This window comes from Providencia sp. wls1943 (assembly GCF_009706275.1).
Classification (GTDB): Bacteria; Pseudomonadota; Gammaproteobacteria; order Enterobacterales; family Enterobacteriaceae; genus Providencia; species Providencia zhijiangensis.
This window is the reverse complement of record NZ_WLTU01000007.1, coordinates 230,686-288,356: the sequence shown is the minus strand read 5'-3', so window position 1 is coordinate 288,356 and position 57,671 is coordinate 230,686. Positions and strand designations below refer to the sequence as shown.

Annotated in this window: 50 protein-coding genes, 1 pseudogene and 1 other annotated feature (2 of these 52 only partly in view); of the genes and pseudogenes, 31 read left to right on the top strand and 20 right to left on the bottom strand. The window is 42.4% G+C overall.

The features are described from left to right. Positions 1 to 142 carry the start of a YchJ family protein gene (locus tag GKR48_RS03440; RefSeq protein ID WP_154627017.1) on the bottom strand. It extends 338 nt beyond the left edge of the window, so only the first 142 of its 480 coding nucleotides appear in the window; it begins with the start codon at positions 140 to 142; its stop codon lies beyond the left edge, outside the window. 116 nt (positions 143 to 258) lie between these two features. Between GKR48_RS03440 and rssB the strand changes: the two genes are divergently transcribed. Next, the gene (rssB, locus tag GKR48_RS03435) at positions 259 to 1,275 is read left to right on the top strand and encodes a two-component system response regulator RssB (protein ID WP_154627015.1); all 1,017 of its coding nucleotides are present in this window, start codon (positions 259 to 261) and stop codon (positions 1,273 to 1,275) included. A 157-nt stretch (positions 1,276 to 1,432) separates the two neighbouring features. After that, a complete protein-coding gene (galU, locus tag GKR48_RS03430; RefSeq protein ID WP_154627013.1) occupies positions 1,433 to 2,362 on the top strand; it encodes a UTP--glucose-1-phosphate uridylyltransferase GalU in 930 nt (309 codons plus the stop codon). Positions 2,363 to 2,728: 366 nt separating this feature from the next. On the opposite strand, the gene hns is transcribed toward galU, so the two are convergent. Then, positions 2,729 to 3,139 carry a histone-like nucleoid-structuring protein H-NS gene (hns, locus tag GKR48_RS03425; protein WP_154627011.1) on the bottom strand — a complete coding sequence of 137 codons (411 nt, stop codon included), beginning with the start codon at positions 3,137 to 3,139 and terminating at the stop codon, positions 2,729 to 2,731. A gap of 525 nt (positions 3,140 to 3,664) precedes the next feature. On the opposite strand from hns, the gene GKR48_RS03420 reads away from it, so the two are divergent. Beyond that, positions 3,665 to 4,294, top strand: a complete 630-nt coding sequence (locus tag GKR48_RS03420; protein ID WP_154627009.1) for a thymidine kinase — start codon at positions 3,665 to 3,667, stop codon at positions 4,292 to 4,294. Between the two features lie 746 nt (positions 4,295 to 5,040). On the opposite strand, the gene adhE is transcribed toward GKR48_RS03420, so the two are convergent. Beyond that, entirely contained in the window at positions 5,041 to 7,701 is a 2,661-nt protein-coding gene (gene adhE / locus GKR48_RS03415) for a bifunctional acetaldehyde-CoA/alcohol dehydrogenase (RefSeq protein ID WP_154627007.1), read from the bottom strand. Positions 7,702 to 8,224: 523 nt separating this feature from the next. Here adhE and GKR48_RS03410 point away from each other — a divergent pair. From GKR48_RS03410 to GKR48_RS18130, 9 genes are all read left to right on the top strand, one after another. Then, complete coding sequence (locus tag GKR48_RS03410; protein ID WP_336431110.1) at positions 8,225 to 8,869, top strand: YchE family NAAT transporter; 645 nt, start codon at positions 8,225 to 8,227, stop codon at positions 8,867 to 8,869. Positions 8,870 to 9,485: 616 nt separating this feature from the next. Then, the gene (locus tag GKR48_RS03405) at positions 9,486 to 11,117 is read left to right on the top strand and encodes an ABC transporter substrate-binding protein (protein WP_154627005.1); all 1,632 of its coding nucleotides are present in this window, start codon (positions 9,486 to 9,488) and stop codon (positions 11,115 to 11,117) included. Between the two features lie 94 nt (positions 11,118 to 11,211). Then, positions 11,212 to 12,852, top strand: a complete 1,641-nt coding sequence (gene oppA, locus GKR48_RS03400; protein WP_154627003.1) for an oligopeptide ABC transporter substrate-binding protein OppA — start codon at positions 11,212 to 11,214, stop codon at positions 12,850 to 12,852. 66 nt (positions 12,853 to 12,918) lie between these two features. Beyond that, a complete protein-coding gene (gene oppB, locus GKR48_RS03395) occupies positions 12,919 to 13,839 on the top strand; it encodes an oligopeptide ABC transporter permease OppB (protein WP_154627001.1) in 921 nt (306 codons plus the stop codon). Positions 13,840 to 13,854: 15 nt separating this feature from the next. Next, positions 13,855 to 14,763: an oligopeptide ABC transporter permease OppC gene (gene oppC / locus GKR48_RS03390; protein ID WP_154626999.1), complete on the top strand. Its 909-nt coding sequence runs from the start codon at positions 13,855 to 13,857 to the stop codon at positions 14,761 to 14,763. A gap of 11 nt (positions 14,764 to 14,774) precedes the next feature. After that, a complete protein-coding gene (locus GKR48_RS03385) occupies positions 14,775 to 15,764 on the top strand; it encodes an ABC transporter ATP-binding protein (RefSeq protein ID WP_154626997.1) in 990 nt (329 codons plus the stop codon). Beyond that, the gene (oppF, locus tag GKR48_RS03380; protein WP_154603727.1) at positions 15,761 to 16,759 is read left to right on the top strand and encodes a murein tripeptide/oligopeptide ABC transporter ATP binding protein OppF; all 999 of its coding nucleotides are present in this window, start codon (positions 15,761 to 15,763) and stop codon (positions 16,757 to 16,759) included. The genes GKR48_RS03385 and oppF overlap by 4 nt, the downstream gene beginning before the upstream one ends. A gap of 205 nt (positions 16,760 to 16,964) precedes the next feature. Next, complete coding sequence (locus GKR48_RS17865) at positions 16,965 to 17,567, top strand: SMI1/KNR4 family protein (protein ID WP_230088579.1); 603 nt, start codon at positions 16,965 to 16,967, stop codon at positions 17,565 to 17,567. A 48-nt stretch (positions 17,568 to 17,615) separates the two neighbouring features. Continuing rightward, a complete protein-coding gene (locus tag GKR48_RS18130) occupies positions 17,616 to 18,332 on the top strand; it encodes a hypothetical protein (protein ID WP_230088578.1) in 717 nt (238 codons plus the stop codon). A gap of 43 nt (positions 18,333 to 18,375) precedes the next feature. On the opposite strand, the gene GKR48_RS03370 is transcribed toward GKR48_RS18130, so the two are convergent. Together GKR48_RS03370 and cls are read right to left on the bottom strand one after the other, a co-directional pair. Beyond that, positions 18,376 to 18,708: an HI1450 family dsDNA-mimic protein gene (locus GKR48_RS03370; RefSeq protein ID WP_154603729.1), complete on the bottom strand. Its 333-nt coding sequence runs from the start codon at positions 18,706 to 18,708 to the stop codon at positions 18,376 to 18,378. Between the two features lie 45 nt (positions 18,709 to 18,753). Then, positions 18,754 to 20,214, bottom strand: coding sequence for a cardiolipin synthase (cls, locus tag GKR48_RS03365; RefSeq protein WP_154626995.1), 1,461 nt, complete (start codon positions 20,212 to 20,214; stop codon positions 18,754 to 18,756). Positions 20,215 to 20,496: 282 nt separating this feature from the next. On the opposite strand from cls, the gene GKR48_RS03360 reads away from it, so the two are divergent. Next, entirely contained in the window at positions 20,497 to 20,670 is a 174-nt protein-coding gene (locus GKR48_RS03360; RefSeq protein ID WP_132496008.1) for a YciY family protein, read from the top strand. A gap of 124 nt (positions 20,671 to 20,794) precedes the next feature. Next, entirely contained in the window at positions 20,795 to 21,532 is a 738-nt protein-coding gene (locus tag GKR48_RS03355; protein ID WP_154626993.1) for a TonB family protein, read from the top strand. Between the two features lie 64 nt (positions 21,533 to 21,596). On the opposite strand, the gene yciA is transcribed toward GKR48_RS03355, so the two are convergent. Further along, positions 21,597 to 22,022: an acyl-CoA thioester hydrolase YciA gene (gene yciA, locus GKR48_RS03350; protein WP_006658727.1), complete on the bottom strand. Its 426-nt coding sequence runs from the start codon at positions 22,020 to 22,022 to the stop codon at positions 21,597 to 21,599. A gap of 189 nt (positions 22,023 to 22,211) precedes the next feature. Continuing rightward, positions 22,212 to 22,772, bottom strand: a complete 561-nt coding sequence (locus GKR48_RS03345) for a septation protein A (RefSeq protein WP_154626990.1) — start codon at positions 22,770 to 22,772, stop codon at positions 22,212 to 22,214. Between the two features lie 267 nt (positions 22,773 to 23,039). Between GKR48_RS03345 and GKR48_RS03340 the strand changes: the two genes are divergently transcribed. Further along, positions 23,040 to 24,794, top strand: a complete 1,755-nt coding sequence (locus GKR48_RS03340; RefSeq protein ID WP_154626988.1) for a SulP family inorganic anion transporter — start codon at positions 23,040 to 23,042, stop codon at positions 24,792 to 24,794. A gap of 77 nt (positions 24,795 to 24,871) precedes the next feature. On the opposite strand, the gene GKR48_RS03335 is transcribed toward GKR48_RS03340, so the two are convergent. Further along, positions 24,872 to 25,627: a YciC family protein gene (locus tag GKR48_RS03335; protein WP_154603733.1), complete on the bottom strand. Its 756-nt coding sequence runs from the start codon at positions 25,625 to 25,627 to the stop codon at positions 24,872 to 24,874. A 406-nt stretch (positions 25,628 to 26,033) separates the two neighbouring features. Between GKR48_RS03335 and ompW the strand changes: the two genes are divergently transcribed. Then, on the top strand, positions 26,034 to 26,681 hold the full coding sequence (ompW, locus tag GKR48_RS03330) for an outer membrane protein OmpW (RefSeq protein WP_154626986.1): 648 nt from the start codon (positions 26,034 to 26,036) through the stop codon (positions 26,679 to 26,681). A gap of 398 nt (positions 26,682 to 27,079) precedes the next feature. On the opposite strand, the gene trpA is transcribed toward ompW, so the two are convergent. The 5 genes and pseudogenes from trpA to GKR48_RS03300 form a co-directional block, all read right to left on the bottom strand. Then, complete coding sequence (gene trpA / locus GKR48_RS03325) at positions 27,080 to 27,886, bottom strand: tryptophan synthase subunit alpha (RefSeq protein WP_154626984.1); 807 nt, start codon at positions 27,884 to 27,886, stop codon at positions 27,080 to 27,082. Continuing rightward, positions 27,886 to 29,076: a tryptophan synthase subunit beta gene (trpB, locus tag GKR48_RS03320; RefSeq protein WP_154603735.1), complete on the bottom strand. Its 1,191-nt coding sequence runs from the start codon at positions 29,074 to 29,076 to the stop codon at positions 27,886 to 27,888. The genes trpA and trpB overlap by 1 nt, the downstream gene beginning before the upstream one ends. A 54-nt stretch (positions 29,077 to 29,130) precedes the next feature. Then, positions 29,131 to 30,507: a bifunctional indole-3-glycerol-phosphate synthase TrpC/phosphoribosylanthranilate isomerase TrpF gene (gene trpCF, locus GKR48_RS03315; RefSeq protein ID WP_154626982.1), complete on the bottom strand. Its 1,377-nt coding sequence runs from the start codon at positions 30,505 to 30,507 to the stop codon at positions 29,131 to 29,133. A gap of 1 nt (position 30,508) precedes the next feature. Next, positions 30,509 to 32,139, bottom strand: a pseudogene (gene trpD / locus GKR48_RS17855) (bifunctional anthranilate synthase glutamate amidotransferase component TrpG/anthranilate phosphoribosyltransferase TrpD). Further along, positions 32,139 to 33,713 (bottom strand): anthranilate synthase component 1, encoded by a 1,575-nt coding sequence (locus GKR48_RS03300; RefSeq protein WP_154626978.1) that lies wholly within the window; start codon positions 33,711 to 33,713, stop codon positions 32,139 to 32,141. The pseudogene trpD and the gene GKR48_RS03300 overlap by 1 nt, the downstream one beginning before the upstream one ends. 26 nt (positions 33,714 to 33,739) lie before the next feature. After that, positions 33,740 to 33,841, bottom strand: a sequence feature (Trp leader region). Between the two features lie 189 nt (positions 33,842 to 34,030). Here GKR48_RS03300 and rnm point away from each other — a divergent pair. The 4 genes from rnm (at position 34,031) to GKR48_RS03280 (ending at position 38,266) form a co-directional block, all read left to right on the top strand. Further along, positions 34,031 to 34,897, top strand: a complete 867-nt coding sequence (gene rnm, locus GKR48_RS03295; RefSeq protein ID WP_154626976.1) for an RNase RNM — start codon at positions 34,031 to 34,033, stop codon at positions 34,895 to 34,897. Between the two features lie 260 nt (positions 34,898 to 35,157). Further along, on the top strand, positions 35,158 to 35,778 hold the full coding sequence (locus GKR48_RS03290; protein WP_036956539.1) for an L-threonylcarbamoyladenylate synthase: 621 nt from the start codon (positions 35,158 to 35,160) through the stop codon (positions 35,776 to 35,778). 196 nt (positions 35,779 to 35,974) lie between these two features. Further along, positions 35,975 to 36,892 carry a 23S rRNA pseudouridine(2605) synthase RluB gene (gene rluB, locus GKR48_RS03285; RefSeq protein ID WP_036956541.1) on the top strand — a complete coding sequence of 306 codons (918 nt, stop codon included), beginning with the start codon at positions 35,975 to 35,977 and terminating at the stop codon, positions 36,890 to 36,892. Between the two features lie 459 nt (positions 36,893 to 37,351). Then, positions 37,352 to 38,266, top strand: coding sequence for a hypothetical protein (locus GKR48_RS03280; RefSeq protein WP_154626974.1), 915 nt, complete (start codon positions 37,352 to 37,354; stop codon positions 38,264 to 38,266). A 32-nt stretch (positions 38,267 to 38,298) separates the two neighbouring features. Here GKR48_RS03280 and cobO read toward each other — a convergent pair whose 3' ends face one another. Together cobO and GKR48_RS03270 are read right to left on the bottom strand one after the other, a co-directional pair. After that, positions 38,299 to 38,889: a cob(I)yrinic acid a,c-diamide adenosyltransferase gene (gene cobO / locus GKR48_RS03275; RefSeq protein ID WP_154603742.1), complete on the bottom strand. Its 591-nt coding sequence runs from the start codon at positions 38,887 to 38,889 to the stop codon at positions 38,299 to 38,301. Between the two features lie 23 nt (positions 38,890 to 38,912). Beyond that, on the bottom strand, positions 38,913 to 39,674 hold the full coding sequence (locus GKR48_RS03270; protein ID WP_154626972.1) for a YciK family oxidoreductase: 762 nt from the start codon (positions 39,672 to 39,674) through the stop codon (positions 38,913 to 38,915). A gap of 178 nt (positions 39,675 to 39,852) precedes the next feature. Here GKR48_RS03270 and sohB point away from each other — a divergent pair, with 178 nt between their 5' ends. Further along, positions 39,853 to 40,899: a protease SohB gene (sohB, locus tag GKR48_RS03265; RefSeq protein WP_336431109.1), complete on the top strand. Its 1,047-nt coding sequence runs from the start codon at positions 39,853 to 39,855 to the stop codon at positions 40,897 to 40,899. A gap of 95 nt (positions 40,900 to 40,994) precedes the next feature. On the opposite strand, the gene GKR48_RS03260 is transcribed toward sohB, so the two are convergent. Then, entirely contained in the window at positions 40,995 to 41,252 is a 258-nt protein-coding gene (locus tag GKR48_RS03260) for a DUF2498 family protein (RefSeq protein ID WP_154603744.1), read from the bottom strand. A 287-nt stretch (positions 41,253 to 41,539) separates the two neighbouring features. Here GKR48_RS03260 and topA point away from each other — a divergent pair, with 287 nt between their 5' ends. Further along, positions 41,540 to 44,158, top strand: a complete 2,619-nt coding sequence (topA, locus tag GKR48_RS03255) for a type I DNA topoisomerase (RefSeq protein WP_154626971.1) — start codon at positions 41,540 to 41,542, stop codon at positions 44,156 to 44,158. 382 nt (positions 44,159 to 44,540) lie between these two features. Continuing rightward, on the top strand, positions 44,541 to 45,074 hold the full coding sequence (gene sodC / locus GKR48_RS03250; protein ID WP_154626969.1) for a superoxide dismutase family protein: 534 nt from the start codon (positions 44,541 to 44,543) through the stop codon (positions 45,072 to 45,074). A 185-nt stretch (positions 45,075 to 45,259) separates the two neighbouring features. Here sodC and GKR48_RS03245 read toward each other — a convergent pair whose 3' ends face one another. Next, positions 45,260 to 47,293 (bottom strand): M13-type metalloendopeptidase, encoded by a 2,034-nt coding sequence (locus GKR48_RS03245; protein WP_154626967.1) that lies wholly within the window; start codon positions 47,291 to 47,293, stop codon positions 45,260 to 45,262. A 289-nt stretch (positions 47,294 to 47,582) separates the two neighbouring features. Here GKR48_RS03245 and cysB point away from each other — a divergent pair, with 289 nt between their 5' ends. From cysB to GKR48_RS03230, 3 genes are all read left to right on the top strand, one after another. Beyond that, entirely contained in the window at positions 47,583 to 48,557 is a 975-nt protein-coding gene (cysB, locus tag GKR48_RS03240) for an HTH-type transcriptional regulator CysB (protein ID WP_154626965.1), read from the top strand. 93 nt (positions 48,558 to 48,650) lie between these two features. Then, on the top strand, positions 48,651 to 51,323 hold the full coding sequence (gene acnA / locus GKR48_RS03235; RefSeq protein WP_154626963.1) for an aconitate hydratase AcnA: 2,673 nt from the start codon (positions 48,651 to 48,653) through the stop codon (positions 51,321 to 51,323). 186 nt (positions 51,324 to 51,509) lie between these two features. Beyond that, entirely contained in the window at positions 51,510 to 51,959 is a 450-nt protein-coding gene (locus tag GKR48_RS03230; RefSeq protein ID WP_154626961.1) for a hypothetical protein, read from the top strand. Between the two features lie 93 nt (positions 51,960 to 52,052). Here GKR48_RS03230 and hemB read toward each other — a convergent pair whose 3' ends face one another. Both hemB and ribA read right to left on the bottom strand, forming a co-directional pair. Then, positions 52,053 to 53,030, bottom strand: coding sequence for a porphobilinogen synthase (hemB, locus tag GKR48_RS03225; protein WP_132495992.1), 978 nt, complete (start codon positions 53,028 to 53,030; stop codon positions 52,053 to 52,055). A 248-nt stretch (positions 53,031 to 53,278) separates the two neighbouring features. Further along, a complete protein-coding gene (gene ribA, locus GKR48_RS03220; protein WP_036956569.1) occupies positions 53,279 to 53,875 on the bottom strand; it encodes a GTP cyclohydrolase II in 597 nt (198 codons plus the stop codon). Positions 53,876 to 54,104: 229 nt separating this feature from the next. Here ribA and GKR48_RS03215 point away from each other — a divergent pair, with 229 nt between their 5' ends. The 5 genes from GKR48_RS03215 to yciH all read left to right on the top strand — a co-directional run bounded on the left by GKR48_RS03215 (position 54,105) and on the right by yciH (position 57,572). Further along, positions 54,105 to 54,815, top strand: coding sequence for a phosphatase PAP2 family protein (locus GKR48_RS03215; RefSeq protein ID WP_154626959.1), 711 nt, complete (start codon positions 54,105 to 54,107; stop codon positions 54,813 to 54,815). 154 nt (positions 54,816 to 54,969) lie between these two features. Beyond that, entirely contained in the window at positions 54,970 to 55,287 is a 318-nt protein-coding gene (locus GKR48_RS03210; protein ID WP_006659765.1) for a LapA family protein, read from the top strand. Between the two features lie 6 nt (positions 55,288 to 55,293). After that, the gene (gene lapB, locus GKR48_RS03205) at positions 55,294 to 56,466 is read left to right on the top strand and encodes a lipopolysaccharide assembly protein LapB (RefSeq protein ID WP_154626957.1); all 1,173 of its coding nucleotides are present in this window, start codon (positions 55,294 to 55,296) and stop codon (positions 56,464 to 56,466) included. 45 nt (positions 56,467 to 56,511) lie between these two features. Further along, positions 56,512 to 57,249, top strand: coding sequence for an orotidine-5'-phosphate decarboxylase (pyrF, locus tag GKR48_RS03200; RefSeq protein ID WP_132495989.1), 738 nt, complete (start codon positions 56,512 to 56,514; stop codon positions 57,247 to 57,249). Continuing rightward, on the top strand, positions 57,246 to 57,572 hold the full coding sequence (yciH, locus tag GKR48_RS03195) for a stress response translation initiation inhibitor YciH (protein WP_154603753.1): 327 nt from the start codon (positions 57,246 to 57,248) through the stop codon (positions 57,570 to 57,572). Before pyrF ends, yciH begins: the two co-directional genes overlap by 4 nt. Positions 57,573 to 57,653: 81 nt before the next feature. On the opposite strand, the gene osmB is transcribed toward yciH, so the two are convergent. After that, positions 57,654 to 57,671, bottom strand: partial view of an osmotically-inducible lipoprotein OsmB gene (gene osmB, locus GKR48_RS03190; RefSeq protein WP_006659769.1) — the 3' portion only. The gene runs 189 nt beyond the window's last position; only the last 18 of its 207 coding nucleotides appear in the window; the start codon falls outside the window, past its right edge; the stop codon is at positions 57,654 to 57,656.

The window sequence follows — 57,671 nt, the reverse complement described above, 5'->3', positions numbered from 1 at the left end:
GATGGACATAAGCGCTGTATCGTGAACGCATTAATTGCTCTGGGGTTTCAGCAATAGCTTGCTCAAGCAACAGCGGAGAGCAGCATTGGTCAAACGGCAGAGGATGACCACAGCTACAATTATTTTTTAAAGATTGGCTCATTCTTTTCTCGATAAAATAACTATACTTAAAGATATAGTCGTTAATGATTTTATAATATGACTATTGTCGTCAGAATATATTACTTATGAAACCAGGGTTGTCGTGGTAGGTATGATATGAAAAATAGAAAAATACTCATAGTTGAAGATGAAAAAATTTTTTGTACTATTCTTCGTGAATACCTCGAAAGTTTAGAAACAGAAGTCTACATCGCGGATAACGGTGCGCTTGCACTTGACCTGATCACGCAAAAAAAGGTGACTCCCGATGTCATTCTTTGTGATCTCAATATGCCTGTCATGAATGGAGAATCATTTATGGCGGAGCTGGTGGAGCGCAATATTAATGTACCTGTGATTGTTATTTCGGCAACCACAGACTTCACGCAATTAGATAGAATGTTTCGTCTTGGGGCGAAAGATGCTTTATTAAAGCCAATAAAAAATCTTGATGAAGTGAAAGTGACAATTCATGCGGCCCTGTATCCAGAACAGTATGACTCTGACGCACTCATTGAAAATGAAATCCAAAATATTTCTAATATTTTGAGTAATGACAAGTTGGATATGTTAGCTATTTTGAAACAATTACAGCCTCCCGTGGCGCAAGTTATCAATGGCTATAAGATAAACTATAGACAATTAAACGAAGCGAATCGTTTTGGACTGCTGTTGGACATCGCTGCAATATCGGAAGATCAAATTGGATTTTATTGCATTGATATAGAACGCTCCCCGCAAGAAGGTGTGATGGCGGCCTTTTTAATTCGTGTTGTGTTTAATGATTTGTTAAAGAGTGCAGTGAACAACCGAGATAAAAAGTTACCACAAATTGATAATATTATTAATCAAATAAATCACTTACTGGAAGACTCTGGCTTTTCTGGTCAGTTCCCATTGTTACTTGGTTACTTTAATGCCAAATCTAAAAGTGTGATTTTGGCGAGTGCAGGGCTGGAAGCCAATATTACAACGGAGCACCATCATTATCATCTTGCGCGCAATGTCCCATTAGGTACGCTAAAAACATATCATTCAAATCGATTAGGTTTTCAAGGCGAGAATTGGAAGTGTCTTATTCATAATTCTAATCAGAAAATTAAGTTAATGTTTAATCCTGACGCTCAGAAATAATGCACTTATTTAATGAATATAGGTTCTATTTATCCTAAACGAGCCTATCTCTATTTATTCAATAATGAATCCTGATATACTGGCGCGCACTAAAAACGCGCCAGTATAGTTTATTGAAGATATAAACGGCGCTTATTAAATTTTTGGAGTTCTTGAGATGATCAAACGCAAGGTGCGTAAAGCGGTAATCCCAGTAGCAGGTTTAGGAACACGTATGCTTCCAGCAACGAAAGCCATTCCTAAAGAGATGCTACCGGTTGTTGATAAGCCTTTAATCCAGTATGTGGTTAATGAATGTATTGCCGCAGGGATTAATGAAATTGTATTAGTGACGCATTCATCTAAAAATTCTATTGAAAACCACTTTGATACCAGTTTTGAACTTGAAGCCATTTTAGAGGCGCGAGTTAAGCGCCAATTATTGGATGAAGTTAAATCCATTTGCCCAAGTCATGTGACTATCATGCAAACACGCCAAGGCATTGCTAAAGGCTTAGGTCATGCCATTCTGTGTGCTAAGCCATTAGTCGGTGATGAGCCTTTTGCCGTGATCCTTCCGGATGTTATTTTAGACCGCTACAGCACCGATTTAACGAAATTCAACCTTAAAGAGATGTTAGAACACTACGAAACTACTGGGGCTAGCCAAATTTTAGTTGAGCCAGTACCAGAAGAAGATGTTTCTAACTACGGAATTGTGGATTGCAACGGTGTGACTTTACACCCGGGCGATAGTAAACCTATTTCTCGTATGGTGGAGAAACCGAAACGTGATGAAGCGCCATCCAATTTATCTATCGTAGGGCGTTATGTATTATCTGAAAAAATTTGGGATGCATTGGCAAAAACTGCCCCAGGTGCTGGCGACGAAATTCAATTAACAGATGCCATCGCTTTAATGATGGAAAATAAAGAACCTGTTGAAGCTTACCACTTATGTGGTAAAAGCCATGACTGCGGAAATAAATTAGGTTACATGAAAGCCTTCGTAGAATATGGCATGCAACACGATACGTTAGGAAATGATTTTTCCGTATGGATTCAAGAGTTAGCCGCTAATTTAGATACTACTGCGAAATCTAATTAATAGATAAACTCCCTTTATGTGTATAAAAAGCTAACCAAAATGGTTAGCTTTTTTTATACAAATCTATAAAGGGAGTATTCGGATTTTAAGTGTCATTAAATGTCAGTAATATAATATAAATCTATAACACCCGTGTCGCGTGTGAATTAATTAGCGTAAGACCTATCAAGGTGAGTTCAAGAATTTTATCTGATGAGATTACGTAACTTTACTTTAACGCTATATTTTATTTTGTACTATTATTTTTGATTAGCGCTGGATGAAGAAAAATGGATTAGGAAAGATGAAGGATGGATAATATTGGGGTTGTTATAAATAAAAACACCCTTATAAAAAGGGTGTTTAGAATTTGAAAGGTTGTTAATCTTAGATTAAGAAATCGTCTAAAGATTTACCTTGTTCTTCGATTGCAACTTTAATTACTGCTGGAGTACGACCTTGGCCTGTCCAAGTTTTAGTTTCGCCGTTCTCATCAACATATTTATATTTTGCTGGGCGAGCAGCACGCTTAGCGCGAGTGCTGGTGCTTTTACCTGAATCCATAGTTTGCAGGAGGTCATTTAAATCTACGCCTTGTTCTAACATCATTTCGCGAATTTTTTCCAGTTTGCGATTACGTTCTTCGATTTCAGCGCGAGCTTGGCTTTCTTCATCACGACGTTCAGCAACAACGACAGTTAATTTTTCCAGCATTTCTTCTAAAGATTCTAAAGTCATTTCTCGTGCTTGAGCACGAAGCGTACGGATGTTATTTAATGCTTTTAATGATTCGCTCATTTTCCTGGTCTCAATTTTATATGTTGGCATGTGTACAGTAATAATAGAGTGCTATTTTAAATTCTGCAATAGCTAAATTACTTTAGTAGTTTAAAAGTTATCTTTAACGAATGCAATTTTTTTACAAAAGAATTATAAAAATTTTCGTTGCTATAAATTGCTCTATTATCAATAACGGTACTAATGAAAAAAGGTAATTAGAAAATGCCACTAAATTTTATATTAATAGCCTAGTGATAACCATTACCTTTTGTTTGTCGATGTATCAATGGATGTCTTTAACGGAAATTTTCTTTTTTTGACAGAATTAATTTGGCAATATGTGCCAATGGCTATACCAGATAAAGTTAATATCAGTTTGAGATTAATTGTCTACAACACAGATGATGTGTGATCTAAAGGAATTAATTTAACGTAGTGATAGATGGAAATTCATACACTTAGTTATCTACGTAGGTTTAAGTTAATCTTAAAATGCCTTTATGCTAAAGTATTTGCGAATATTATTTTTTAGGAAACCGCCCAATGGCACAGCTATATTTTTATTATTCTGCGATGAACGCGGGTAAATCGACTTCATTATTACAATCTTCTTATAACTATCACGAACGAGGGATGCGTACGTTGATTTTTACCGCTGAAATCGATAACCGCTTCAGTCAGGGTAAGGTATCTTCGCGGATAGGTTTATCTGCGGATGCGTTATTATTTTCGCCTATAACGAATATGGCAGAAATTATCAAGAACGAGAATGATGCACAAAAAGTACATTGCGTACTTATTGATGAATGCCAATTTCTGACAAAACATCAAGTAGAGCAATTATGTGATGTTGTCGATAATTTAGACATTCCGGTACTCTGTTATGGTTTACGAACGGATTTTTCTGGAGAATTGTTTGCAGGAAGTCAGTATTTATTGGCGTGGGCAGATAAGTTAGTTGAGTTAAAGACAGTTTGTTACTGTGGACGTAAGGCAAATAAAGTTTTACGGATTGGTGGTGATGGCATCCCTGTATACGAAGGGGCTCAAGTGGATATCGGCGGGAATGAAAAGTATATCTCAGTTTGCCGAAAGCATTACTCTGAAGCCATTAAGCAAGCTCAATTAATGAATAGTGGTGCAATTGAAAAAATACCATTTAACTTCAAATAAGCATTAATTAAGATTTATGCTTCATATAGTTTACAAATAGGAATATCAGATTATTAAGATATTTTTGTCAAATAAAGTAAATGGATTAATAAAACACTCAGTTCGTTAGTTCTAAAAAGGGATGTATCACAGATAAAGCTTCAACATTCATAGAATAAAAGCGGATTGAATAAAATTTGACAAGCCTCATGTTTTTAACATGGGGCTTTCTTTTTATACCTGTTTAATTTCACACATTGTTAGATTATTTATAATCAAACAATGAAAATTCGCACAAAACAGTAGGCTAAATAAAGTTTAGCATTTCACTGTTTCAGTTTATTCAAATACGACTAAAGCAGCCTGAAACCTTCAGTATACTATTGTAGGGGCTAGGCAAAATAGAGCGGCTATAATGATTCTGGATTAGGTCAAGCTTCCCTCTAGCACTGTCTCTACCTACAAAAATACAATTGCTTGAAAGAATATTAAAACCCATATAAATAGGAAGGCTATTTTTCACCGCAGCAATAAACTTTAAATAACAGTGAACTTTAATTAGCAGTAAACGTATATCAGTAATTGAACCGCTCATTGTGCTGTAGTTTTGTTGATGTAATGGCTGCCAGCTGAAATAAAAGGCACTTTCTCAATCAGTTGGTACATTATGATGGCTAAATAACGAGAAAGGCTCCAAAAGCGTTAGGGAGACCCTAAATCTTTTGAAGCCTTTTTATCTATTAATGGCTAAGCCACCAGTATGTTAACTATTTTTTGCTGCTTTTCTTTTCAGCTTTTGGTGCCACTGGCTCTGCACTTTGTTCAGTAAATTCACGGCCGTAGTAAGAATCCAGTAACAGCTGTTTAATTTCAGAAATCAGCGGATAACGTGGGTTAGCGCCAGTACATTGGTCATCAAATGCATCTTCAGATAGTTTATCTAAGTGAGCTAAGAAGTCTGCCTCGGCAACACCCGCTTCACGGATAGACTTAGGTATGCCTAAATCAGCTTTCATCTCTTCTAACCAAGCCAGTAAGCGTTCAATTTTCGCACCAGTACGGTCACCCGCTTTGGTTAACCCTAAGTGGTCTGCAATTTCAGCATATTGGCGACGTGCTTGAGGACGGTCATATTGGCTGAATGCTGTTTGCTTAGTTGGATTATCATTTGCGTTGAAACGAATTACGTTACAAATCAATAGGGCGTTTGCTAAACCGTGTGGAATATGGAATTCCGATCCCAGTTTATGCGCCATTGAGTGACAAACCCCTAAGAAGGCGTTAGCAAAAGCAATACCAGCTAATGTTGCTGCATTATGAACACGCTCTCTTGCTACTGGGTTTTTTGCCCCTTCATGGTAGCTTGCTGGCAGATAATCTTTTAACAGGGTCAGTGCTTTGAGCGCTTGACCATCAGAGAACTCATTTGCCAGAACAGAAACGTAAGATTCTAATGCGTGAGTTACTGCATCCAAACCACCAAACGCGGTTAAGGATTTAGGCATATTCATCACAAGGTTAGCATCAACAATCGCCATGTTTGGTGTTAATGCGTAGTCCGCTAATGGGTATTTTTGACCTGTTTTATCATCAGTCACAACGGCAAATGGTGTCACTTCTGAGCCTGTACCTGAAGTGGTGGTGATAGCGACCAGTTTTGCTTTCACCCCCATTTTCGGGAACTTGTGAATACGTTTACGGATATCCATAAAACGTAACGCTAATTCTTCAAAGTGTGTTTCTGGATGTTCGTACATCACCCACATGATTTTCGCGGCATCCATTGGGGAACCACCACCTAAGGCAATGATTACATCCGGTTGGAAGGCTTGCATTTGCGCAGCACCTTTACGCACAACGGATAATGTTGGATCAGCTTCGACTTCAAAGAAAACATCAGTTTCAATATGGTGTTTTTTCAGAACATCGACAATTTCATCAACATAGCCATTATTAAATAAGTAGCTATCGGTCACGATAAAGACGCGTTTTGCACCATCAGTGGCTATCTCTTCTAAAGCGATTGGAAGACATCCACGGCGGAAATAGATTGAACTAGGAAGTTTATGCCACAACATATTTTCAGCTCTTTTTGCCACGGTTTTCTTATTGATTAAATGTTTTGGTCCTACGTTTTCAGAGATGGAGTTACCACCCCAAGAACCACAACCCAAGGTTAAAGATGGCGCCAGTTTAAAGTTATACAGGTCACCGATACCGCCTTGAGACGCAGGGGTATTAATCAAAATACGCGCCGTTTTCATTTTTTCGCCAAAATAGCTGACACGGTCATGCTGGTTATCTTGGTCAGTATAGAGACAAGATGTGTGACCGATACCACCCATTTCCACTAACTGTTCAGCTTTCTCTACTGCATCTTCAAAGTTTTTAGCGCGATACATCGCTAAGAGTGGGGACAGTTTTTCATGAGCGAATGGTTCTGATTCATCAACAAGTTTGACTTCACCGATTAAAATCTTAGTTGTTTCAGGAACAACAACTCCAGCCATTTCTGCAATTTTAAATGCAGGTTGACCCACGATAGCCGCATTTAAGTTGCCATCTTTCAAAATAATATTTTGTACTGCTTTGAGCTCTTTACCTTGCAGCAGGTAGCCACCATGGGTAGAGAAGCGCTCACGGACTTGATCATAAACTGCATCAACCACGACAACAGATTGTTCAGATGCGCAAATCACGCCGTTATCAAACGTTTTTGACATTAAGATAGAGGCAACGGCACGTTTGATGTCTGCAGTTTCATCGATAACAACTGGCGTGTTACCCGCACCAACGCCAATCGCTGGTTTACCAGAGCTGTAAGCCGCTTTCACCATGCCTGGACCACCTGTTGCTAAGATCAGGTTAATGTCAGGGTGGTGCATCAGCGCATTGGACAGCTCAACAGAAGGGGAGTCAATCCAGCCAATAATATCTTTTGGAGCGCCAGCTTCAATGGCCGCATTCAATACAATCTCAGCTGCACGGTTGGTCGCAATTTTAGCGCGAGGATGTGGAGAGAAAATAATGGCGTTACGCGTTTTTAAGCTAATTAATGATTTAAAAATTGCGGTCGAGGTTGGGTTAGTGGTTGGAACGATACCACAGATAATACCAATCGGTTCAGCAATGGTGATGGTACCAAAGGTTGGATCCTCAGAAAGAACACCACAGGTTTTTTCATCTTTATAGGCGTTGTAGATATACTCAGAAGCGAAGTGGTTTTTTATCACTTTATCTTCAACAATTCCCATGCCTGACTCTTCAACCGCAAGTTTTGCTAATGGAATTCGTGCATCAGCAGCAGCAAGGGCAGCGGCACGGAAAATACGATCCACTTTCTCTTGAGAGAAGCTGGCAAATTCACGTTGAGCTTTTTTGACACGAGCAACAAGTTCATTGAGTTCAGTAACGTTTGTTACGGACATATAGATTACTCCTGATAAAGTTAAAATTTTTAAGCCAATGAGCAAAGCATCTAAAAAAAGCTGTTGCGCCTAGAACATCCAAAGTGGCCATTCCAAATAAGTACCTAAAACAACAGTATAGATAAACTTAATAATAATGCTTTTCACCCATGCTAATTGGCTTATAAATTTCAGATAAATAGCTCAAAAAGTAAAAATTAACTGATTGATCACAGCGTTTATCAATTGAGACTAGATTAACAAAAAGGGAATTTAATAAAGTGATCTAAATCACAAAGTATGCAAGCTGACTCCATTCAGCATGCCATTTTTACGGGGTTCATTGATTTGCAAAAAAATGATTAAATTATCGCTAAAAAGAGGTGAATTAATCATCCATTTTTGACTGCTAAGATAATCTGCAATAAATAATTCTATTAAGATGCACAAAATTGTTTTTTAACTAAGGATTTTAGCGATTTCAGTGATAAAATTAGTTCAGGTAAGCGTTTCTTGTTTAAGAATTTTATGAGGGTATTAATGGGTGAGCGCAACATTACTTGATTTATCAGGCTATATTAAATTTTTTATTGGTCTATTTGCGTTGGTAAACCCGGTTGGTATCCTGCCTGTGTTTATTAGTATGACAAACTATCAAACCGTTGCTAGCCGCAATAGAACCAATACGATAGCCAACTCATCAGTCGCAATTATTCTCTGTACATCACTGCTGGTGGGGGACTCGATATTACAGCTGTTTGGTATTTCAATTGACTCATTCCGTATTGCGGGGGGAATTCTGATTGTCACCATCGCGTTATCGATGATCAGCGGTAAAATTGGTGAGGACAAACAGAACAAACAAGAAAAAACAGAAACCGCAGTGCGAGATAGTATTGGGGTGGTGCCGTTAGCGCTTCCGTTAATGGCGGGTCCCGGTGCAATCAGCTCGTGCATTGTCTGGTCATCACGTTGGACTGGCTTGCAGAACTTTATTGGTTTAGCGTTAACCAGTATTTTGTTCGCTTTTTGCTGTTGGCTGTTGTTCCGTTCTGCATCTTTACTGGTTCGTTACCTAGGGCAAACGGGCATCAACGTTGTCACCCGTATCATGGGCCTGCTACTTATGTCATTAGGCATCGAAATCGCTGTAACCGGTGTTAAAGCCATATTTCCAGGACTTTTATAGTGAGCATTATTTAGCCGTCTTACGAGGCGGCTATTCTCATCCACCTTTCCCGTCATTCCATTATTCTTTTCGAATTCAAAATACTCACTCAATTATCTTGGTGTGTTCTATGCAACCAAGCTGTCCTTTACAACCAAAATAATTCCTCTGCGCAATAAATTTGAAATGTGATTATGTGTCGCACTTTTTGCAGAATCAGGCATAAAAAGTAAGGAAATGTGAGCTGCGTAAATTTATTCACTATTCTCATCAGAGATTGTTAATGATATGTTTGGATTATTGTTGATGAAGATTTTAAGAGTTACTTAAGGTTTTTTTATTATCTAATTGTTTTTATTTGAGTATTTAAAAGTTGAGAAAGTGTGTCACCCCTTTCAAATAGGTTCTCTAACTTGCAATGTTAAATAAATGTAATTTTTATAACTTTTTTTTATAAGCTTTCTGAGCAAAATTGAACCTTTAAGGAAAGCTTTTGGCAGTCAAATTAGAAAACAGCTTAGGAAACAGTGACTAGAGCAGTAGTAAATCAACAATATGTAGGCGAACTAAACGTCGTTCAACATACGTTGAAACGTTAACTGTAAAACCGTAACTATGAAATGGAGAAGGCGCAACGATGAAACTTACTACTAAGCACAGTTTACTTTCCTGTCTCATTTTCTCATTAGCAATTTCAGCTCAAGCCTCATCAATCCCCGATAAATCCTCATCAAATAAAACTTCCATAAATAAAATAGTGGTCAATAACGGTTCAGAAGTCACTTCACTCGACCCTCATAAAGTCGAAGGGGTACCGGAAGGCAATATTATTTTAAATTTATTGGAAGGGTTGGTTTACGACGATATTAATGGAGTGGCCGTGCCCGGTATGGCAATGAGCTGGCAGAATGAGAACTACACCACATGGACATTTACCTTGCGAGATGATGCCAAGTGGAGCGATGGCACCCCCGTTGTTGCAGAGGATTTTGTATATAGTTGGCGGCGTTTAGCGGATCCTAAAACTGGTTCGCCTTATTCCAGTTATTTACAAAATGCTTATATTGAAAATGCAGACGCTATTTTAAAAGGTCAAAAACCCAAAGAATCGTTGGGTGTCAAAGCCCTTGATGACAAACATTTGCAAGTTACGCTAAGCCATCCCGTCCCGTATTTTATCGATATGCTTTCCCATACATCAATGAAACCAGTTAACCGTAAAGCCATTGAAAAATATGGTGATAAGTGGACTCAACCGGGTTCCTTTGTGGGTAATGGCGCCTATGTGTTGGATGAGTGGACAGTCAATGAGCGAATTATCATCAAGCGTAATCCGTTATATTGGAATGACGCAAAAACGCAGATTGACCAAGCGACTTTCTTAGCTATTACCTCTGAAGTCAGTGATAACAACCGTTATCGCAGTGGGGAAATTGATATTAGTAATTCAGCTATTCCCCCAACGCTGTTCAAAAAGATGAAAGCGGAAAAGCCGAACGAACTGTATGTTCGTCCGTTTCTGTGTACGTTTTATTATGAAATTAATAACCAAAAAGCCCCGTTCACCGACCCTCGGGTACGCGAAGCCATTAAGTTAGGTTTAGACAGAGAAACCATCACCAATAAAATTATCGATCAAGGACAGACAGTGGCTTACGGTTTTACGCCAACATTTATTCATAATGGTAATTTTGCGGTGCCAGAATGGGCAAAGCTTACGCCACAACAGCGTTATCAACGTGCGAAAGCGTTGCTCGCGGAGGCCGGATATAGCGCCAAAAATCCGCTCAAGTTTACTCTGCTCTATAACACCTCAGATCAAAATAAACAGCAGGCGATTGTGGCGGCATCCATGTGGCAGAAAAATATTGGCGCGGAAGTCACACTGCAAAACCAAGAGTGGAAAACCACACTGCAAAATCGCCATGAAGGGAATTATCAGGTTGCAAGAGCAACATGGTGCGCCGATTACAATGAACCGTCTGCATTCTTAAATTCATTACTGTCAGAAAACAGCAACAATACCGCAGCTTATAAAAATAAAGCCTATGACCAACTGCTATTGGAGGCTTTAACGGCGCCGAATGATCAAGCTCGTCAACAAATTTACCAACAGGCAGAAAGCTTGCTGGATAAGGACTCTGCGCTGGTTCCCGTGTATTACCGTGTGAGTGCAAGGATGATCAAGCCCACAATCGGAGGATTTAAAGGCGAAGACCCTCTTGATCACATGGATATTAAGCGGTTATATATTAATTCTACTAATTAATAATTTTGTAATAAACAAAATAATTGCTTACTGACTCAGTAAGTAGACGCATCAACAACACAACCAAAACAATAGTATGGGAGTAACCAAAATAATGAGCAAATTACTGAATAAGACCTTTGTTGCTTTAAGCGTTGCTGCTGGTGTTATGGCGGCAACGATGGCGACAAGCTATGCCGCAGTTGTTCCTGCTGGCGTGGAGCTAGCCGATAAACAAGTTATCGTACGTAATAATGGCTCCGAGCCACAATCCCTTGACCCGCACAAAATTGAAGGGGTACCTGAATCCCATTTAGCAAGGGACCTATTGGAAGGGATTACGATTGTTGGACCTGAAGGGGAAACATTACCTGGCTCCGCGATTAGCTGGGAAAATAAAGATTTCAAAGAGTGGACCTTTAAAATTCGCGATGGCGCTAAATGGTCGAATGGTGATCCTGTCACTGCAGAAGATTTTGTATATAGCTGGCGCCGACTGGCAGATCCAGACACCGCGTCTCCTTACGCTAGCTATCTGCAATATGCCCACGTACAGAATGTGGATGATGTTATTGCCGGTAAGAAAAAACCAGAAGAATTAGGCGTTAAAGCGTTAGATGATAAAACGTTGGTGCTAACATTAAGCGAAGCCGTACCGTATATTCCCAAATTACTTTCTCACCCATCAATGTCACCAGTGAATAAAAAAGTCGTTGAAAAATTTGGGGCTAAATGGACTCAACCGGGTAATTTTGTGGGCAATGGTGCCTATAAATTGAAAGATTGGACCGTTAACGAACGTATTGTTTTAGAGCGTAGTCCAACCTATTGGGATAATGCACATACAGTCATTGACCAAGTCACCTTCTTACCAATTTCATCGGAAGTTACGGACGTAAACCGTTATCGTAGCGGCGAAATTGATATGACGTATACCAATTTACCTATCGAACAATTTAAAAACATTCAACAAACAATGCAGAAGGATTTGCGTGTAAGTCCATATTTATGTACTTACTATTACGAAATTAATAATGAGAAACCGCCATTTAATGATCCTCGCGTTAGAGAAGCATTAAAACTGTCAATGGACAGAGATACTATCGCTAATAAAATCAAGGGAATGGGTGATATTCCTGCCTATGGTTTTACACCACCATTTACCAATGGTATGAAAACAGAAAAACCGGATTGGTATGCGAATATGACCCAAGAGCAGCGTAATGAAAAAGCTAAACAGTTGCTTGAAGAAGCGGGTTATAATAAGTCAAACCCATTGAAATTTAACTTGTTATATAACACATCAGATTTACATAAACGTATTGCTATTGCCGCATCATCCATGTGGAAGAAAAATATTGGTGCAGAGGTTAAACTCGAAAACCAAGAGTGGAAAACTTTCTTAGATAGCCGTCACCAAGGTGCTTATGATGTCGCACGCGCAGGTTGGTGTGCAGACTATAACGAACCGTCATCCTTCTTAAATATGCTGCTTTCTTACAGCAGTAATAACACCGTACATTATAAAAACAAAGATTTTGATGCCGCGATGAAAAAGACGCTCCAAGTAAAAACAGATGACGAGCGTGCTGATTTATACAAACAAGTAGAACAGATTGTTGACAAAGATTCTGCGATAGTCCCTCTCTACTATTATGTTAACACCCGATTAGTGAAACCTTATGTGGGTGGATATACGGGTAAAGATCCATTAGATAACTTACATACTAAAGATCTGTATATCATCAAACACTAATTACAACAGGCTGGTTCCGCGTGAGCCAGCCATTAGCCTAAATGGCAACAGAAGTAGGAAAGGGCAATGTTTAAATTTATTTTGCGTCGTTTGCTTGAAGCAATTCCGACTTTATTTATTCTCATTACCATCTCATTTTTCATGATGCGACTCGCGCCGGGTAGCCCGTTTACTGGGGAGCGTAAACTTCCACCCGAAGTCATGGCCAACATTGAGGCGAAATATCACCTTAATGACCCAATGTATAAGCAGTATTTCAGCTACTTATTCCAGCTTTCTCAAGGGGATTTCGGTCCTTCTTTCAAATATAAAGACTACAGCGTCAACGAATTAGTTGCGAAAGCCTTTCCCGTATCTGCAAAATTAGGTGCCACCGCTTTTGTGGTCGCTGTGTTATTTGGCGTGACTGCGGGGGTAATTGCCGCATTAAATCAAAATACCAAATGGGACTTTACAGTCATGGGCTTTGCCATGACGGGGGTTGTTATCCCAAGCTTTGTTGTGGCACCACTTTTGGTGCTGATTTTTGCCATTCACTTGAAATGGCTCCCCGGTGGAGGTTGGGATGGCGGTAACGTTACGCACATGATTTTACCAATGGTGGCGCTCTCTTTGGCGTATATCGCCAGTATTTCGCGTATTACCCGTGGCTCGATGATTGAGATCATGCACTCAAACTTTATTCGTACTGCACGCGCCAAAGGATTACCGCTGCGTACCATTATTTTCCGCCATGCGTTAAAACCCGCATTACTGCCAGTGCTCTCTTATATGGGGCCTGCATTTGTGGGGATCATCACGGGCTCAATGGTGATTGAAACCATTTTCGGCTTACCGGGAATTGGGCAGTTGTTCGTCAATGGTGCACTGAACCGCGATTACTCATTAGTGCTCAGCTTAACGATTTTAGTTGGGGTATTGACCATTGCCTTTAATGCTATTGTCGATGTGCTGTATGCCGTCATCGACCCAAAAATTCGTTACTAGAACCGGAGAAACACTATGTTATTAAACAACAAAAATAGTGAAGCTCTGGAAAATTTTTCTGAGCAATTAGATATTGAAGGGCGCAGTCTTTGGCAAGATGCAAGACGACGCTTTATGCATAACCGTGCGGCAATTGTTAGCCTATGCGTGCTATTTTTTATCACGCTGTTTGTGATTTTTGCCCCGATGTTATCGCCATTTTTATATGATGATACCGACTGGGAAATGATGTCAACGCCACCTGATTGGGCGACGGGACACTATTTTGGAACCGATGCTTCAGGGCGTGATTTGCTTGTGCGCGTGGCAATTGGTGGACGAATTTCCTTAATGGTGGGCGTAGCGGCGGCATTAGTCGCGGTGGTGGTCGGCACCTTATATGGCTCACTGGCAGGTTATGTGGGTGGTAAAGTCGACTCCTTCATGATGCGCTTACTGGAGATTTTAAACTCCTTCCCATTTATGTTCTTCGTTATTTTGTTAGTGACGTTATTTGGTACCAATATCCTGTTGATCTTCGTGGCCATTGGGATGGTGTCATGGCTGGATATGGCGCGTATCGTGCGTGGGCAAACATTAGGGTTAAAACGCAAAGAGTTTATTGAAGCGGCGTTAGTCTGCGGTGTTAGCACGCGCCACATTATCCTGCGTCATATCGTACCGAACGTACTGGGTGTAGTCGTGGTTTACGCATCATTATTAGTCCCAAGTATGATCCTGTTTGAGTCATTCTTAAGCTTCCTTGGCTTAGGAACGCAAGAGCCACTCAGTAGCTGGGGAGCTTTACTCAGTGATGGCGCTAACTCTATGGAAGTCACGCCGTGGTTACTGTTGATCCCCGCTGGGTTCCTAGTTATCACGCTGTTCTGTTTTAACTTTATCGGCGATGGCTTACGTGATGCCCTCGACCCGAAAGATCGCTAAGGGGCTAATTTATGGAACATTCAATACACAAAAGCCCTTTATTATTGGTGCAAGATTTAAACGTCACATTTGCGACCCAAGATGGGGATGTGACGGCGGTGAATAAACTCAATTTTGAATTGAGTGCTGGGGAAACGCTGGGAATTGTGGGGGAATCCGGCTCGGGGAAATCCCAAACCGCTTTTGCCTTGATGGGACTGCTGGCAAAAAATGGCCGAGTAGGTGGCTCCGCCATGTTTAATGGCCGTGAGATTTTAAACCTCAAGGAGAAAGAGCTTAACCGCATGCGCGCGGAAGAGATCTCCATGATTTTCCAAGATCCTATGACTTCCCTCAACCCATACCTGAAAATTGGTACGCAGTTATCTGAAGTGTTGATGCTGCACAAAGGGATGAGTAAGAAAGAGGCCTTTGAAGAATCCGTACGTATGCTGGATGCGGTAAAAATGCCGGAAGCGCGTAAACGCATGAATATGTATCCGCATGAGTTTTCTGGTGGTATGCGCCAGCGTGTGATGATTGCGATGGCGCTACTGTGCCAACCAAAATTGCTGATCGCCGATGAACCAACAACCGCCTTGGACGTCACGGTACAAGCGCAGATCATGACCTTGCTGAATGAACTGAAGCAGGAATTTGATACCGCAATCATCTTAATTACCCACGACTTAGGGGTTGTCGCTGGTGTGTGTGACAAGGTACTCGTAATGTATGCGGGGCGCACGATGGAGTATGGCAGCGCACGAGATATTTTCTATCAGCCATCTCATCCATATTCGCTGGGTTTATTAGCGGCAGTGCCGCGCTTAGATGGTGATGACGATAACTTAGCCACTATTCCAGGCAACCCGCCAAACTTATTACGCTTACCAAAAGGGTGCCCATTCTCACCGCGTTGCCAATATGCAAACCAGCACTGTGTAGAGCAAGAACCTCAATTAGCCAGTTTTGCACAATCACGTTTACGTGCCTGCTTTAAGCCTGTGGAGGAATTAGTATGAGCCAAGAAAATAGGCAGGTGCTACTGGAAGTCAATGACTTAAAAGTGCATTTTTCCATCAGAGATAAACAACAATGGTTCTGGCAGCCGGATAAAAGTTTAAAAGCCGTCGATGGGGTGACACTACGTTTATACGAAGGGGAAACCTTGGGTGTGGTGGGGGAATCTGGCTGCGGTAAATCCACATTTGCGCGTGCATTAATTGGTTTGGTGAAATCTACCAGTGGCACGGTGACATGGTTAGGACAAAATTTACTTACCATGAATGATAAACAGTGGCGTAATGTGCGTAGCGATATCCAAATGATTTTCCAAGATCCACTGGCATCCTTAAACCCACGGATGACGATTGGAGATATTATCGCGGAGCCACTAAAAACTTATCATCCGAAGATGCCACAAAAAGAAATCACTGAAAAAGTGAAAAAAATGATGATGCGAGTCGGGCTACTACCCAATCTGATTAACCGCTATCCTCATGAATTCTCTGGTGGTCAATGTCAACGCATTGGGATTGCACGGGCGCTGATTTTAGAGCCGAAATTGGTGATTTGTGATGAGCCAGTGTCTGCGCTGGACGTCTCCATTCAAGCGCAAGTGGTGAACTTACTGCAAGAACTTCAGCGGGAAATGAAGCTTTCTTTAATCTTTATTGCCCACGATCTCGCGGTGGTCAAACACATTTCGGACCGTGTACTCGTCATGTATTTAGGACATGCGGTGGAGCTGGGAACTTACGACGAAGTGTATAACAACCCGCTGCACCCTTATACGCGTGCATTGATGTCTGCGGTGCCAGTACCGGATCCAGATAAGGAAAAAAATAAGCAAATTGAGCTGCTTGAGGGGGAATTGCCATCACCGATTAACCCGCCTTCAGGTTGTGTATTCAGAACCCGCTGCCCAAGTGCGGATGCTGAATGCGCGAAAACCCGTCCATTACTAGAAGGAAGTTTCAAGCATGCAGTGTCTTGTTTGAAAATTGATCCACTGTAATCGGTAAGATTTGCGTTTTATTGTTGTATTAAGGCTCCCTTTATTATTCATAAAGTGGGGCCTTTTTTATGGGGAACAATTTTCAGAAAATTCAAACCTAATTGCTACTTAAAATAATCAGTTAGCTATGATATTAAAGGCAGCGATATTAAAAGCGATGATATTAAAAATAAGTAATTAAAACTGGATAGGATACTAATTGTTAATGAGTGACCACTCGCAGCAGATTCATCAAACATGGATAGCCATCAACCAGCGCTATGCAGATGACCAAATCCAACGTATTCAACAAAAACTCCCCCTTGCTAAGCAAATGGACAGCGATGAAGCGTTGTTCGGAGCGGACAGCCACCATTATCAGCTCAATCCACCTTTGGATATGGCACAGATAGCACAGTGGCAGCGACGTACTGGTGTGCAGTTACCCCAAGAATATGTGCAGTTTATGACGCAATTGGGTAATGGCGGCGTAGGCCCTTACTACGGTATAGAGCGTTTTGAAGACAGTGAAAATCGTTATGATGCAGTGGCATTACCTTGCGTGCTTAGCCCAACCATGAGCAATGATGAGTGGCAAACACTCAGTCACTTAATGGAAAATTGCAGTGATGAAGAGTACGACTTACGGGAAAGTTTGCTTCACCAAGGGCTGTTTTACCTTGGTACTTGCGGCTGTACGTATGACATTCTGCTGGTGGTGACGGGCAAACATGCTGGGCGACTGGTTTATACCCACGAATGGTGTGACTCGCCAACACCGTATCAGTTTGCTTATGAAAGTCATTTATTGGATTGGTATGAACGCTGACTAGATGAAATTATTCAGCAATATGATACTGGCTGGTTTGGGCATCGGATGGGCGGTGATGAAACGACGTTATTCAACCTATTTCATCATGAAGATAATGAAAAAACGAAGCTAGCGGCGCTAGAAGGACTGAAAAAGTTACCGTCATTATCGGAAAAGGGCATTGAGCAACTCACTCGTATATTAGATAACGAAATACTCAACATTTACCATGTGAAGGCACTGGAAGTATTAGCAAAATATTCCGTTGCTGCTTCATCGGACTATTTAGCCCAAACGCTTGAGAGCCAAGATCCTGCGCAAATCAATCGTGGGTTACAACTGATTTATTGGTATCAAAAAGCCGATTTAGCGAAGTTTCAATCGGCTATTTTAGCCAAATTAGCACAGAGCGAGCATGCAGATACGGTGAGTTTTGCGGGGTATATCCTCAAGGAATTACAAGCGGTCAAAGTGGAAGATTTTCAACACTTATTTAGTCATGTGGATGGTCAGATTGCTGTCAGTGCATTATATGCTGCTTCCCACGATGTCAATTTTAGTCAAAAGGTCGCTCACTACTTTGAGTATATGATTGCGGATAAGAGTGAAATTGCATTAACCGCGATCCAAGCTGTCGCGCGTTCACCTGAATTTGCTGATGGGGTGGAACCGTATATTGTGGCGGCGTGGGAAAAATACCCATTAGATAAGAGTGATTATATTCGCAATAATCTGCATCTCTATATTAAGAAACATCATTTGCAGTTGGATTTAGCAGAATAAAGTTTAATAAAAGATGAGGGAATATTTCCCCCATCTTTTATTTTTACTGTTTCCATTCGATATGTTGGAAAGGGTGCTTAGGGTTCCGGCTGATAAGAATTCGTGCAAAGATATCGTCAATCTCATCCTCTGGGCTTTTAGCAAGTCCGATCACCACTTCACTCATTTGCGCTAAAGGTAATCCTTGAGTGGCGAGAATATGCCAATCTTGACTGAATGGCACAATTTCAGCCGCGCCACACTCTTCGAACTGCAAAGCGAAAATCACTTGGTCGGCAGGCTCTAAGTTCTCCATCGCACCTTCAAGGAAAAGGTCATAGGCAATTTCAATGATTTCATCTTCATCGATTAGGTTAATACTTGGGTTCTGGCTCATGACGTTTTCCTAACAGTTAAGCAATGGTGATTATAGTTATTATAATTACAATAATGGGCTAAAGAAGTAGCACAGGCGCTCAATCACACGGTTCCAGAACGGGCGTTGTTCCCATTCTTCAATATCTAAGCGTGTGGAGCGAGCCATATAATCATACTGAACCAGCGTCAGATCGCTACCAAAACTTTTATCGTCAATCACGACTGTAATTTCAAAGTTCAGCCATAAACTGCGCATATCTAAGTTTACTGAACCGACTAAGCTTAATTCCCCATCAACACAGACACTCTTGGTATGCAGCAACCCATCTTCAAACTGGTAAATTTTCACGCCAGCTTCCAATAATTCGGTATAGAAAGAGCGGCTTGCCCAGCGAACTAAGAAAGAGTCATTATGGCGAGGCATGATGATACTGACATCAACACCGCGCATAGCAGCGGTACAGATTGCATGCAGCAAATCATCACTTGGTACAAAGTATGGGGTGGTCATGATCAGCTGCTTACGAGCTGAGAACATCGCTGTCATTAATGATTGCTGGATAAGTTCTTCAGGGAAACCCGGGCCTGAAGCAATCATTTGGGTAGTATGTCCGTTATCTTGCTCGAACGGCATGATATTGCTATCTGGTGGTGGCGGTAAAATGCGTTGTCCTGTTTCCATTTCCCAGTCAAAGGCGTAGACAATCCCTAATGTGGTACTCACTGGGCCTTCCATACGAACTAAAATATCCACCCATTCACCGACACCCGCATCTTGTTTAAAGTAGCGCGGATCCACCATGTTCATGCTGCCGGTGTAAGAGATATAGTTATCAATGACAACGATTTTACGATGCTGGCGTAAATCCATACGGCGCAGGAAAAAACGCATAAGGTTGACTTTTAGAGATTCGACAAACTCAATCCCCGCGGCGCGCATTTTATCGGGATAATCACTGCGGAAAAAATGCCAGCTTCCTGCGGAGTCCACCATAATGCGGCACTTAACGCCACGTTTTGCTGCATTGAGAAGGGCGTCAGTGACTTCATCGACAAGCCCACCTGGCTGCCAAATATAGAACACCATTTCGATAGAGTTTTTGGCATTATTAATATCATTGGCAATGGCTTTTAGTGAGTCTTCGCTGGTGGTCAGTAATTGAATGCGGTTGCCTTTGACGCCTGCAATACCTTGGCGTTTCTCACACAGTTGGAATAATGGCTCAGCAACGGGGCTGTTATCGTTAGCAAAAATGTGTTTGGAGAGGCGTAGATTTTCCAGCCAAGTGGCAACCGATGGCCACATTTGATGAGCTTTATCGATACGACGTCGACCTAAATGGAGTTCACCAAATGCGGCATACGCGATGATCCCCACCAGTGGCAGGATATAAATGATCAGTAACCATGTCATCGCCGAAGTGACGGGGCGACGAGTGACGAGGATACGGACAGTAACCCCAGCAACAATTAACCAATACAGGAAAAACAGTAACCAACTCATTAAGGTGTAGACGGTTGCCATAATGGATAACAAGCCTCACTGACAGAGAGAAAAAAGAGTCGAAAAAAGAAAATATGTCTTATTAAATATAGACTAAGAATAAACATACCAGAATTTAGTAAAAGTTCTGAATAAAAACTGAGTTAAATAGATAAAAGTGCAATTAATGATAAATTAATTGGTTCAACTCCATTTTTTGCGTGATGATTTTGTTTTTTCCTTGATAACTTCCTCTTGGTTCTCGTGAGTAAAGGCATATAATATTTCGCTGTTACGAACACACACCTGATAAGGATTAAAAAGATGAGACGCAGTAGGCAAGAAGTGGGTCGCTGGAGAATGCTAAGACAAGTCGTTCGCCGCCGTCGCCGTTGGTTAGAAAGACACTCTCGCCGCAATATGCACATTTATTCGCTCCGCAAAATGGACATCTATAAACGTCGTCATTCCCTGTTATTTACACAGTGGATTGAGTAAGGGTATTCACGTTTATACTCACATTTTTAACTTTGTTCGCCAAACCTTATTGAATATGATTGCTATTTGCATTTAAACTATTAGCCATATTCAATAAGTAAACGGTGTAGGGTAAAAATTGCATATGCGTGGTATCAGACTGTTAGTCATCATTGCTGTTTCATTATCAATTCATGCGGGCTTGGCTATGGCGTGGATTTTTAATCAACCGAAATTTCCTCAACCTGAGGAGCCAATCTCGATAGCAATGCTTTCCTTTGCTGAACCCGCCGCCACTCCACCAGCCGAAACACAGGCAGAGCCAGAGCCGGTCGTTGAACCTGAACCTATCATTGAACCTGAGCCTGTTGTTGAACCGGCGATAGTCTTACCGCAGAAAAAACCAGAAGTAAAAAAGAAACCTGAACCGAAGAAAGAACCTAAAAAAGAACCGAAAAAAGTTCAAGAGCCAGTTAAACCCGTTGAGAAACAACTGGCGATGAACAAAACGCCATCCACAAATACAGATACTACGCCAAAAGAAGTCACCAACACGCGCGGAACTGATACTAACGTCAAAAATAATGCAACAGCATCTAACCAATCCACGGGGCAACGTGGTCCAAAAGCATTAAGTAAACAAGCGCCTGAATACCCAGATCGCGCTCGTCGTCTAGGAAAAAATGGTTATGTGAAAGTACGCTATGACATCGATGAAGATGGGCGAGTGCAGAATATTGAGTTTGTTGAAGCTTCACCAAAAGGGATGTTTGAGCGAGACGTGAAGCGTGCAATGAACCGTTGGAAATACGAAAAATTGCCAGCGAAAGGTTATATCACTGAAATCTACTTCAAAGTGGATGGCACGGTAAGCCAAGCTTAGCAGTTAGAAAATGTGAAGATCAAAAAAGGGCACTTATCAAAGTGCCCTTTCAGTATATGAATGATTAAGCTTGAGGCTGCGAACTTTCTAATTCGAAGTGTTGCTTATCTTCAGGTAATGCTCGAGGCGTATTGTCATCATTGACCGCCACATAAGTAAATACCGCATCAGTAGCTTGATAGCGCTGACCTACAGGGTGGGTTGCCACTTTTTTCACCCACACTTCAATATTGATAGTGACGGAACTTTTCCCTGTTTTTAAGCAGCGAGCATAACAACAAACAACATCACCAACAGCAACTGGTTTTTGAAATTTAATGCCATTGACTGCCACTGTTACTACGCGACCCAGAGCAATTTCTTTTGCTAAAATCGCGCCGCCAATATCCATTTGAGACATTAGCCAGCCACCAAAAATATCGCCATTCGCATTGGTATCTGAAGGCATTGCCAAAGTACGTAAAACGAGTTCACCGTTAGGTAATTGCATATCAAACTCTTTATTAAAAGGAATTAAACACTATGATTTTGTTGCTCATTTATAGCAAACAAACATAAGTATAGTAAACCGCTAGAGTACATCCAGTCACAGATAATTGTAACAAATCACTGTGATAGGCATAAAAAAGCTGCGAAAGTGCGCAGCTTTTTTATCATCATAATAATTCGAAGAAATAAATTACTCTTCTGGCTTTTCTGCCTGAGGCTCTTTAGTCATGTGTTTGAAAATATACACCACACTAAGGATCGTAAAAATTAAGGTACCAGCCGTCAATCCAAATACTTTAAAGTTGACCCAGACACTCTCAGCCATCCAATAAGCCACGTAAATATTAATAACAGCGCAAGCAACAAAGAAAATACCCCAAGCAGTATTTAATTTTAACCAATAACTGTCTGCTAATTTAATTTCTTGGTTGCTACCCAGCATTCTTTGAATGAGTGGTTTTTCTGTAAACCATTGGCTCGCAAACAAAGCAATACCAAAAAGAGCATAAATAATGGTGACTTTCCATTTGATAAAGTCAGCGCTATGAAATAACACCGTTAACCCTGCAAATACCATCACAATCGCACAGGTGATTTTTGCTACTCTTTCCACTTTTTTATAAATAAAGTAAGTGACCAATAAGGAAATCGGGGTGGTTATCAGTAATGATTGGCTAGCAACATAAATATCGTATTGCTTATAAAAGAGAAAAAAGATAACCAAAGGAATAAAATCAATAAGTTGTTTCATAACGGTGGATTCAGATCCTTAACGTGAACATAATCAGCTTAAATGGAGTCAATTCAAACAGAGTCAACTTAAACGTAGTGGCGTAGTTTAACTGATTTTGCGCAGATTGTTAAAAGTTTGCTCTCTTTTACCAAGAATTAAGCCTGTAAACCAATCAAATTTGCACTATTTTACCCTTATTTGACTTAGTCCTAGATAAACTTTAATAGTTCGGATATAAATAGTCTACGTAAGAAATTAACTGATTAATTTTTAGAGATTTTTTCCATGATAAAGGCGCGATTATTTAATCTGATGCCCGGTTTACAAACCTTTAGTCAATATCAATTGACGAACTTGGGGCCGGATGTGAAAGCGGGGCTGTCGGTCGCCGCCGTGGCGCTGCCTGTGGCAATTGCTTATGCTGAACTCATGGGGATCAATGCCATTGTCGGGCTATATGCCTGTATTTTACCGATGCTGATGTATGCATTGTTTGGCACCTCTAAACAATTAATCATTGGACCGGATGCGGCAACCTGTGCGGTGATTGCCGCTGCCGTTGCGCCTTTAGCGATGGGGGATGAAAATACCCGTTGGCAATTAATCATTGTAATGAGCTTAATGACGGGAATATGGTGCTTGATTGCGGCACGTTTTCGTCTGGGAATGTTTGCCGATTTTTTATCCGGACCGATTTTACAAGGGTTATTAAATGGGGTCGCACTGACCATTATTGTTAGTCAGCTAGGGAAAATTTTTGGTATTGATTCGCTTCCATCTGGGTTTATCGAGCGTTTAGTGGCATTACCGCTTGCGCTACCAGAAACCCATATTCCGACATTAACGGTGGCGGTATTAACGCTAACGGTGACGATGACCATCAAACGGGTACGCAGTAAATGGCCTTCACTGTTAATTGCGATGGTCTTGGCAACGAGCGCCAGCATTATTTTCAATCTTGAGCAATATGGCATTAGTACCGTCGGTAATCTGGGTAATGGATTACCCTCGATAGCAGCACCGGATTTTAACCCCGGCTTATTGCGGGATTTGGTGACGCCATCTTTAAACTTAGCGGTGATCAGCTTTGTGAGCTTTATGATGACGGCGCGAAGCTTTGCCAGCAAAAATGGTTATACCGTGGATGCAGACCAAGAGCTGCGCGCCTTAGGCATGGCGAATATCGCGTCTGCATTATCTCAAGGATTTGCGGTAAGTGCGGCCAGTAGCCGAACTGCTGTAAACGATATGATGGGCGGCAAAACGCAGATGGTATCGGTCATTGCTGCGCTCACTATTTTGGTGGTGTTGCTGTTTTCAATGGATCTGCTGGGTTATATTCCGATGCCCGCATTAGGGATGGTGCTAGTGGTCTCGACGTTTTCACTGATTAGCTTTCGCAGCATTTATGCAATGCGTAAACGTAACCGACAAGCCTTTTTCTTATGCGTTTTCACACTTTGCGCGGTGCTTGTGGTCGGCTTGATCAGCGGCGTGGGCTTTGCCGTGTTATTAGGTTTGCTGCAATTTTTGCGGGTGATATTCCGCCCAACAGATCAATTATTAGGGGTTGATGAACAGGGCATGTTGCATTCTATGAACCCTGATAATGATATTCAGGCGGTTGAAGGGGTTCTGATTTATCGTTTTAACTCACCGTTGACTTATTTCAATGTGAACTATTTTAAAGATCGCTTAAACAAGCATATCGATAGCCAGCGTAAACGTCCGGCGTGGGTCATTGTGGATGCCGCCGTTAGCTTCACCCATAACGACGTGAGCGTCTTCTCTGCACTTAACGAGCTTGTGACGTCATTAAAAGCGAAAGGGGTAACGCTGGTGTTGGCTGGGCGAAGAACATCCCTAAACCGTTGGTTATCACAAAATAAAATTAGCCGTTCTGATGATGATTTATTGGTGGTGCCAGATATCTATTTCGCTATCCGCTTGATCCAAAGTAAGCAGCATATTCAGCAAAAAAGTGTTGAAGAACGCAAGGAGAGTGAGGAAGGAATCGTCGATAATAAATTGTCAGAGTAATGGTTTCGATAGAATGAAAAACAAAAGGGCGTCACTTTGAAGAGATGCCCTTTTTAGATCATTAAATCTGTCTATATTTATGCGTTTTTGCTGCTCAGCATATATAAACGGAAAAAGTAAATTAAGGCAAAAGCGGCAATCATGTTGTTGATCAGGAATGAAATACCATTGACCACAATATGATTCAGTTGCAGGCTGCTTAACAGCATACTCACTAACATTTGCGTTGCCATCCAAATTAAAATCATTGGGGCAGCGATACGCCAATTGGCAAACGCCAGCTTCCAGCTTCTGCCCATGGCATTAAATGGATTCACTTTTTCATTCATTAAAATGGCAGGGGCAAGAGAAAAGCCAATCGCCAAAATCAGACCAGGAAGTACCATCAGGGTGATACCCAGCTGAATTAATAACGAACAGATAATTAGCAGTAGGAACATCGCAGGGGCTTTAGGTAATGATGAAACCAGTGCTTGAGTCCCGTTCACAGCTTCACCACGAGATAAATTGGCGATATAAGAAAGCACGCCGCACATCAGTACCAAACTTCCCAATGCTACGGATAAAATCAAGCCCATAGACACACGCAGAATGCTGTTTTTCTCGTCTTCAGGTAAGTTCAGTACCCAATTCTGTAACCCTGCATTACCCGCTTCAAGTAGCTGGTTCTGCGCTTCAAGTAACACGCCAATCATCCGTTCATTAGGAATTAACATTGCGTAGACAATCACGCTGATTGCGGTGGCGATTAACACAATGGTGAAGAGGCCATTCAACTGGTTTTTAAAAAAGTTGATGCTGTCACGAAAGAGTGAGTTGGCCGAAATGGACATGTAACTGCTCCTATCTACAAACGGAATAAAAATTTGACGGTGATTGTAACTGAGTATCGGACGTATAGGTAGAGAAAGATAAGAAAAGTCTGGGAGTTAGCCTAAATAGGTGCGCTACTCAATAAATGGGTGTGTCTCTATTAATAAAGAATAATCCTAAAGGTGTATTTTAAATATATATTTAAATCGCGATTTAATTAGCCATTAATATAAAATCATTTCTTATTTTAATAGTTATTTCATGAAAATTGATTCAAATCAAAATAGAAAAAACCAGTAATGGAATAATAAACTCAGCTTTATTACGAAATATATAAATTAGCAAAAGATGTGATCTTGATTTGAATATTAAATTTAAGAATAGGCTATATTTTGCTAAATAATAAACATAGGAATGGGATTGACAATGAAAAAACTCACTGCGCTTGTATTGGCTGCTGCAACTTTAGCTCCAGCAGCTTCATTTGCTCATGAAGCTGGCGACTTTTTATTCCGTGCAGGTACGGCAACTGTAAGACCAAATGTTGGCGGGGATGATGTTAAACTAGGCAATGCTAATTTAGGCCATTTTGATGCAAATAATAATACCCAATTAGGTTTAACTTTCGGTTATATGATCACCGATAATATTGGTGTGGAATTATTAGCAGCAACTCCGTTTGAGCATAAAGTTGGCACTGGTCCAACAGGAAATATCGCAACAGTTAAACACTTGCCACCAACTCTGATGGCTCAATATTACTTTGGTGGCAAAGAAGATAAACTGCGTCCTTATTTAGGTGCAGGTCTTAACTATACTTTCTTCTTTGATGAGAAATTCAATAGTACTGGTAAAGCTGCGGGTCTGTCTGACCTAGACCTGTCAAGCTCTTGGGGCTTTGCAGCGCAAGCCGGTATGGACTACATGCTTGATGAAAACTGGATGTTAAACGCCTCTGTTTGGTGGATGAATATTGACACTGACGTTAAATTCAAAGCTGGTGAAGACCGAGTTAAAGTTGATACTCGTTTAGACCCATTTGTATTTATGTTTGGTGTGGGTTACCGCTTCTAATTTCTCAAGGACTTCAGCAAGTTTATTCTTGCTAGCTAATGGATTAGAAAGCAGTAAAGAAATCCGGGAATATATTCCCGGATTTTTCGTTTTTAGAGAAGAAAGAATATAACGAATAGAGCGTGCAATGTTAAATTACTTATATTTTATTTAACATTAATTTCACAACACCAAAAAAGACTAATAATCAGAGTGCAAATTTAATTCTATAATTAAATATCAAGATAGATATTTAAACTAAATTAGTCTGAATGACTTTACCTAATATATTTTAAATATTATCTGTGAAGTGGAATTTTGATAGAAACAATTGAATGCGTTAACGGCTATTTGAAATAAAAAAAGCCATCAAAATATGGATGGCTTTCTGACGCAATGAAGAAAATAAATTAAGGTGACTATTTTTGTGTGGCGGCTTTCATATTTGCCACAAACTCCGTTAATTTACTGAGCATCTCTTGTGGACGTTGTAGGTTATTTTCAATGATTTTTACCACAGCGGAACCTGATATTGCCCCCGCAGCCCCATTACGAATTGCCTCAGCCACTTGAGCAGGCTCTGAAATACCAAATCCTTGAAGCGCGGGCGCTGCGCCATATTGAGTTAATTTGCTCACTAAATGGGTTAATGGCATTTGCGCTCGCTGCTCTGTGCCAGTGACGCCAGCTCGAGAGAGTAAATACGTATAACCTTGGCTATGTTCTCCTATCTCTTTTAGCAGTGCGTCATCCCCATTCGGTGGGCAAATAAAGATAGGGGCGATGCCGTGGGCGATGGCTGATTCACGGAACGGCTTTGATTCACGCATTGGCACATCGGCAACTAAAACGGAATCTACGCCAGCCTGTTGGCAACGTTGGTAAAAATGGTCGATACCATTGGTGAAAACCAAGTTAGCGTATACCAGTAAGCCTATCGGCATATCGGGGTGTTTGGCACGAATACGCGCTAATAATTCAAAGCATAACGTCGGTGTGATATCGCTTTTAAAGGCACGTAAATTGGCATTTTGAATTGTCGGGCCATCCGCTAACGGGTCAGAGAAGGGGATGCCTATCTCTAAAGCATCCGCACCACCTGCAATTAACGCATCGACAATTTTTAAAGAAATCTCAGCATCAGGATCGCCTAACGTGACAAAGGGAACAAAAGCGCCTTGATTTTGTTGGTTTAAACGCTGAAAAAGTTGAGTATAACGCGTCATTAGATTTCCCCTTTGCTGGTCAAAATATCATGTACCGTAAAAATGTCTTTATCACCACGACCGGATAAATTGACAATTAACAACTGCTCTTTATTTGGATTTTGTTCTGCCATTTTGAGGGCGTAAGCCAGTGCATGAGATGACTCTAATGCAGGAATAATCCCTTCTTTGCGTGACAGCAATTTAAAGGCGTTTAGCGCTTCATCATCGGTAATCGAAACATATTCCGCACGACCAATACTGTTTAAGTGCGCATGTTGAGGCCCCACAGATGGAAAATCTAATCCCGCTGAAATGGAATAAGATTCTTCAATCTGCCCCTCAGAGGTCTGCATCATTGGGGATTTCATGCCGAAATAAATCCCAACACGACCATGTTTTAATGGGGCGCCGTGTTGCCCTGATTCAATACCGTGACCGGCAGGCTCAACCCCAATTAACCCGACGCTTTCTTCAGGAATAAATGACGCGAACATACCGATAGCATTGGAACCGCCACCAATACAGGCGATCACCGCATCCGGTAGGCGACCTTCTTTATCTAAAATTTGCTGTTTTGCTTCATCACCGATCATGCGCTGAAATTCACGCACAATGGTCGGATATGGGTGAGGACCCGCCGCCGTGCCTAATAAATAGTGTGCGGTTTCATAACTGCCAGACCAGTCTCTTAGCGCTTCGTTACAGGCATCTTTTAGGGTAGCTGAGCCGCTATGCACTGGGATCACTTCGGCGCCCATGAGCTTCATGCGGAACACGTTCGGAGATTGGCGTTCAACGTCCTTTGCACCCATGTAGATACGGCACTTCATATTTAATAAGGCGCAAGCAAGGGCGGTAGCGACACCGTGCTGACCTGCACCCGTTTCAGCAATAATTTCATTTTTACCCATACGTTTGGCGAGTAATGCTTGACCCAACACCTGGTTGGTTTTGTGCGCGCCACCGTGAAGTAAATCTTCGCGCTTTAAATAAAGCTTAGTTTTAGTACCGGCTGTCAGGTTGCGGCACAGGGTTAATGCCGTTGGACGACCTGCATAGTTTTTAAGTAGGTCATGGAATTCAGTTAGGAACGCAGGGTCATTTTGTGCGTCAATAAAGGCATCTTCTAGCTGGTTCAATGCTGGGATCAAAATTTCTGGGACATATTGCCCACCAAACTCACCGAAATAGGGATCTAATTTGCTCATTCTTTATTATCCATTTTAAGTTTATATGTTCAGTATGATTAATATGGCTTTGTGCTAAATCGCCATACGGGCTGATTTCAATGCATCAAAGACTTGGTTTAATTTTTGTTCGGATTTAATACCCGGTTCGATTTCAATGCCAGAGTTAAAATCAAGCCCATTGCAGACGAGTTCGGCCGCTTGCTGGCAGTTTTCAGGGTTAAGTCCGCCAGCCACCATCAGTTTGTAGCCGCTATTTGTGGGTATTGATGACCAATCAAAGGTTTTTCCTGTGCCACCAGCGCCGTTGTCTAATACCAGTAAATCAATTAACTCAGGGTCATAATCGGCGATCTGGCTATCAGCCATATTCAGTGCTTTCCAAATGTGGCAGTGAGCGGGCAACATTTCACGTAATTGTGCCATGTAAGTATTATCTTCATCGCCATGGAGTTGAACTGCATGTAGCGCCAATTGTTGGGCAATATGTGCTACAAAATCCGCGGATTGATTACGGAAAACGCCCACAAATTTAAGTGGTGCAGCATGAATAATTTGCTTTGCCTGTGACAGCGTCACTTTACGGGGGGATTTTTCAGCGAAAATCAGTCCACCAAAATTGGCTCCTGCGGCAAATGCAGCTTTCGCATCTTGCTCTCGGGTTAAACCACATACTTTATGTTCACCAATCAGCAGGTTACGCAGTGCTTGTGGTAAATCCGCTTGCTCCATCAAGGCGCTACCGATTAAGAAACCGTTGGCGACATCCGAAAGGCTTTGAATATGTTGATGTTGAAGAATACCCGATTCGCTGATCACCACGGTTCCTGCGGGTAAACGCGGTGCGAGTTGACGAGTACGATTTAAATCGATGGACATATCGCGCAGGTCGCGGTTGTTGATCCCAACCACTTTGGCTTTCAATACTATCGCACGCTCCAGCTCTTCGTCGTTGCTCACCTCAGTGAGTACGCCCATATTCAGTTGGTGTGCAACATCGGCAAGGGCAAGGTATTGTTCATCATTTAATACGGACAGCATTAATAAAATGGCATCCGCCTGGTAATAGCGAGCAAGGTAAATCTGATAAGGGTCAACGATGAAATCTTTGCACAGAACGGGTTGTTTCACGGTATTGCTGACGATGGTCAAATAATCCATTTTGCCTTGAAAATATTTTTCGTCAGTTAAAACTGAAATCGCAGAAGCATAAGGGGCATACATGCCCGCAATCACGGCAGGATCGAAATCTTCACGGATAAGCCCCTTGGATGGAGAAGCTTTTTTGCACTCTAAAATAAACACAGGGCGCTTCGCTTGTAAGGCTGAGTAGAAATTTCGTTGCGCAGGTTGCACTTCAGATTGAAAACTTGCCAGCGGTTGACGCTGTTTGCGCTCTACTAAATAGGCAAATTTATCATCCACAATCTTTTGTAATACAGTGCCTTTCATCTTAGTGCTCCCTTGCAGCTAGTGCTAGAACGCGGTCAAATGCTTTACCGCTACGAATAATATTGAGTGCGTGCTCGCTGTTTTCTTTTAAATCTTCGTAGCCATTAATGCGTAACAACATGGCGACATTTGCGGCGACAGCAGCTTCATGAGCCGCTTGACCATGACCTTGTAATAATTGTGTCAGTAGAAAACGGTTTTCATCTGGGGTACCGCCTTCCAAATCTTTCAGCTGATAAGGCGCTAAGCCAAAATCTTCAGCTGTCAGAGTATATTGCTGAACCTCACCATTTTTTAACTCGGCGACATGGGTTGGTGCATGAAGTGAAACTTCATCCATCCCTCCACTATGTACCACAGCAGCGCGGGTAAACCCAAGCATTTGCATGGTTTTTGCTACCGGTTCAACCAATGAATCTTGATAGACGCCCACTAATGCTAACGGTGGGCGAGCTGGGTTAATTAATGGGCCCAGAACATTAAATAAAGTACGGGTTTTTAATTGGCTACGCACAGGCGCGGCATGGCGGAATCCACTGTGATATTGCGGCGCAAATAAGAAACATAAGTCTAATTCGTCTAACGCATCACGGGCACTTTGAGCGCTTAAATCTAAAGCAATGCCAAAGGCGGCGAGCAGATCCGATGAACCTGAACGACTGGAAACGCTGCGGTTGCCGTGTTTCGCGACTTTGATCCCGCATTCTGCCGCCACAAAGGCGCTGGCGGTGGAAATATTAATACTGTTGGCGCCGTCTCCCCCTGTGCCGACAATATCACTAAATTGATAGTCAGGGCGTGGGAAAGGTTGGGCATTTTCTAAGCATGCCAGTGCTGCACCGGCAATTTCTTGCGGTTGTTCTCCGCGCATTTTCATGCTGATCAAGACGGCAGCAAGTTGGGGCTCAGTGAGTTCACCTTGAATAATTGCGTTAAATAAATATTGGCTCTCTTGTTGAGTTAACGCTTGCGCCTTAAATAATTTATCGTAAATGTTTTGCATGATTGGCTCTCTGTGTCCCATTAGTGCGAATGTGATGTTGTTTTGTTGGGGGAAGAAAGCGCCCATGCCACCGTATTTTCTAACAACAATTTTCCTTGGGTGGTTAAGATGGATTCGGGGTGAAACTGGAATCCACACACTCGCTGTTCATCATTGCGTACCGCCATGACCATGCCATTGGATTGTGCGCAAATAGTTAATGATTCAGGGATTTGGCTACCCACTAAAGAGTGATAGCGAGCCACTGAAATAGGGTTTTCTAAGCCGGTAAACATGGCTTGTTCATCGTGGGTCGCCATTGATGCTTTGCCGTGTAAAATTTCACCCGCAGGGGAGACTGTTCCGCCATAAGCTTCAACAATGGCTTGATGCCCCAAGCAGATGCCAATCACAGGAATGGTGCCTATTACCGACTTAAGTACTTCCGGCATACAGCCCGCGTCACTGGGTTTTCCAGGGCCTGGTGAAAGGACTAAAATCGCATCATCGAGTTGATTCAATACGGATAAAACATGTGCCGCATTAACGGTGTTGCGGTAGATCACCACGTGGTGACCACCAGCACGTAATTGGTCGACCAAGTTGTAGGTGAAGGAGTCGACATTATCGAGTAGTAAGATATTAGCCATTAAAATAACTCCTCAACTTGGTGGGCTTGGGCAATGGCGCGGATCACTGCGCGGGCTTTATTACGAGTTTCGTCGGCTTCACCTTGTGGAGAAGAGTCGAGGACAACACCTCCGCCAGCTTGAACGGTGGCAATGCCGTTTTCGACATACGCGGAACGAATAACGATGCAAGTATCAAAGTCGCCTTTACCATTAAAGTAACCCACAGCGCCGCCGTAAGAGCCTCTGCGCTCTTTTTCACATTCTGCGATCAGTTGCATCGCTTTAACTTTCGGCGCGCCGGTTAATGTCCCCATATTCATACAGGCTTGATAAGCATGGAAAACATCTAAATCGCTGCGTAAAGTGCCAACAACATGGGAAACTAAGTGCATTACAAAAGAGTAGCGGTCAACTTTGGTCAGGTTGGCAACATAGCGGCTGCCTGCTTCACAAATTCGTGCTAAATCATTACGGGCTAAGTCCACCAGCATGATGTGTTCGGCAAGCTCTTTTTCATCGGTACGCATAGCCAGTTCAATGCGGCTATCTAAATCTAAGTCGATATTTCCTTGCGCATTGCGACCACGAGGGCGGGTACCTGCAATTGGGTAGATTTCCACCACGCGAGTTTGTTTGCTGTATTTCAAGGCGCTCTCTGGTGAAGCACCGAACAGGGTGAAATCGTTGTCTTGCATATAGAACATGTACGGGCTTGGGTTTTGCGCTTTAAGTTTTTGATAGGCAATCAGCGGCTGCGCACATGGCATACTGAATTTGCGTGATGGGACGACTTGGAAAATATCACCGCGGTAGATGGCTTCTTTTAATGTATTGACTACACGCCCATATTCTTCATCGTTTTTATTGATAGTGACGCTGAAGTTGTCTTGTTCACCCAGAGGTAATGCGGGTAAGTAAGGGCGGCACGCAACGATAATGTCGCTGTGGCGTTGTTTTACTTGTTCGACGATGTGGGTATCGGCTGTAAATAACAGGCTTTTTAAGCGCGCGGCTTGGTTTTGATGGTCTATCACTAAATAGTGTTCAGCGACGAAAAAGCAGAAATCAGGGCATTGGTTTGTGGCTGCGACTTCTGGTAATGCTTCAAAATTTGCCACTAAGTCATAGGCAAATAATCCGCCCATAAACAGGATTTCGGGTCTCGGGAAGTGGGCTTGAGCCAGTGCAGGCAATGCGCGTAATACATCCAAACATGATGCGCTTTTTAAACGGCTATCTTCATCTAATTGGCTTTCGGGTTGAGCAAAGTTGACGGTCAGATGATTTGTGGTTAAATCGCGAGAAATCGCTTTTTCGGCTAATTGCGCATGAATTAAAGGTAATAGGGCTTGGCCATTTTCAGTTAAGGCTTCAATTTCAACCCGTTGACCAAATGCACGGATGCGTAATGCGCTATCGATGATTAATAGGCTTTGTAAATTGGCTTTGTTGTTGACTTCAGCCGACTCTAACAGCATGGTAGCGGCTTTATTCTGGCACAGGTGATTAAATAACAACGTAGGATCAGGTTGATAGTTAATTGGGCTATCCAGATGATTAAAATGTGCTAATGTGGTGTTTTGTTTGTTCATTTTGCTGCCTTAAGCTAATTTTAGACGTAAAAAAACCCGCTGGTTGAGGGCGGGTTCGGCACTGAGGCATTAACAATTTATGCGCGTGCGGCTTCCGCCCAATTTGGGAAGTCGCGCCACCAACGATTTGATAAATTGAAAACAGTCATACATGCCTCACTGGATAAACAAATTAAGTTTTAAATGCTTTTGAATACTAATTCTTTTGAATACAGTGCAATCTTGCGTACTAGTAAACTGGATCGCGCGATTGATGTCAATAGCTGTTTGTATTTATTTTTAATTTTCGTTAAGTCGAAAAGGGAGAAGGTAACAATATGTCGCAAGATTCGACGCCAATAATGACTCGCTATGACTTACATAGCCATACGAATGCATCAGATGGAGAGCTACCTCCCGCTGAGTTAGTCGAACGTGCGATAGCAATGGGTGTGAATATTTTATCAATCACGGATCATGATACTTGTGATGGTTTAATCGCCGCCAAAGCGTATCTTGCTGATAATTCACGCCCATTAACATTAGTTAACGGGGTTGAAATTTCTACCCTGTGGGAAAATATTGAAATTCATATTGTTGGGTTGAATTTTTCACCGAGCCATCCTGCGATGGATGCATTACTCTCGCAACAATCACAACGTCGCCTAGAACGCGGAATTGAGATAGGTCGTCGCTTGCAAAAGGCGGGAATTGACGATGCGTGGGAAAATGCTCAAGCGATTTCAGGTGGTGGACAGGTCACACGTGCGCATTTTGCGCAGTATATTGTTAAAATTGGCAAAGAGAAAACCATCAATAATGTGTTTAAGCGCTATCTGGCAAAAGGAAAAACCGGCTATGTGCCTGCTCAGTGGTGCAGCATTCAAGAAGCCGTGGATGCCATTCATCAATCTGGCGGTGTCGCGGTTCTGGCGCATCCATCAAAATATCAATTATCGAATAAATGGTTAAGACGCCTGATCGATCACTTTAAAGCCTGCCAAGGGGATGCGATGGAAATTTCTCATTGCCAGCAACCGGCGAATGAGAAGCGATTTTTAGGGGAATTGGCGCAAGAGGCTAACTTGAAAACCTCTGTTGGATCAGACTTCCATCGTCCTTGTTCGTGGATTGAGTTAGGGCGGAATTTATGGCTCCCTGATGATGAGCAAGCCGTTTGGACCCTCTGGGATAAAGTGAATTGACGGGCAGCTAAAATCCTCTAGTTTGTAAGAATATTACCTAATTCGTTGATGGATCACGGTTTGGGTGTAAAATAATCTGTATATGAATTATTTTGTTGAGTCACAATATTATTTGATAAGGGTAATATTGTGACTGTTGTGTCTTATAAGCGCCGTTGTGTTTTATAAGAGTCGTTTTGTTTTGTAGGAAATAGATAGATAGTGCCATTTTTAGGTCGTTCACCGGATGATGCTGTCGATACTCAACTATAGAGGTCACTATGAGCCAGTTTTTTTATATCCATCCGGACAACCCTCAGGCAAGGCTGATAAGCCAAAGCGTTGAGATCCTGAATAAAGGCGGTGTTGTCGTCTACCCAACAGATTCAGGTTATGCCATTGGTTGTCGTTTAGAAGATAAAAATGCCCTAGAACGTATTTGCCGTATCCGAAAATTGGATGCGAACCATAACTTTACCTTGATGTGCCGTGATCTATCCGAAATCTCTAATTATGCCCATGTGGATAACACCGTATTTCGTTTAATCAAAAACAATACACCGGGTAATTACACCTTTATTTTAAAAGCTACCAAAGAAGTGCCTCGTCGTTTGATGAATGAAAAGCGTAAAACCATTGGGTTACGCGTACCATCAAACCCTATTGCCCGCGACCTGTTAGAAGCGGTGGGTGAGCCATTAATGTCCACTAGCTTGATTTTACCGGGAGATGATTTTACCCAATCTGATCCAGAAGAGATCCGTGACTTACTGGATAAACAAGTGGATTTAGTGATCCACGGTGGTTACATCGGGCAAAAACCAACCACAGTCATTGATTTTACCGACGACACACCAGTTGTCGCCCGTGTCGGAACTGGCGACCCAACCCCATTTGAATAAGCCAGTCTTCCTTGAAGGTGCATTCTTTCAGGAAAGACGATTAGTCATAGGGGATCACAATAAACCTGTGTATAATGCGCAGGTTTTCAAATTCATCACTTTTTGCCGATGACGCAAGACTTGTTAATTGAGTGAGGCGTGTTTTAATCGTGCAAAAAGCTATTTGACGCCTGTGAAGGCGACAGTTGAGGATCTCATGAGTTCTAAACCGCAACAAACTGAAAAGTTACAAAAAATTCTTGCCCGTTCAGGGCATGGCTCCCGCCGAGAAATCGAAGGCCTATTGAAAGAAGGCCGCATTAGTGTTGATGGCAAAATGGCAACATTGGGTGACCGTGTTGAAGTCAAAGCCTCCACAAAAATTCGTCTTGATGGTCGTGTCTTAGCGATAAAAGAGCCAGAAAAAGAAATTTGCCGCGTGATGGCATACTACAAACCGGAAGGGGAATTGTGCACGCGCCATGATCCTGAAGGTCGCCCAACGGTATTTAACCGTTTACCAAAACTGACTGGGGCTCGTTGGATTGCTGTAGGGCGTCTAGATGTGAACACCAGTGGTTTATTGTTATTTACAACCGATGGTGAATTAGCTAACCGCTTAATGCACCCAAGCCGTGAAGTGGAACGCGAATACGCAGTACGTGTATTTGGTGAAATCACGGATGCAAAAATTCGTCAGTTAACCACTGGCGTACAATTAGAAGATGGTCCGGCATCCTTTAAAACTGTGTCGTATCGCGGTGGTGAAGGGATGAACCAATGGTATAACGTCACCTTAACTGAAGGTCGTAACCGTGAAGTTCGTCGTCTATGGGAATCTGTTGGTGTGCAAGTGAGCCGCCTGATCCGTGTTCGGTACGGAGATATTGATTTACCGAAAGGTTTACCGCGTGGTGGTTGGACTGAATTAGGTTTAGAGCAAACTAACTATTTAAGAGAGTTAGTTGAACTGGATGTTGAAACAGAAAGTAAAGTGTCTGTTGAGCGTGATCAGCGCCGCATCAAAGCTAACCAAATTCGCCGTGCTGTGAAACGTCACACTCAAGTGGCATCTCGTCCAGCTGCGAAGCGCCAAACTTCACGCCCAACGGCTAAACGTCGTACTCGAATCTAATCGTATAACGTTATTCGAATGGTTAAAAATAAAGGTTATGGTATTTGCCATAGCCTTTTTTATTTTTGTTTCAGTTAAATAGAATAGCGAAATAATCTGCTACTCTTTTTGAACACTTCAATTATTAATTCATTCAATTTTCATTTATCTAGCAATTGGTTTGTTATCGAAAAATTGACTTAAAATCAAACAATCATTTCCAATAATATAAATAAACTATCCTAATCTTAAATTATTATTTATTGGTTATCTTTTTTTGACTAGAAAACGATAAAGTAAAAACAGGCTGGGTTATTCCACTTATTACTTTTACTTCTTTGTTATTTTGATATTTAAAACTTAAAATACGCCAATTAAGAGTTTATAAGGTATCTGTCACATTATGAGGCTTTTATATTGTACAACTCATCCATCTAATCTATTTTTATCATAATGAAACAATAAAAGGTTTTAATGTTTATGTTATGTGCAAAGTCGGCGAAATATGTAGCACTATTGAGTTTTGGCATAACAAGTTGTGATGTTTATCAACCACATACTTCAGAGAGTGGGCGCTTCTTTTTTAGTAATGACTCGTCGGAAAATTATTCTTTTTTTATTGATAATAAACTGATGGTGATCCCGAAAGTATCAGTGGGTAGCCTACATTTAAAACAAGGCTTGCATTCCATGACAACCGAAGAAGGTCAGCACATTTATTTTATGGTTTACCCTGGTAATAAAGGGGGGATATTAAATCCCCAAAAGCATCTTTATTATTCTTATAGCTTTGTATACGGTAATAATGGAATTCCTTCTATTCATAATAAAACCATACAGGAATTAACTGTTGGTGATTATCGAGTAAAAGGGAGAATTGAGAGTAGTGATGATTTCATTATTGATAATAACGTATTCAACTGTGATTACCCGATCGGAACACGGATCCCTGATGAATTAAATTCGCTAACGACAGTAAGTAAAATAAAAACAAAGTGTTTCTCTTATTCAGAATTAATTACGGCGATTTCTTCGGATGATAAGCAAATGACGCAACTGGTTGTGCGTCAAAATGAACCCGTACAAAACAATACGGTGAGTTTAACATTTGACTATTTTGTCACACTCCCTGTTTTTGAAGATCAGCAAATCCAGCAGTACGCGATGAAAGTGAATACACTGATTCAAGATTACCGAGCATCCTCTGATCCAGAAAAAAAACAGAACTTTTATAATCAGTACCATGTAGCCGTATTGAATATGGCGGAGCTCTATAGCCAATGGGAAACTGGGGATAATTGTCTTGAAGAGCGACAAAAATATTTGCAATTCTTGTCGCAAACTACCGCTATTTTTAGTGCTGGGGTTTTAAAACTGGATGTGGCACCGAAATAGCCTGTGGCAGCTAACGAGTATGTTGCCAAAGGCTACCAATCAATCCCTTTTTGCGCTTTGATCCCCGCATCAAAGGCATGTTTAACAGGGCGCATTTCTGTCACCGTATCGGCAAAATCCAATAGATCACGGTGGCACCCTCTACCCGTAATAATGACGGATTGATTTTCAGGGCGGCAACTTAATGCATTCATTACTTCAGCAAGAGGAAGATAATGGTAACTGACCATGTAGGTTAGCTCGTCTAGGATCACCAAGTCATATTGAGGGTCTTGCAATAATTCCACTGCATGCTGCCAAGTTTCAAGGCAAGCTTGTGTGTCAGTCTGCTTGTTTTGCGTTTCCCAAGTAAACCCTGTGGACATTACATAAAAGGGGACGCCGTGAGGCTCTAAAAGATTGCGTTCGCCATTGTCCCAACCACCTTTAATAAACTGGACAACCGCCACTTTTTTGCCATGACCGACAGCGCGACAAGCGGTGCCAAATGCTGCCGTCGTTTTTCCTTTTCCATTGCCAGTGAAGACAATCAGGATCCCGCGCTCCAGCTGGGCGGCTTCAATTCGCTCATCCACTTTTTGCTTTAAACGTTGTTGGCGTTCTTCGTGTCGGTCTTGGCTCATGGTTTGCTCCGTTACAGTTGATTTTAAGCTTTGATCGGTTTTAAATTGGGCTGAGCGTCCACGCTGGTTCCTGTTTGCTCGGCGCTATCATCACCCATTAAGTATAGATAAGTCGGCATAATATCGGCAGGTGTTTTTAAGGTCATTGGATCTTCACCGGGGGCAGCGCCTGCACGCATAGCGGTACGAGTGCGTCCTGGGTTAATACAGTTAATACGTAATCCAGTGCCTTGATACTCATCGGCTAAGACTTGCATTAAGCCTTCGGTGGCAAATTTAGAGACGGCATAAACGCCCCAATTAGCGCGCCCTTGTTTACCGACACTTGAACTGGTGAAAATCAACGATGCGCGAGGAGCCTTTTCTAGTAAAGGAAGTAATGTTTGTGTGAGCATAAAGCCCGCATTGACGTTAACTTGCATAACGTCATGCCAGAGTTGGGTGGGTTGCTTGCTGATAGGCGCGATATTTCCTAGCAAGCCAGCGCTATGTAATACACCATCTAAATAAGGGTGTTGTTTTGCAATATCGTCAGCGATAACTTGGCAGGTTTTCTCTGTCGCAGTCAGTAAATCAATTACATAGGTTTCTACGGATGCGCGGGTAGAGTCAATAATTTGCTGTTTCACCGCGTCTAATTTTTGCGGGTTACGGCCTAATAAAATGACGGCGGCGCCAAAGCGTGCATACGTTAACGCTGCTTCTTGACCAATCCCGTCGGTAGCGCCAGTAATTAAGATAGTTTTACCCTTTAAAAGATCTTGTCTAGGCTGATAATGAAGCATAATTTTTCCTATCGTCATGAGTCGCGTTGAAGGTTATCATCGCGTAGATTGCACGGGAGGGCAATTTACCACATTTGTTTCATGTCTGTGGTTATTGATAACAGTTTTTTTACTGGTTGTTTATGAACAATCATGCGATCATTTTTTTATTAGCGTTAAATATTAGAAGGATCAACTTGTGGAGTATTTCTCTTTGTACGGACTGTTTTTAGCAAAAGTGGTCACCATTGTAGTCGCCATTGCTGTGATTGCAGTATTTGTATTTGGCGTAGGTATGAGACGTCAAGGAAGTAAAGGCGCGTTAAAAATTACTGACCTAGGTGAAAGTTACCGTGAGCGCCAACGTCAAATGCAGCAGATCAAAATGAATGATTCTGAGCAAAAAGCGTGGTCAAAGGCATTTAAAAAGCAGGAAAAAGCCAAGTCTAAAAATGAAAAAACAGGGGCAAAAATGGGGCAAACTGCCGTTAAAAAGCCTTGCTTATATGTATTAGACTTTAAAGGTAGCATGGATGCTCGTGAAGTTAGCTCTTTACGCGAAGAAATCAGTGCAATTCTGGCAGTTGCTGATCAACAAGATGAAGTTTTACTACGTTTAGAAAGCCCAGGTGGTTTAGTCCATGGCTATGGCTTAGCAGCTTCTCAGTTAATGCGATTGAAAGAGAAAAACATTCCGCTAACGATTGCAGTTGATAAAGTTGCGGCAAGTGGCGGTTATATGATGGCGTGTATCGCGAATAAAATCGTTGCGGCACCGTTTTCTATTATAGGCTCTATTGGTGTTGTGGCTCAGGTTCCGAATATTCATCGCTTATTGAAAAAGCACGATGTGGATGTGGAATTGCACACCGCAGGGGAATATAAACGTACTCTGACGATGCTTGGCGAAAATACAGAGCAGGGGCGTAAGAAATTTGTTGAAGACTTGAATTCAACTCACGAACTGTTTAAAGATTTTGTTCATCAAAATCGCCCATCTCTTGATATTGCAGCGGTGGCAACAGGCGAATATTGGTATGGAACGCAAGCGCTAGAGAAAGGGCTAGTTGACCAAATTGGTGTTAGTGATGATTTGATCATCAACGCAATCGAAACCAAAGAAATTATCAGCATCCGTTTTGTGATGAGCAAGAAAATGGTAGATCGCTTTACCAGTAGTGCGGCAGAGAGTGCGGATAAGCTATTATTACGCTGGTGGCAGCGTGGGCAAAAGCCGCTTTTATAAAAAAGCCAATAATGTTCACTGAATATTCATGACACAATATTTATGTTGAACTACCCTTAAAAATACCGGCTACGAAAGCCGGTATTTTTTTATAACTATTCTGATTCTTGCAGTCGGTACTTATCAGAAAATAGGTGTGCCAAATGCTTATACATATTAAAAGCGGCTGGACTTTTTAGGGATGGGATCCCGTTTTCATCAAGGAAGAATTCGCCTTTGAAAACTAAAACATCGCGATGTTGCTCGACATTATCCACGAACATGCCATCAAGGTACTCATCGTGGTTTTTGATGATTTCGTTGGCTTTTTCAAGCAGTTCTTGCTTTGAAATAGTTTGAATCTCATTGTTCATAGAATGCCTCTCTTGAAAAAATAATTGGTTGCTTCTAGCATTTTATCAGGTACAGTGTGTGTTTTTCAATGCGGCTAAACTGCATTATGTGGTTAAAATCAGTCAACTAGAGCAATTTGTATGTTTTACAAAATAATGTGGCTGATGGATAAAATTCGTTTCGTTACAAATTATTGTGCGAAAAAATATTGATATATTGTGATTGTGTCGCAATATAAAAAAGAGATTCTCATTTTGCGCATTTGAATAGAAAAATGCGCCTTCGTTGATAGTAGGTAAAGGTAAATATGGGTAAAGCTCTTGTTATAGTGGAGTCCCCGGCAAAAGCCAAAACGATCAATAAGTATCTTGGCAGTGGCTACGTTGTAAAAAGCAGCGTTGGCCACATTCGTGATCTGCCGAAAAGCGGCTCTGGTTCACAATCCGGCTCACCAAAGAGTACAGGCTCATCTACCGATAAAGCAAAGACAGACAAAACAAAGAAAGTTAAAAAGGATCCGCAAGAAGCGTTAGTTAAACGCATGGGGATCGACCCTTATCATGGTTGGAAGGCGAATTATCAAATTCTGCCGGGTAAGGAAAAAGTGGTTTCTGAATTAAAAGCGTTAGCCGAAGATGCTGACCACGTCTACCTCGCGACGGACCTTGACCGCGAAGGGGAAGCGATTGCGTGGCATTTACGCGAAGTGATCGGTGGTGATGATTCTCGTTTTAGCCGAGTGGTGTTTAACGAAATCACTAAAAATGCAATTACTCAAGCATTTGAAAGCCCGGGCGAATTGAATATCGACCGTGTTAATGCTCAGCAAGCTCGTCGCTTTATGGACCGTGTTGTTGGGTATATGGTCTCTCCATTATTATGGAAAAAAGTGGCGCGCGGATTATCTGCTGGACGCGTACAGTCCGTAGCAGTAAGACTTATTGTTGAGCGTGAACGTGAAATTAAAGCGTTTGTTCCTGAAGAATATTGGGAGCTCCATGCGGATTTAGCGGATAAAAACGCCGTTAACTTACGTTTAGAAGTGACTTCCCAAGCGGGGAAAGCCTTTAAACCTGTTAATAAAGTCCAAACGGAAGCTGCGGTTAAATTACTGGAAAAAGCACGTTATCAAGTCATTGATCGTGAAGATAAACCAACGTCCAGTAAACCAAGCGCACCGTTTATCACGTCGACACTCCAACAAGCGGCGAGTACTCGCTTAAGCTTTGGTGTGAAGAAAACCATGATGATGGCTCAGCGCTTATATGAAGCAGGTTACATCACTTATATGCGTACGGACTCAACGAACTTGAGCCAAGATGCGGTGAACATGGTACGTGGTTATATTTCCGATAACTTTGGCGCACAGTATCTACCAAAAGACGCCAACGTTTATACCAGTAAAGATAACTCTCAAGAAGCGCACGAAGCTATTCGCCCATCCAGTGTTGATGTATTACCAGATTCACTGAAAGACATGGAAAACGACGCTAAGCGCCTCTACCAGTTAATTTGGAATCAATTTGTTGCGTGTCAAATGACCCCAGCAAAATACGACTCCACCACATTAACGGTGAAAGCGGGAGATTTCGAATTAAAAGCCAAAGGCCGTACGTTACGTTTTGATGGTTGGACAAGAGTCATGCCAGCACTGCGTAAAAATGATGAAGATAAAACATTACCTGCGATTCAAGTAGGTGCTGAATTATCACTGCTGGAATTACTGCCAAGCCAGCACTTTACTAAGCCACCAGCGCGCTTTAGTGAAGCTTCTTTGGTTAAAGAATTAGAAAAACGTGGCATTGGCCGCCCATCAACGTATGCGGCAATCATTTCAACGATCCAAGATCGTGGCTATGTAAAAGTGGAAAATCGCCGCTTCTATGCGGAAAAAATGGGTGAAATCGTTACAGACCGTTTAGAAGAAAACTTTAACGACCTGATGAACTACGACTTCACCGCTCGCATGGAAAACCAGCTGGACCACGTTGCGAATCATGAAGCAGAGTGGAAAGCGGTGTTGGATGAATTTTTCTCTGACTTCAGCAAGCAGCTTGATGTCGCAGAAAAAGATCCGGAAGAAGGCGGCATGCGTACCAACCCAATGGTGATCACCTCGATTATCTGTCCTGACTGTGAACGTCATATGGGAATTCGTACCGCATCCACAGGGGTATTCTTAGGCTGCTCTGGCTATGCATTGCCACCAAAAGAGCGCTGCAAGAAAACCATCAATCTGATCCCTGAAGATGAAGTATTAAACATCCTCGAAGGTGACGATGCAGAAACTAACGCCTTAAGAGCAAAACGTCGTTGTCCAAAATGTGGCACTGCGATGGACAGCTACCTGATTGATAATGGTCGTAAATTGCATGTATGTGGTAACAACCCAGCATGTGAAGGCTATGAAATCGAAGAAGGCGAGTTCCGCATCAAAGGTTACGATGGTCCGGTGATTGAGTGTGATAAATGTGGTTCTGAAATGCACCTGAAAATGGGACGTTTTGGGAAATACATGGGTTGCACCAACGAAGAGTGTAAAAATACCCGCAAGATCTTAAAAAGTGGTGAAATTGCACCACCGAAAGAAGACCCAGTACCGTTACCAGAATTACCGTGTGAAAAGTCGGATGCCTATTTTGTTTTACGTGATGGTGCTGCTGGCGTATTCCTTGCCGCAAACACCTTCCCGAAATCAAGGGAAACACGTGCGCCATTAGTGGCAGAGCTGCAACGATTTAAAGACAGATTACCGGAAAAATTAGCGTACTTAGCGGAAGCACCAGCACAAGACGAAGAAGGTAACCCAACAGTAGTTCGCTTTAGCCGCAAGACAAAACAGCAATATGTTTCGTCCGAGAAAGATGGCAAGGCGACGGGGTGGAGTGCTTTTTATGTTGATGGTGTTTGGAAAGCCAAAGAATAGTTTTTTGTTCTTCATACTTTGCACCGTAGCGGCGTTGGCAGCACTCGCTAACCCTAGTCACATACTTGTGTATGCTCCTAGGGATTAGCTCGATTGTCGCCTTGCTGCAGCACAAATTATTTTGAATAAATACTATTGATTATATTCAGGATGACTCTGGTGCTAACCGCCGCCTTGTTCTAACGCGAATTATTTAGAATAACAGCTTTGGAGTTATTCAAAGCCAAAGCCGCAATCATTATAGAAGAGCCCTCAGGGCTCTTTTTTTGTTCATAATTCGATAGCTCTCACATAACAAAAGCAGCAATCGCCCATTTTCATTCATTTATTATGCTAACGTTTAGCTTAAGGATAATAATCACAGTGAATGACTGGAGGCAGTATGAAGTTCAAATTATGTTTATTAGCGGCACTATTCACAACTAGCGCAGCGTATGCGGCACAAACCACGGTAGAGCTGAAAGAAGCAACCGCCAAAGGTGAGGGCAAAGCCATTGGCGAAGTGGTGATTTCTGAAACTGAATACGGATTACTCTTCACACCTAAACTCTCTGGGCTGCAAGCGGGTGGCGTGCATGGTTTCCATGTACATGAGAACCCAAGTTGCGAACCGGGTGAAAAAGACGGTAAAACCGTACCAGCATTAAAAGCGGGCGGACATTTAGATCCAGCCAAAACAGGGATTCACAAAGGACCTTATGACAAAACAGGCCACCTCGGAGATTTACCGGGTTTAGTGGTTGATAGCCAAGGTAATGCCACCTACAGCGTGCTAGCGCCAAAATTAAAATCCTTGAAAGATGTCCAAAACCGCGCGCTAATGGTGCATGCGGGCGGGGATAATTATTCAGACCATCCAGAGGTTCTTGGCGGTGGGGGGGCTAGAATGGCCTGCGGCATCATTCCTTCGTCATAATTCGCACTGTAGCTGTGTTGGCTACACTCGCTAACCCTAGTCACATACTTGTGTATGCTCCTAGGGATTAGCTCATTTGCCGCCTTGCTACAGCACGAATTATTTAGAAGGAACGGCAATATGATAGGTCATAAAAAAGCCTCTTATCCAAGAGGCTTTTCAACGTTATCTTACCGACTCAACCATCACCAAATCTTAATGCGTTTTTCTGGTGCGAGGTATAGGGCATTATCCTTATCAACGCCGAAGGTGGTGTACCAATCATCGATATTACGGACGACGCCATTAGCGCGGAACTGATTTGGACTGTGTGGATCGGTGAGGATCTTGTTGCGTTCGGATTCCTTATTCGACAACTCCTGCCAGGTTCTGGCCCATGAAATAAAGAAACGCTGCAAACCGGTCATGCCATCAATAATAGGTGGCTCGCCATTTGGGTAGTTCTCTTTAGCAAATTGCTTATAGGCGCTTAGCGCGATATTTAAGCCACCTAAATCCCCAATATTCTCTCCTAGGGTTAACTCGCCATTCACTTTCTGGCCATCGACGGCAAAGCCATTATATTGATCCACCAACTTGGCCGTTTTCTCTTTAAAATGCTCTTTGGCGCTGTCGCTCCACCAATTGCGTAGTTGACCTGTACCATCATATAAGCTGCCTTGGTCATCAAAACCGTGGCCCATTTCATGACCGATTACTGCCCCGATGGCACCGTAGTTATAAGCAGGATCCACATTTGGGTCGAAGAATGGTGCTTGTAAAATAGCCGCAGGGAACACAATTTCATTTTGCACTGGATTGAAATACGCATTGATGGTTTGTGGCGTCATACCCCATTCCCATTTGCGGACAGGTTGACCAATTTTGCTCATGGCATCGTTATATGACCACGCTTCCATTTGCTTATAGTTATCCATCAACGTATTTGGTTTCAAATTAACGCTACTAAAATCATTCCATTTATCAGGGTAGCCGACTTTAACCGTAAACTGCTCTAATTTTTTCAGCGCTTCTTGGCGGGTGGGTTCATCCATCCAATCATTATCTTTCAGGCGTGCATTAAAGGTACCGCGCACATAACTGACTAAATCTTGGATTTTTTCTTTAGATTGTGGATTGAAATATTTCTCTACATAAATCTGTCCGAGAGGCTCACCTTGCAGTGAATTGACTGTTTGAAGTGCACGTTCTTGACGAGTCCGCTGTTTTTCAACGCCATTGAGTTTTTTCGAATAAAAATCAAAGCGTGCATCAGATAAGGTTTTGGTCAGATAACTGGCATGGTCGTTCACGTACTGGAACGTTAGGTAATCTTTCAAGACTGAAACCGGGGTTTTGGCAAAAATCTGTGCCGTTTTTTCTACCGCGGTATCATTCTCAACCACCACTTTCGCCAGTTGCTGATCGGTTAACTTCCAGTGCTGAATAAAGCTATCCCACGCAAAACCATCGGTAAATTTCTTCATTTCAGCGAGGGTCATAGGGTGATAATTTTTGATGGTGTCACGGCGAGCTTCTGGGCTCCAATGTACTTCAGCAATGGATTTTTCAAGGTCGAAGATCTGTTGTGCTTTTTTCTTAACGTCTTTTTCGCCGGCTAATTTCAAGATAGTCGCAATATACGCAATGTAGTTTTTGCGGATCTCTTTCATTTGCGGGGTATCGTCAAGGTAGTAATTACGATTAGGTAACCCCAGCCCACCTTGACCAAGATACAGAATATACGTATCTGGCGCCTTGGCGTCTAAATCCACCCAATAAGAGAGCACGGAGGTATAACCCGGCAGCGTCATCAGACGGCTAATATCATTATGATCTTTGGCGTTTGCAATAGCCGCTAAGTCGGATTTGATTGGCGTTAAACCCGCTTTTTCAATGCTAGCCTCATCCAAATAGCTCAAATATAAGTTACGAATATTTTTCTGATTATGATCCAAGCTGCTCTCTGGGGCTTGCTTTAATTCATCGATAATAGATTGAGTTTGCTTTTCGGTACTTAAATACAAATCCACGAAAGAGTTAATTCGTGGCATACCTGTTGGGATTTTCGCTTTATTAATCCAATCATGGTTAACGTACTGGTAAAAATCATTACCCGGTACGATGGTGTCAGATAACACGATTTTTTGCTGACCGTAAGATAGCTCTTTCGCTAATAAGTGAGGCGCAAAGGATAGGGTTGATAAACCGACCATCATGGCTAAAACTTTTATACGCATCTAGATAACCTCTCTGTAGTCTAAATAGGATGCTCACCGCAAAAATGGAAATAAAATTCGTATGCTAATTATTCAAGCATAGTCGAAGAAAAAAATAATCTGACTTTGCAATACCTTACTTGGGCGCCATCTTTTTTTCACAGCAAGATGAAATAATATCATCATACTGTTTATTCTCATTAGTTTGATGTTATATTGGTTATATATATATTAAACAATATTACTTTTTGTTATATGTAATGTTTTTTAGCTATAGCAGAAATGATTTCCTGTAAGAGGTGGAGTGAGTATGAAGTTACAGCAACTGCGATATATTGTTGAAGTGGTTAATCACGACCTGAATGTTTCATCGACAGCAGAAGGGTTATTTACTTCCCAACCGGGGATCAGTAAACAAGTCAGAATGTTGGAAGATGAGCTAGGCATTCAAATTTTTGCGCGTAGTGGTAAGCATCTGACTCACGTGACTCCAGCCGGTGAGGAAGTCGTACGCATTTCCCGTGAAGTGCTCTCCAAAATTGAGGCCATCCGCTCTGTCGCCGGTGAGCATACCATTCCTGATCGCGGTAGTTTAAAAATCGCCACGACGCATACCCAAGCCCGTTATGCCTTACCACCGGTGATTAAAACCTTTATTGAACGTTATCCTCATGTTTCCTTGCATATGCAGCAAGGCTCGCCAACCCAAATCGCGGAAGAAGTTTGCAAAGGGAATAGTGATTTTGCTATCGCGACAGAAGCGCTCCATCTGTACAGCGACCTTATTATGTTGCCATGCTACCACTGGAACCGTTGTGTGATTGTCCCTAAAGGGCACCCTCTGACCGAGAAAAAGAACGTTACGATTGAGGATATTGCAGAATACCAAATTGTGACGTACACCCACGGGTTTACTGGGCGTTCAGAGCTGGATGTCGCATTCCAAAAAGTGGGCTTAGAACCCAAAATTATTTTCACTGCCACAGATGCGGATGTGATCAAGACCTATGTGAAGCTCGGTTTAGGGATTGGTATTATCGCCAGTATGGCGGTAGATCCTGAGGTGGATAAAGATCTCGTGGTTATCGATATGCGCGATAAGTTTAGCTACAGCACCACAAAAATCGGTTTTAAACGCACCAGTTTCCTGCGCAGCTATATGTATGATTTTATTTGGCGTTTTGCCCCGCATCTCACGCGTGATGTGGTGGATAAAGCCATTGCCTTGCGTAACAACGAAGATATTGAAGAATATTTCAAAGAAATTGAGCTTCCTATTCTTTAATTGGCACAAAATCTATAGAGGAAATGATTATGAGGACTATGATTAATAATACTGCGTAAAAAAATAAGGTGATAAAAACGCCAAGGAGGAGTTATGTCGTTGAGTTTAAAAACAAACAGTGCAGCAACACTGAATGTCGGTAACAAACAGTATAATTACTTCAGTCTTGCCCTTGCAGAGAAACAATTAGGCAGCGGGGCGAGACTTCCTAAATCCCTCAAAGTTCTACTCGAAAACCTACTGCGTCATATCGACGGTAAATCCGTCGTAGACGCCGATCTCCAAGCCATCATCGATTGGCAAAAAAACGCCCATGCAGATAGAGAAATTGCTTATCGTCCTGCTCGGGTGCTGATGCAAGACTTTACCGGTGTTCCCGCGGTTGTCGACCTTGCGGCCATGCGTGAAGCCGTCAAATCCCTTGGTGGTAACGTTAACCAAGTTAACCCGTTATCTCCCGTCGATTTAGTTATTGATCACTCAGTAATGGTCGATGAGTTTGGTAATTCCCAAGCGTTTGATGACAACGTCGAAATCGAAATGAGGCGTAACCACGAACGCTACCTATTTTTACGTTGGGGGCAAAAAGCGTTTAACCGCTTTAGGGTGGTACCGCCAGGAACGGGCATCTGTCATCAGGTTAACCTTGAATACCTCGGTAAAGCGATTTGGCATGAAGAGGTCGACGGTAAATTAGTGGCCTATCCTGATACTTTGGTTGGAACCGACTCCCACACTACGATGATCAACGGCCTGGGAGTATTAGGCTGGGGTGTTGGCGGAATTGAAGCGGAAGCGGCGATGTTGGGGCAACCAGTTTCTATGCTGATCCCCGATGTCGTGGGCTTTAAGTTAACAGGTAAATTAGCAGAAGGGATCACCGCAACAGACTTGGTGTTAACTGTCACTCAGATGCTACGTAAGCATGGTGTCGTGGGTAAATTTGTTGAATTCTATGGGGATGGATTAGCTGACCTGCCACTTGCCGATCGTGCGACCATTGCCAATATGTCACCGGAATACGGAGCAACCTGCGGCTTCTTCCCGATAGACGAAATTACCCTTGCGTATATGAAACTGACAGGGCGTGAAGACGATGAAATCGCGCTGGTGGAAGCGTACAGCAAGCAACAAGGTTTATGGCGCCATCCAGGGGATGAACCGATTTTCACCAGTACCTTAGCGCTGGATATGGGGACGGTAGAATCGAGCCTTGCGGGACCTAAACGTCCACAAGACCGCGTTGAACTGAGCCAAGTTCCGAAAGCATTCCAAGGTGCTGTGGATTTAGAGCTGAATAAGCAAGGCCAACATGCGCATCCTCGCGTGAATTTTCAAGGGCAGGAATTCGACCTTACCGATGGTGCGGTAGTGATCGCCGCTATCACATCCTGTACCAACACCTCTAACCCTAGCGTATTAATGGCGGCAGGCTTACTGGCGAAAAAAGCGATAGAAAAAGGGCTTTCTCGTCAGCCATGGGTTAAGTCTTCTCTCGCGCCGGGTTCGAAGGTCGTGACTGATTACCTCGCGCTAGCGGGATTAACCCCTTATCTTGATCAACTGGGCTTTAACCTTGTGGGATATGGTTGTACTACCTGTATTGGTAACTCCGGTCCGTTACCTGCACCAATTGAAGAGGCGATTAAGCAATCTGATCTGACGGTTGGAGCTGTGCTTTCAGGTAACCGTAACTTCGAAGGGCGCATTCATCCGTTAGTAAAAACCAACTGGCTGGCATCACCGCCACTCGTCGTTGCCTATGCGCTAGCGGGCAATATGCACGTTAATTTAAAAAACGACCCTCTAGGTGTGGATAAACAGGGGCAGCCTATCTACTTGAAAGATATCTGGCCATCCAGCGCGGAAATTGCCCGCGCGGTTGAGAAAGTCAAAACCGATATGTTCCATAAGGAATATAACGCGGTTTTTGAAGGGGATGAAGCTTGGCGTGCGTTGGATGTTGAAAGCTCGTCAACCTACCATTGGCAAGGGGATTCAACCTATATTCGCCATCCACCATTCTTTGAAAACATGCCTGCGCAACCTAAGCCTGTCGCTGATATTCACGGGGCAAACATTCTCGCTATTCTTGGGGATTCGGTGACGACTGACCATATTTCTCCGGCGGGGAATATTAAGAAGGAAAGTCCAGCGGGGCGTTATCTCCAAGAACACGGTGTGGCGGTTGCGGATTTTAACTCTTATGGTTCTCGTCGTGGTAACCATGAAGTCATGATGCGTGGTACGTTTGCCAATATTCGTATTCGTAATGAAATGGTACCGGGTGTAGAAGGTGGCTATACCTTACATATTCCAACAGGCAAACAGATGGCTATCTTTGATGCGGCGATGCTGTATCAGCAACAAAAATGCCCGTTAGCTATTATTGCAGGTAAAGAATATGGTTCAGGCTCTAGCCGTGACTGGGCAGCAAAAGGCACTAATTTATTGGGTGTTCGTGTGGTGATCGCCGAATCCTATGAACGTATTCACCGTTCTAACTTAATTGGGATGGGGGTGATTCCATTAGAATTTACAGGTGGCGAAACCCGCAAAACCCTTGGTTTAAAAGGTGATGAGCGTATTGATGTTGCCGGTTTACAGTCTCTGACACCAAGTCAAAATATCACCGTCAAAATTACATATGGTGATGGCAAAGTGAAAGAGGTGAATACTCGTTGCCGCATCGATACGGCAACTGAAATGGAATATTACCGACACGGTGGGATCTTGCATTATGTGATCCGCCAAATGCTCAATTAATCTCCGTTTGTGGCGCCTGCAAGATTTCTTGTGGGCGTTTTTTCTTTATTAACGCTTAATATTGTTATTTCTCAAGTTTTTTAGCCAGTTTCTCAGTTATTGTGATAGTCAGTATTCAGAAAAAGCTCAATAGTTTGATGGAATGAAGTGACCGCATTTATCGAAAATAGCGTAAAGGAAATCAATATGGCAAATATCAATGAAACTGATTTTTTCAAGGGTGCATTATGGGCAGCAGACATTCTATTAAGCACTTCACATTGTGCGGGTGCGAATGACGAAGTTCGTGACATTCTAGAACATATTCCAAATCTCTATTCGGTTGTCATGAGAACCCCAGAAACCGAAGTCCATGATTTAAGATTATATGCAGATAAAGAGTTCCCATTAGGCTTGAATGCCGAGTACACCGCAATCTCTATTGCACCTCTAAAAGATTTCTTTGATATTTTGCCTGTCACTGATCACGAACTTGATTGTGAAGCCATGGATATTGAAACATGGGGCGTCGTTGCTAACCTTGCAAATGGTAAAAAAGATCTTCTGATTGCAGGGCTACTGACCCCAGAAACAGCTCAAATGTATGCAAACCGTCTATCCGAGCAGCTAGAATTTCAACAAAAAAAGGCGAGTTAACACTCGTATCGTTGAATAAATAAGCGGAAATGAACAAAAACGCCGATACTGTATTTATATCCAGTATCGGCGTTTTGTTATCTTAAAGAGAGATTACAGGATCTTATTTTCAGCTAATTGCAGTGCGAAATAAGTAAAGATTAAATCGGCTCCAGCGCGTTTAATGGCTCCTAAGCTTTCTAATGTGACGCGAGTTTCATCAATGGCACCTGCTTGTGCAGCAAATTTGATCATGGCGTATTCACCACTGACTTGATAAGCCCCAATCGGTAATTGGGTGCATTCACGTAGGTCACGGATAATATCTAAATATGCACCCGCCGGTTTGACCATCAGCGCATCTGCGCCTTCTTGCATATCAATGAGTGATTCGTGCAACGCTTCACGGCGGTTCATTGGGTTCATTTGGTAGGTTTTACGGTCACCTTTTAAACATGAACCTGCAGCATCACGGAATGGGCCATACAGCGCGGAAGCGAACTTCGTGGAGTAAGACATAATCGCCGTATCGGTAAATCCGGCTTCATCAAGTGCATGGCGAATTGCGGCAACTTGCCCATCCATTGCAGCTGAAGGCGCGATAAAGTCAGCACCCGCACGTGCAGCAGCAACGGCCTGCAAACCTAAATTATGGATAGTTTGGTCGTTATCAACCACGTCACCGTGCATCACACCGCAGTGACCGTGAGATGTGTATTCGCAGAAACAGGTATCTGACATCACAATCATTTCTGGGACGGTCTCTTTACAGATACGAGACATACGCGCCACCAGACCGTTGTCTTGCCATGCATCGCTACCATTTTCATCTAAGTGATGAGAGACTCCGAAGGTCATGACCGACTTAATGCCCGCTTTTGCAATACGTTCAATTTCATAAGCTAAGCGTTTTTCTGGAATACGCACAACACCGGGCATACTCGCAATCGGTGCGTAATCGTCTAAGCCTTCTTCAACGAAAATAGGCAAGCACAAGTCATTGATGGAGAGGTGGGTTTCTTGGAATAGGTCGCGGAATTGTTCACTTTTACGCAGTCTTCTCATGCGCTGGATGGAATGCAGGTTATTCACACTATCTCCTTGGTAGACGAAAAATAGACATTTCCCATTCGGATTATTATGTGGGAATGTTCAACTCTTATTTTTCGATGTATTTAATAATGAATGGGATTAAGTTGAGAACAGTATAAACCTTATAAAAAGAATGTGAATATATCACTCGTCAATTGTTATCGATTCGATTGTTATGAATGAAAATGGGAATTAAGACAAGAATAATAGGAAGAGCAAGGGATACTCTTCCTGATTGAGAAGGGTAATTATTGGTGCTTAAATAACATATGACCCATTTTTTGTGCTTTCACATCTAAATAATGTTCATTGCTAGGATTTCGTCCAACAATTAAGGGCACACGTTCAACAACGTTGATACCTGCTTCACGCATAATATCAATTTTTTTCGGGTTATTAGTCAGTAAGCGAACTTCATTAATGCCTAATAATTTATACATATCAGAACACAGGGTAAAATCACGTTCGTCGGCTTTAAACCCTAATTTTAGGTTAGCTTCAACGGTATCTAATCCTTGGTCTTGCAATGCATAAGCACGGATTTTGTTCAGTAATCCAATATTACGACCTTCTTGACGGTGATACAGCAGTACCCCTCGGCCTTCTTCACTAATTTGCTTGAGCGCAGCTTCTAATTGAAAACCACAGTCACAACGTAAACTAAATAATGCATCGCCAGTTAAGCATTCGGAATGAATACGACTGAGTACTGGCGTTGCGCCTGTAATATCACCAAAAATCAGTGCAACATGGTCACGACCTGTTGCAATTTCTTCAAAGCCTACCATTAGGAATTCACCGAAAGGGGTAGGAAGTTTGGCTTCGGCAATACGTTTTAGCTGCATATTTTCTTTCATTAGTTAAAGTAACTCTTGCTGAATTAAACACGTAAATCGATATGGTACTAAAGCTATATAGTCACTAAAGTTAAATATATCGATGCTATATGACGTTTGCATATAGAGTCCGGCATTCTTTGCACACAGCCGACGCTATACTACTATAACAGAGATATTTGCAGGCCATGTAAAAATTGTTAATTAGGAAATAATTAAAACGTAAGGAATATTCTAGATGAGAAAAAGTGCCTACCTTATCGCAATAAGTGTCATTTTTTTGCTATTACCGCCGATAGTTATGATAGCCACAGGCTGGCAGTGGTCTCCTGAGCATCAGCCCTCGATGAAATGGTTACTTTGGCTGACGGATAGTGCAGGGTTACCTTATAGCTATGTGACGTTTGTATTTTTAACTCTCTTAACGTTAATCGTCTTTCGTCATAAACGGAATCAATGGCAGAAGCTGCTGGTGGTTATCGCGTTATGTATTCTTGGTGCGCAAGGGGTGAAAACATTAATGAAAAGCGCCTTCCAAGAACCACGTCCTTATGTGGTGTGGCTGGAGAAAACGTATCAAATTCCCCATCAGGAGTTTTATGATTTGAAACGTGGAGAGCGGGCGGATTTAATTAAGAATACTGTGAAGTCGAATTCGCTTATTCCTAAATGGCAGCGCAAGCATTGGCAAGCAGAGACGGGTTATTCATTTCCTTCTGGTCATATGTTCTTTGCGGCGGGATGGGCACTGTTGTTGATGGTGCTGTTTTGGCAACAGCGTCAATATGCCTTGGGTCTCGTTATATTATGCTGGGCACAGGGAATCGGCTTAAGTCGGATGCTACTCGGGATGCATTGGCCAATTGATATTATTGCCTCCACGCTGATTAGTGGGCTTTTCGCACTGTTAGGTTACTGGATATATCAATCTCGATTCTTAGAGAAATGAATTTGACACTAATCGGATTATCATGATGAAAAAGGGCGGTTTTTAGTGCGAATACACTTGGCAGGCGAATAATTTACTTTGTCTGAATGCGCTGAAAATGCTACCTTATCAGCGATATGTTTTGGAACGATAAGAACTGATAACGGGAAAAAATGTGAAATACTTTCTGATTTTATTACTAGCGGTCGCCGTTTTTATTGTGTCGATTACGCTAGGTTCAAGCAATGATCAGGTTATTACATTTAACTACCTGATTGCAAAAGGGGATTTTTCTTTATCTTCCTTACTTGCAACCTTGTTTGGTGTCGGTTTTGTGCTGGGGTGGCTGGTGTGTGCGGTGTTCTATTTGCGTACCATTGTTAGCCTTAAAAATGCACGTCGTAAAATTAGACGTTTAGAATCACAATTGGGTGCTGGAGAGAAAACTATTTCTGACTCAACCGAATTAGTGACAGCTCAGAACAAGGAATAATCCTCAATGTTCGAGTTGCTTTTTCTGTTGCTACCTGTTGCCGCTGCCTACGGCTGGTACATGGGGCGCAGAAGTGCTCAGCAAGATAAGCAGCAGCATGCAAATCGCTTGTCCCGTGATTACGTGACAGGCGTGAACTTCCTATTATCTAATCAACAAGATAAAGCCGTTGATTTATTTCTCGAAATGCTCAAAACGGAAGACAGCTCCGCCTTTGAAGCTCACCTAACGCTAGGTAACTTATTCCGTTCTCGTGGCGAGGTTGAACGCGCGATTCGAATTCACCAGTCGCTGGTGGAAAGTGCGGCGCTCTCTTTTGAACAACGTTTATTAGCCACTCAACAACTTGGTCGTGATTATATGACCGCGGGTGTGTATGACCGCGCCGAAAACATGTTCCAGCAATTAACCGATGAAGTGGATTTTAAACAGAGTGCACTGCAATCTTTGTTATCGATTTATCAGTTAACCAGTGATTGGGGTAAAGCGATTGAAACAGCAACCAAGCTGGTGAAATTAGGCTCTGAAGAGTTACGGGAACAAATCGCTCATTTCTACTGTGAGTTAGCGACTCAAGAATTGGCGAGTGATGATATTGATGAAGCCTTAAGCCTATTAAACAAAGGCGAACAAGCGGATAAAAACTGCGCACGCGTTTCGATTATGAAAGGGCGTATTTTTATCGAGCAAGGCAATTATGATAAAGCGATTTCTGCCTTAGTGCAGGTTTATCATCAAGATAGAGAACTGGTGTCTGAAACGCTGCCAATGCTGTATGAATGTTATCGACACACTGGGCTGGCGGACGGTTGGGAAACCTATTTACGTCAATGTGTTGATGGAAATACAGGCGCCATTGCTGAGCTTTATCTCGCCGATATTATCGTTGAAAAGCAGAATCACGAAGCGGCTGCTAGCTATATCAATGACCAAATTCAGCGTCATCCAACCATGCGTTTATTCTACCGTTTGATGGATTACCATCTGGCGGAGGCAGAAGAAGGCCGAGCCAAAGAGAGCTTGATTTTGCTACGTAAAATGGTGGGTGAGCAAATTCGTACTAAGCCGGATTACCGTTGCCACAAATGTGGTTTTACCTCCCGTTCGCTCTATTGGCACTGTCCATCTTGTCGCTCTTGGGACACCATCAAGCCAATTCGCGGGCTGGATGGTCAGTGACAGCGTCACTTTTAATTTCTGACAATACTCAATAAAGGCTATGAAATGATCTCCTCAACTGAGAACCTCGTTCGCGTAAACACTGACTCGCCTATCATTGTGGCTTTAGACTATGAAACTGCAGATGCCGCACTTGCATTTGTTGATAGGATTGACCCGCGCGACTGTCGCTTGAAAGTGGGCAAAGAGATGTTCACATTTAATGGTCCTCAATTTGTTAAGTCACTCCATGACCGTGGTTTTGATGTTTTTCTGGATCTTAAATTCCATGATATTCCAAATACGGTTGCACGCGCTGTTTCCGCAGCGGCAGAAATGGGCGTTTGGATGGTCAACGTTCATGCTAGCGGTGGCGCACGAATGATGGAAGCGGCACGCCAAGCTCTTGAAAGCTACGGTAAAGACGCTCCTTTATTAACAGCTGTCACCGTATTAACCAGTATGGATGCATCAGATTTAGCGGGTGTTGGTATTAACTTAACGCCGGCAGAGCATGCTGAGCGTTTAGCACTGCTAACTAAGCAGTGTGGTCTTGATGGTGTCGTGTGCTCAGCACACGAAGCAAAAGCGCTAAAAGCAGTATGCGGGCAAGAGTTCAAGTTAGTCACGCCAGGTATTCGCCCTGTAGGCAGTGAAGTGGGTGATCAGCGTCGTATTATGACTCCACAACAAGCAATTGAAGCGGGTGTCGATTATATGGTAATTGGGCGTCCGATCACCCGTAGTGAAGACCCAGCGCTGACCTTACAACAAATTAATCAGTCCATTAAGGATATCGCATGAGTGACGCTAACAGCCGTCTCGTCTATAGCACAGATATAGGACGCATTGAGGAAGAAAAACCGAAAGCCGAACGCCCGAAAGGCGATGGTATCGTGCGTATTCGTCGTGAAACATCTGGTCGTAAAGGCAAGGGCGTTTGTGTTGTGACAGGCTTAGATCTGGATGATGCGGAACTGGCTAAGCTGGCTGCTGAATTGAAGAAAAAATGTGGATGCGGCGGGGCTGTGAAAGACGGCGATATCGAAATTCAAGGCGATAAGCGTGACTTGCTGAAACAATTACTGGAAGCCAAAGGTTTTCAAGTTAAATTGGCAGGTGGTTGATTAGCCGTATTTAAGAAATAACCATCCGAATAAAAATGGGGGAAATTATTCCCCCATTTGTCATTAAAGTGTGTGTTAAATTTACTTCTTCACTTGATG

Coding starts and splice junctions, on each gene's coding strand:
- rssB (WP_154627015.1), top strand. CDS start 259: ATGAAAAATAGAAAAATACTCATAGTTGAAGATGAAAAAATTTTTTGT.
- galU (WP_154627013.1), top strand. CDS start 1,433: ATGATCAAACGCAAGGTGCGTAAAGCGGTAATCCCAGTAGCAGGTTTA.
- hns (WP_154627011.1), bottom strand. CDS start 3,139: ATGAGCGAATCATTAAAAGCATTAAATAACATCCGTACGCTTCGTGCT.
- GKR48_RS03420 (WP_154627009.1), top strand. CDS start 3,665: ATGGCACAGCTATATTTTTATTATTCTGCGATGAACGCGGGTAAATCG.
- adhE (WP_154627007.1), bottom strand. CDS start 7,701: ATGTCCGTAACAAACGTTACTGAACTCAATGAACTTGTTGCTCGTGTC.
- GKR48_RS03405 (WP_154627005.1), top strand. CDS start 9,486: ATGAAACTTACTACTAAGCACAGTTTACTTTCCTGTCTCATTTTCTCA.
- oppA (WP_154627003.1), top strand. CDS start 11,212: ATGAGCAAATTACTGAATAAGACCTTTGTTGCTTTAAGCGTTGCTGCT.
- oppB (WP_154627001.1), top strand. CDS start 12,919: ATGTTTAAATTTATTTTGCGTCGTTTGCTTGAAGCAATTCCGACTTTA.
- oppC (WP_154626999.1), top strand. CDS start 13,855: ATGTTATTAAACAACAAAAATAGTGAAGCTCTGGAAAATTTTTCTGAG.
- GKR48_RS03385 (WP_154626997.1), top strand. CDS start 14,775: ATGGAACATTCAATACACAAAAGCCCTTTATTATTGGTGCAAGATTTA.
- oppF (WP_154603727.1), top strand. CDS start 15,761: ATGAGCCAAGAAAATAGGCAGGTGCTACTGGAAGTCAATGACTTAAAA.
- GKR48_RS17865 (WP_230088579.1), top strand. CDS start 16,965: ATGAGTGACCACTCGCAGCAGATTCATCAAACATGGATAGCCATCAAC.
- GKR48_RS18130 (WP_230088578.1), top strand. CDS start 17,616: ATGGGCGGTGATGAAACGACGTTATTCAACCTATTTCATCATGAAGAT.
- GKR48_RS03370 (WP_154603729.1), bottom strand. CDS start 18,708: ATGAGCCAGAACCCAAGTATTAACCTAATCGATGAAGATGAAATCATT.
- cls (WP_154626995.1), bottom strand. CDS start 20,214: ATGGCAACCGTCTACACCTTAATGAGTTGGTTACTGTTTTTCCTGTAT.
- GKR48_RS03360 (WP_132496008.1), top strand. CDS start 20,497: ATGAGACGCAGTAGGCAAGAAGTGGGTCGCTGGAGAATGCTAAGACAA.
- GKR48_RS03355 (WP_154626993.1), top strand. CDS start 20,795: ATGCGTGGTATCAGACTGTTAGTCATCATTGCTGTTTCATTATCAATT.
- yciA (WP_006658727.1), bottom strand. CDS start 22,022: ATGCAATTACCTAACGGTGAACTCGTTTTACGTACTTTGGCAATGCCT.
- GKR48_RS03345 (WP_154626990.1), bottom strand. CDS start 22,772: ATGAAACAACTTATTGATTTTATTCCTTTGGTTATCTTTTTTCTCTTT.
- GKR48_RS03340 (WP_154626988.1), top strand. CDS start 23,040: ATGATAAAGGCGCGATTATTTAATCTGATGCCCGGTTTACAAACCTTT.
- GKR48_RS03335 (WP_154603733.1), bottom strand. CDS start 25,627: ATGTCCATTTCGGCCAACTCACTCTTTCGTGACAGCATCAACTTTTTT.
- ompW (WP_154626986.1), top strand. CDS start 26,034: ATGAAAAAACTCACTGCGCTTGTATTGGCTGCTGCAACTTTAGCTCCA.
- trpA (WP_154626984.1), bottom strand. CDS start 27,886: ATGACGCGTTATACTCAACTTTTTCAGCGTTTAAACCAACAAAATCAA.
- trpB (WP_154603735.1), bottom strand. CDS start 29,076: ATGAGCAAATTAGATCCCTATTTCGGTGAGTTTGGTGGGCAATATGTC.
- trpCF (WP_154626982.1), bottom strand. CDS start 30,507: ATGAAAGGCACTGTATTACAAAAGATTGTGGATGATAAATTTGCCTAT.
- GKR48_RS03300 (WP_154626978.1), bottom strand. CDS start 33,713: ATGAACAAACAAAACACCACATTAGCACATTTTAATCATCTGGATAGC.
- rnm (WP_154626976.1), top strand. CDS start 34,031: ATGTCGCAAGATTCGACGCCAATAATGACTCGCTATGACTTACATAGC.
- GKR48_RS03290 (WP_036956539.1), top strand. CDS start 35,158: ATGAGCCAGTTTTTTTATATCCATCCGGACAACCCTCAGGCAAGGCTG.
- rluB (WP_036956541.1), top strand. CDS start 35,975: ATGAGTTCTAAACCGCAACAAACTGAAAAGTTACAAAAAATTCTTGCC.
- GKR48_RS03280 (WP_154626974.1), top strand. CDS start 37,352: ATGTTATGTGCAAAGTCGGCGAAATATGTAGCACTATTGAGTTTTGGC.
- cobO (WP_154603742.1), bottom strand. CDS start 38,889: ATGAGCCAAGACCGACACGAAGAACGCCAACAACGTTTAAAGCAAAAA.
- GKR48_RS03270 (WP_154626972.1), bottom strand. CDS start 39,674: ATGCTTCATTATCAGCCTAGACAAGATCTTTTAAAGGGTAAAACTATC.
- GKR48_RS03260 (WP_154603744.1), bottom strand. CDS start 41,252: ATGAACAATGAGATTCAAACTATTTCAAAGCAAGAACTGCTTGAAAAA.
- topA (WP_154626971.1), top strand. CDS start 41,540: ATGGGTAAAGCTCTTGTTATAGTGGAGTCCCCGGCAAAAGCCAAAACG.
- sodC (WP_154626969.1), top strand. CDS start 44,541: ATGAAGTTCAAATTATGTTTATTAGCGGCACTATTCACAACTAGCGCA.
- GKR48_RS03245 (WP_154626967.1), bottom strand. CDS start 47,293: ATGCGTATAAAAGTTTTAGCCATGATGGTCGGTTTATCAACCCTATCC.
- cysB (WP_154626965.1), top strand. CDS start 47,583: ATGAAGTTACAGCAACTGCGATATATTGTTGAAGTGGTTAATCACGAC.
- acnA (WP_154626963.1), top strand. CDS start 48,651: ATGTCGTTGAGTTTAAAAACAAACAGTGCAGCAACACTGAATGTCGGT.
- GKR48_RS03230 (WP_154626961.1), top strand. CDS start 51,510: ATGGCAAATATCAATGAAACTGATTTTTTCAAGGGTGCATTATGGGCA.
- ribA (WP_036956569.1), bottom strand. CDS start 53,875: ATGCAGCTAAAACGTATTGCCGAAGCCAAACTTCCTACCCCTTTCGGT.
- GKR48_RS03215 (WP_154626959.1), top strand. CDS start 54,105: ATGAGAAAAAGTGCCTACCTTATCGCAATAAGTGTCATTTTTTTGCTA.
- lapB (WP_154626957.1), top strand. CDS start 55,294: ATGTTCGAGTTGCTTTTTCTGTTGCTACCTGTTGCCGCTGCCTACGGC.
- pyrF (WP_132495989.1), top strand. CDS start 56,512: ATGATCTCCTCAACTGAGAACCTCGTTCGCGTAAACACTGACTCGCCT.
- yciH (WP_154603753.1), top strand. CDS start 57,246: ATGAGTGACGCTAACAGCCGTCTCGTCTATAGCACAGATATAGGACGC.